Raw genomic sequence first — 56,084 nt, forward strand, 5'->3', positions numbered from 1 at the left:
TTGTTCTCCGCGAGCACCTGGGCAGCGGTCAGCATGGCGTTCCTCCGATGTGCGGTTGGTAACCAGGGTAGCCCTGCCGGGAATCAGCGCGCGTGCGCCGTCTCCCGCACGCCCGCGAAGAGATCAGACTCGGGCAGCGGGCTGTCGACCATCGAGCGGGCCAGCTCGAAATCCTCGGTCGGCCAGGCGCGCTGCTGCAGCTCCATCGGCACGTGGAACCAGAAGCCGTCCGGGTCGACCTGGGTCGCGTGGGCGCGCAGCGCGTCATCGCGGACCGAGAAGTATTCGGCGCACTCCACCCGGGTGGTGATGCGGGGGCCCTTGTCGGGCCGATCCTCCCACCGCTTGAGCCACTCCTCGTAGGGCGACTCCAGACCGGCGGCCAGCATGCCCTCGTGCAGCGCCATGATCTTGCCCTTGGAGAAGCCGATGTCGTAGTAGAGCTTCAGCGGCTGCCAGGGCGCGCCCAGCTCCGGGTAGCGCTCCGGGTCACCGGCGGCCTCGAAGGCGGCCATGCTCACCTTGTGACACATGATGTGGTCCGGGTGCGGGTAGCCACCCTCCTCGTCGTACGTGGTCACGACGTGCGGACGGAACTCCCGCATCAGCCGCACCAGCGGGCCCGCGGCGACCTCGACGTCCTGCAGGGCGAAACAACCCTCGGGCAGCGGCGGCAGCGGATCGCCCTCGGGCAGGCCCGAGTCGACGAAGCCCAGCCAGGCCTGGTCGACGCCGAGGATCGCCCGCGCGGCGTCCATCTCGGCCCGCCGGATCTCGCCGATGTTGGCCCACACGTCGGGCCGATCGAGCTTGGGGTTGAGCACGCTCCCGCGCTCGCCGCCCGTGCACGTCACGACCAGGACGTCCACCCCCTGGGCGACATACTTCGCCGTCGTCGCCGCGCCCTTGCTCGACTCGTCGTCCGGGTGCGCGTGCACGGCCATGAGACGCAGTTGCTCTGCCAACTTCGGCGCTCCTCGTCTGTGCCGGACGGTGGACCCGACCGGGCTCAACCGGCTGACCTGCCGGGATCTTTCCTCGCCGCACCCGTCGTCGGCCCGCAGCGCCAGGCATGACCTGCTATTCCTGCCGCTGGACCGGGTGGGAGGATGGGGCTCTGCCATTCTTGCCGATGCCCCCGACAACCACGCCAGGAGATACCCGCCGGTGACCGAGACGCACGCCACAATTTCACCAGGCGCGCCGGTATTTCCGGCCGGGCGCTACGGCCGCCGTCGGGCAACGGGCGGCAAGCGCCGCCGTACGCTGCTGGCCGCGCTGGCGCTGTTGGCGCTCGTGGCGACGCTGACCGTGATCTCGGTCCGGCTCTACCGCCAGTACGGCGACCCGGTCTACGACGCCCAGGTGATTACGTATACCGACATCACGGACAAGCAGGTGTTTGTCGACTTTCGGGTGACCGTCCCGCCGGGTGGATCGGCTGTCTGCGTGCTGCGGGCCCGGGACCGCGCCGGTGCCGAGGTGGCCCGGGAACAGGTCACCGTGACCGCCGACGCCGGGGATCGGCACGTCACGACCCGACACCGCCTGACCACCACCGCGCGGCCGTTCATCGGTGAGGTCCTGCGCTGCCAAGCACCGTCCTGAGCTGCCCGAACAGCACCGACAACGGGGCTGACTGAGCGCCTACCGCCGGTGTCGGATCCGGACACCGGCGGTGATGGCCGACACGCTGTGTCGTACCGCACTGGTAACTTGGTAGTTCACCTGTCAGCCAGCCACGCACAACTGAGGAGAACGCCTGTGTCCACTGGCAACGAGGCGCCCGCCACCTGGCTGTCCCAGGACGCGTACGACCGCCTCCAGGCCGAGCTCGACGAGCACATCGCCAACCGTCCGGCGATCGCAGCCGAAATCAACGCTCGGCGCGAGGAGGGCGACCTGAAGGAGAACGGCGGCTACCACGCCGCCCGCGAGGAGCAGGGCAAGGCCGAGGGCCGCATCCGCTACCTCCAGGAGCTGCTGCGCACCGCGAAGGTCGGCGCGGCGCCGACGGCGGACGCGGTGTCGCCGGGCATGGTGGTGACGATCTACTTCGACGACGACACGAACGACACCGAGACCTTCCTGCTCGGTTCCCGGGAGATCGCCGCCACCACCGACCTGACCGTCTACAGCCCCGAGTCCGCGCTGGGCAAGGCGATCCTGGGCGGCCGCGCCGGGCAGACCTGCACCTACACGGCGCCCAGCGGCGCCGACATCAAGGTGACAGTGGTCAGCTTCGAGCCGTTCTCCGGCTGACCCGTCGCCAACCGCAGCGGGCCGGGCCGACAGACTCCCGCACCCACTGCCGAAACACAGCGCATCCGAGGCGTGGCACCTACCGGTGTCACGCCTCGGCCGCGAAGACCACCTGGTAGCCGCTGGCCCGCAAGGCGCTGATCAGCGTGTCCGAGTGCTCGACGCCCCGGGTCTCCACCGACAGCGCCACCTCCACCTCGCCGAGACCAAGGTGCGGGTTGGCCCGCTGATGCTCCACGTCCACCACGTTGGCCCGGTGCTCGGCGATCTGGCTGAGCAACGACGCCAGCTGCCCCGGCCGGTCCGAACAGCGGACGGTCACCCGCAGGTAGCGACCCGCGGCGGCCAACCCGTGCTCGATCACCCGCAGCATCAGCAACGGGTCGATGTTGCCGCCGGAGAGCACCGCGACCACCGGCGTCTCCACCTCGACCACACCGGCCAGCAGCGCGGCGACCCCGACCGCGCCGGCCGGCTCGACCACCTGCTTGCCGCGCTCCAGCAACATCAGCAGGGCCCGGGAGATGTCCTCTTCGGAGACCGTGACGATCTCGTCGACCAGCTTGCGCACATGGTTGAAGGTGATCTCGCCCGGCCGGCCGACCGCGATGCCGTCGGCGATGGTGGCGAAGGCCGGCAGCCGGACCGGCTCCCCCGCCACCAGTGAGGGCGGGAACGCCGCCGCGCCGGCTGCCTGCACGCCGATGATCCGGACGTCCGGTCGCAACGCCTTCGCAGCCACCGCCATGCCCGAGATCAGGCCGCCGCCACCGACCCCGGTAATGATCGTCTTCACGTCCGGGCACTGTTCGAGGATCTCCAGCGCCACCGTGCCCTGCCCGGCGATCACATCGGCGTGGTCGAACGGGTGGATCAGCACCGCGCCGGTGCGCTCGGCGTACGTGTGCGCGGCGACCAGCGACTCGTCGACGGTGTTCCCGGCCAACTCCACCTGCGCGCCGTACCCCTTGGTGGCGGCCACCTTCGGCAGCGGCGCGTTGACCGGCATGAAGACGGTGGCGTGCGTGCCGACCAGGCCGGCGGCGAGGGCGACGCCCTGCGCGTGGTTGCCCGCGCTCGCCGCGACCACACCGCGCTCCCGCTCCGCCGCCGACAACCGGGAGATCCGCACGTACGCGCCCCGCACCTTGTACGAGCCGGCGCGCTGCACGTTCTCGCACTTGAGCCAGGTCGGCCCGCCCAGCGCCGCGCTGAGCGGGCGGGACGGCTCCAGCGGGGTGGTGCGGGTGACCCCGGCGAGCAACTCCCGTGCGGCCCGCACGTCGTCGAGACCGACCAAATCCGTCATGCCCCGATCGTGCCACCCGCCTCCGGGGCCCTCAGCGGCGACACCGGCATGTCCGACGCCGCGCCCATCGTCGCGATCAGGTGGTGGCTGGTGACCCCGTGCCGACCCGGGGGTAGCCGGGAGCGTGGCGCGTCCACGGGGCGGCCATCTCGAACTGACCGGCCACCCCGAGCAGCAGCAGCTCCGAGCCGGGCGGCCCGACCAGTTGCACGGCGACCGGCAGGCCGTCCGGGCGGCGGCCGACCGGCACGACGACCGCCGGCAGGCCGGCGATGTTCCAGGGCGCGGCGTACGGCGCGTAGCGGATGTTCGCTGACATGTTCGCCCGCCAGGACCGCTCCGACCAGCGGGCCGCCTCCGGCGGCGCGCTCGCCAGCGCCGGGGTGAGCAGCAGGTCGACCGAGTGGTCGGTGAAGAAGTCGACCGACCGTTGCCGCCAGGCGGCCCGGTCCGCCTCCCGCACGTAGCCGCGACGCTGCGCCCACTCGCCCAGCGCGACGTGCCGCCGGGTACGCCGTTGCAGACCACGCCGCTCCACGCCGGAGGCCCGGACGTCGGTGGCGGCTGCGGCGAGCCAGGTGGCGATGCCCTGGAGGCCGAGCGCGGTGGGGTAGACCGGATCGGCCGGCACCGTGTCGTGCCCGGCGGCGGCGAGGAGCCGACCGGCGGCGGCGACCGCGTCCCGGTTGGGCGCGTCCGGCGTCACACCGCGCACCGGGGAGCGCAACGAGACGCCCACCCGCAGCCGCTGCGGCGGTACGAGCTTCTCGGGACGCCGACCGGCGAGCACCGAGAAGCCGACCGCCGCGTCGGCGACCGTGCTGGTCAGCATGCCGTGCTCGGTGAGGCCGAACCAGTCGTCCGCCCCGAGCTGGCAGGGGACCACGCCCCGGCCGGGCTTGAGCCCGACAAGTCCGCAGCAGGCCGCGGGAATCCGGATCGAGCCGAGACCGTCGTTGGCGTGCGCGATCGGCACCAGCCCGGCGGCGACCGCAGCGGCCGCGCCACCCGAGGACCCACCAGGGGTACGCGTGCTGTCCCACGGGTTACGGGTCACCGCGCTGTCGTCGTCGGTGAGCGCCCACAGACCCAGCTCCGGCATCCGGGTCACGCCGAGGATCACCGCACCGGCGCCGCGCAGCCGACGCACCACCTCGTGGTCGGCTTCCGCGACGTCGGTGCGGGCGGCGGCCGACCCGTTCCAGGTGGGCAGGCCGGCGACCGGGGTGTTCTCCTTGACCGCCACCGGGACCCCGGCCAGCGGCAGGTTGGCCAGGTCCTCCTGCTCGTCGACCTTCTCCGCCTCGGTGATCGCCTCACCGCCGCGAACGGCGCGGAACGCGGCCAGCTCACGGTCGGCTCGGGAGATGTACTCGAGGTGGTCGGCGACGACCTGGGTCGCCGAGACGTCCCCTCGGCGTACGCCCCGGGCGATCTGCTTTGCGGTCGCTCCGACCCAGGTCGCCATGATGTCCTGCACGGCCATCCTTCCCCAGCGGTCAGCCCAGCGCCTGCTCCAGATCGGCGAGTAGGTCGTCGACCGTCTCGATGCCGACAGACAGTCGCACGAGATCGCCGGGAACTTCAAGCGGCGAGCCGGCAGCACTTGCGTGTGTCATCCGCCCCGGGTGCTCGATCAGGGATTCCACGCCGCCCAGCGACTCGGCGAGCACGAAGAGCTTGGCCCGGTTGCAGATGTCCACGGCGTGCTCCTCCCCACCCGCGGCGCGGAAGGAGATCATGCCGCCGAACCGGCGCATCTGCTTGGCTGCCACCTCGTGACCGGGGTGCGAGGGCAGCCCCGGATAGATCACCTGGGCGACCTTGGCGTGCCCGTCGAGGTACCCGGCGAGCCGCTCGGCGTTGTCGCAGTGCCGGTCCATGCGTACCCCGAGGGTCTTGATGCCCCGCAGGGTGAGCCAGGCGTCGAACGGGCCGTTGATCGCGCCCATCGCGTTCTGGTGGTAGCGCAACTCCTCGCCGAGCCCGGCGTCGGCGACGACGAGCGCGCCACCGACCACGTCGGAGTGCCCACCGATGTACTTGGTGGTGGAGTGCACCACCACGTCCGCGCCGAAGGCGATCGGCTGCTGGAGGTACGGCGAGGCGAAGGTGTTGTCCACCACCAGCAGGGCGCCCGCGTCGTGCGCCACGGCGGCCAGGGCGGCGATGTCGGCGATGCCGAGCAACGGGTTGGTCGGCGTCTCCACCCAGACGATCTTCGTACGACCGGGCTGCACCGCCGCCCGGATCGCGGCCGGGTCAGAGACCTTGGCCGGGCTGAACTCCAGGCCCCAGCGCTGGGCGACCCGGGCGAAGAGCCGGTAGGTGCCGCCGTACGCGTCGTCCGGGATCACCACGTGGTCACCGGGCTGGCACACGGCCCGCAGCAGGGTGTCCTCCGCCGCCAGGCCGCTGGCGAAGGCCAGCGCCACCGGCCCGCCCTCCAGCGCCGCCAGGCACTCCTGGAGCGCGTCACGGGTCGGGTTGCCGGACCGGCTGTACTCATAGCCGAGGCGAGGTGCGCCGACGGCGTCCTGGGCGTACGTGCTGGTCTGGTAGATCGGTGGGATCACCGCGCCGGTGCGGGCCTCAGGGTCCTGACCGGCGTGGATGGCGAGCGTCTCGAAGCCGTGACTCATTCTGGTGAGGCTAGTGCCCCGCCGGCGCGGGCTGGCACGGAACCCGCGCTCCCGGGCGGAGGCCGGACCATCCGGCCCGGCCTCCGCCCGCGGATCGACGAAACGGCCGGTCAGGCGGCCGGGATCGGCAGGACGTGCAGGGTGGCCTGGTCGACGCCGGTCCAGTCGTAGGCGACCGCGTAGAGGCGGGCGCCGTTCGGCGACCAGGCCAGCGCGCCACTGCTGAGTTCGTCGCCGAGCTCGAAGCGGGCCAGCTCGGTGCCGTCCGGGGTGAAGACGAAGACGTCCGGGTCGTAGCTGGCGTCCGCGCCGCCGGCGATCCGGGTGCCGTCGCGGGAGACCTCGACAGCATTCGGGTACGCGCCCGTCGGGTAGGTCGCGGAGGGGGCGCTGATGTCGGCGAACGGGAACGCCTGCACCTCGTAGGGCGCCCCGGCGGCGGTGTAGAGGGTGGTGCCGGTCGGGTCGAGGGCGATGTCCCGCAGGTTGCTGCCCAGCACCGACCAGGCGTTCGTCCGCAGGGTGCTCAGGGTGCCCGCAGCGCCGATGCCGTACGCGTACACCGACGCCGGGCTCAACGACGGCTGTCCGGCGAGCAGCACCGCCCGGTTCTGGCTCGCTGCGGTGAGCAGCGGCGCGTCGTAGAAGTCCTGGTCGGCGACCTGGGTGGCCAGCCGGGCCGGCTGGCGGCCGAGGTCGATCTGGCCGATGTTGCCGCCCCACTGGTCGCAGCCGTAGCCGAACCACAGGTAACGGCCGGTCAACGCGAGCGACGACGGGCATTCGCCAGCACCGGTGTCGTACCGGGCCGACTCGATCAACGAGCCGGTGTCGAAGGCCGCGATGGCGTTGGCGGCGGGCAGCGCCACGTAGAGCGTCCGCCGGTCGGCACTGACCAGCAGGTCGGTGGGGCCGGGCAGGCCTGACAGGGTGCCGACCAGCGCGCCTGTCGCACTGGTCACCACGACGTCGGTCGACGAGCGACCACCGCTGACGAAGACCCGGTCACCGGCCGACACCACGTCGGCGACCGTCTTCAAGGGCAGTGGGGTCGCGGTCGGCGTGACAGCCGCCTGGGCGTGGCCCGGGACCGCGCCGACGAGCAGCCCGGCGGTCAGCGCCGCGAGCGCCGCTGTGAAGCCTCTTCTGATCTGCAAGGTTGGTCCTTTCGGAGCATCGGCGCGGACGCCGATGGCCGGGGTCGTCAGATCGCACCGAGGAGTCGGATCGTCGGTGCGACGGCATCCGCCGGGCGGCGGGCCACCGCGCCCGGCCGGCCGGGCGACGTCGTCGCCATGGCACGTCACCCCCGCGCTGATCCATTCACATGAATGGATAGCACAGTCAGGGCGCGTGCGGGGGCGCCGGATCCAGCCCGACCGTCGGCATAGCCTGGCCCGATGAGCGGTTGCGTGTTCTGCGGGATCGTGGCGGGCGAGGTGCCGGCGTTCCGGGTGGCCGACACCCCGGACGGGGTGGCGTTCCTGGACACCCGGCCGGTGTTCAAGGGGCATGTGCTGGTGGTGCCCCGGGTGCACCTGGTGACCCTGGCCGAGCTGCCGGCCGACCTGCTGCCCGGCTACTTCGCCATGGTCCAGCGGCTGGCGGTGGCGGTCGAGACCGCCCTGGGCGCCGGTGGGACGTTCGTGGCGCTGAACAACAAGGTGTCCCAATCGGTGCCTCACCTGCACACCCATGTGGTTCCGCGCACCAGGGGCGACGGGCTGCGTGGCTTCTTCTGGCCGCGCACCCGGTACGACGACGACACCGAGGCCCAGACGTACGCGGACCGGGTCGCGACGGGGCTCCCGGGTGGGCCTGAGCCACTGTCACACGGGTAAGGAAGCAGGACCCTCCGGTGTTGCACGCTGCGAGCGGTACGAGAGGAGATCCCCACCGTGTTTCTGCGCCGTATGAAGGCCGAGATGGTCACGCCCGACCAGGCCCTGCCGGGCCGCCCGATCGCCATGCCGGTCGCCGACCGCCACGAGGTGCTGGGTACGCCGTTGAAGGGCCCGTTCCCGGACGGCTTTCAGGTCGCGGTCTTCGGCATGGGCTGTTTCTGGGGCGCCGAGCGGCTGTTCTGGACGCTGCCCGGCGTCTACACCACCTCCGCCGGCTACGCGGGTGGCATCACCAAGAACCCGACGTACGAGGAGACGTGCTCCGGCCGGACCGGGCACGCCGAGGTCGTCCAGGTGGTGTACGACCCCAGCAAGATCAACTATGAGGATCTGCTGAAGGTCTTCTGGGAGAACCACGACCCGACCCAGGGCATGCGCCAGGGCAACGACGTGGGCACCCAGTACCGCTCGGCGATCTACACGACCACCGACGAGCAGCGGGCCATCGCCGAGTCGTCCCGGGACGCGTTCCAGCCGATCGTGACGCGGGCCGGCAAGGGTGAGATCACCACCGAGATCGCCCCGCTCGGCAGCTACTACTTCGCCGAGGACTACCACCAGCAGTACCTCGCGCCGACCAAGAACCCGAACGGGTACTGCAACCACGGCCCGAACGGGCTGAGCTGCCCGGTCGGCGTGGCCCGGGCCGGCGGCTGACCACGACACAGCGCCCCGAAGTGCTGTTCGGCATGGGACACGTCGACCCGACCTTCACCGGTCGAGGCACCGCTGGCTGGCCGCTGCTCACGCGTGATGCCCGGCGGTCGCGGGCATTCCCGTTCGGCCCTGTGATCGAAATCCGTTGCCGAGCCCGACGAGAACTCGATAACGTGGCCGTACACGTGAAAGGAGGTGGTCCAGACTTGTATAGCAATCGGACTCGTGAGGTGGCTGTCAGCTAGCCGCTGTCCTCGACAGTGATCGGCCTGCCGCGAGGCAGGCAAAAGCACCATCGTCGAGACCGTGTGGCAGCGGTGCGGCGAATCCACGACAGCCACCCGACCCCCGGGGTGCCGGCCAAGTCCAGCCGGCCCGCGCACATGCGCGGAGCGCCCCGGGGGTCGCTCCATATCCGCAGGAGTGGCGATGTCCATGCGCGAGCTGGTGGTGCTGGGGACGGCCAGCCAGGCGCCGACCCGTCAGCGCAACCACAACGGGTACGTGTTGCGCTGGGACGACGAGGTGATCCTCTTCGACCCGGGTGAGGGCAGCCAGCGTCAGCTCCTGCACACCACGGTCACCGCCACCGACCTGACCCGGATCTGCGTCACACACTTCCACGGCGATCACTGCCTCGGCCTGCCCGGCACCATCCAGCGACTCTCCCTGGACCGGGTGGCGCACCCGGTCGCCGTGCACTTCCCCGCCGGCGGGGCCGAATACTTCGCCCGGTTGCGGTACGCCACATCCTTCTACGAGACCGCCGAGCTGCAGGTCGAGCCCATCGAGGCCGACGGGCAGCGGATCGCCCTGCGCTGCGGCACGCTGGAGGCACGCCGGCTCCGGCACCCCATCGAGACGTACGGCTACCGGCTGATCGAGCCGGACGGGCACCGGATGCTGCCGGAGAAGCTGGCCGCGTACGGCATCGCCGGCCCGGCCGTCGGCGAGCTGATCCGCGTCGGGCACCTCGACCTCGACGGACGCCGCGTCACCCGCGACGAGGTGAGCGTGCCCCGGCACGGGCAGCGGTTCGCGTTCGTGATGGACACCGGCCTCTGCGACGGGGTCTACGCCCTCGCCGAGCACGCCGACCTGCTGGTCATCGAGTCGACCTTCCTGGAGTCGGAGGCCGCGCTCGCCGCCGAGGTCGGCCACCTGACCGCGGCGCAGGCCGCCCGGGTGGCGACCGAGTCCGGGGTACGCCGACTCGTGCTCACCCACTTCTCCCAGCGCTACCCCGACCCGCGCCGGTTCCACGACGAGGCCCGCGCGCACTTCGACGGTGAGCTGATCATCGCCGAGGATCTGACCACGGTGCAGCTTCCCCCACGCCGGGTAGCCTCGGCCGAATGACCATCACGCTCCGCCCCGCGACCGACGACGACCTGATGGCGGTGGGCGCCCTGCACCAGCGCTCCCGGGTCGCCGCGTACTCCGCATTCCTGCCGGCCGAGGCGCTGGCTGACCCGACACCGGAGGCGATGGGCCGGTACTGGGTCGAACGGTGGCTCTGGGAGCGGGACACCCACCGGATGACGGTGGCCGAGCGGGCCGGGGCGTTGGTCGGGTTCAGCCACCTGGGCCCGGACGACGAGGACGACCCGGCCACCGGGCTGCTCAACGCGATCCACCTCGACCCGGCCGAGCAGGGCCGAGGTGTCGGTCGCACCCTGATGGTGGACGCCCTGGACGCCATGCGTGCGCGGGGCTGGCGGCGTGCCGTGCTGTGGGTGCTTCAGGCCAACGCCCACGCCCGGTCCTTCTACGAGCGCGGCGGCTGGACCCCGACCGGCACGAAGCGCGAGGAGCACATCGGCACAACCCTCGCACCCCAACTCCGCTACACCCGCCCCCTCTAGCCCCACCCCACCCCGCCCCACCCCGCCCCCACCCCACCCCCACCCCCGCCCCCGCCCCCGCCCCCGCCGATCTTGCACTTTCTGTGGCGGCAAATGGGGTACAAGCCGCGTATGGCCGACAGAAAACGCAAGATCGGCGATGTGGGGCGTGGGGGGGGTCGGGGGGGACTTAGTGGGCGCCTAGGTGGGACAGGAGGTCCTGGCGGGTCAGGACGCCCTTGGGCTTGCCGTCGACCAGGACCAGCGCTGCGTCGGACTTCTCCAGCAGACCCACCGCCTCGCTGACCGGCTGACCCCCACCAATCATCGGCAGCGGGTCGCCCATGTGCCGCTCGATCGTGTCGTGCAGGTGGGCCTGACCGGTGAACAGCGCGTCGAGCAGATCCCGCTCGGCGATCGAGCCGGCGACCTCACCGGTCACCACGGGCGGCTCGGCCTTGAGCACCGGCAGCTGCGAGACGCCGTACTCGCGCATGTAGTCGATCGCGTCGCGGACGGTCTCGGTCGGGTGCACGTGCACCAGCTCGGGCAGCCCGCCCGGCTTGCTGGCCAGCGCGTCGGCCACCGTCGGCTCAGCGCCGGAGTTGTCGAGGAAGCCGTACCGGGCCATCCACGAGTCGTTGAAAATCTTGGAGAGGTAGCCCCGGCCGCCGTCGGGCAGCAGCACCACCACCACGTCGTCCGGGTCGGCCCGGCGGGCGACCTCCAGGGCGGCGACCACCGCCATCCCGCAGGAACCGCCGACCAGCAGCCCCTCCTCGCGGGCCAGTCGCCGGGTCATCTCGAAGGACGCCTTGTCGGAGACCTCCACGATCTCGTCGGCGACACCCCGGTCGTACGTCTCCGGCCAGAAGTCCTCGCCGACGCCCTCCACCAGGTACGGCCGGCCGGTGCCGCCGGAGTAGACCGAGCCCTCCGGGTCGGCTCCGACGACGCGCACCCGCCCGTCGGAGGCCTCCTTGAGGTAGCGGCCGATGCCGGAGATGGTGCCCCCGGTGCCGACTCCGGCCACGAAGTGGGTGAGCTCGCCGTCGGTCTGCTTCCACAGCTCCGGGCCGGTCGTCTCGTAGTGCGAACGCGGGTTGGCCGGGTTGCTGTACTGGTTGGGCTTCCAGGCGCCGGGGATCTCCCGGGTCAGCCGGTCGGAGACGTTGTAGTACGAGCGCGGGTCCTCCGGCGCGACGGCGGTCGGGCAGACCACCACCTCGGCGCCGTACGCCCGGAGCACGTCCTGCTTGTCCTGGCTGACCTTGTCGGGGCAGACGAACACACACCGGTAGCCCTTGAGCTGGGCCACCAGGGCCAGCCCGACACCCGTGTTGCCGCTGGTCGGCTCGACGATGGTGCCGCCGGGCTTGAGCAGGCCGGCGGCCTCGGCGTCCTCGACCATCCGCAGCGCGATCCGGTCCTTCACCGAGCCGCCTGGGTTGACGTACTCCACCTTGGCCAGCACGGTGGCCTGAATGCCCTCGGTGACGTTACGCAGACGCACCAGCGGGGTGTTTCCGATCATGTCGACGACGTTGTCGTAGTACTGCACGGTGTGCCCTTCGTTGCGGCGCCGACGGTGGCGACCGGGAAGACGATTCCTCGTCGCCCAGCGTACGTGTCGTCAGGGCACCAACCCCCCGGGGATGACCGAGCTGCGGCGGGCCTCCCACTCCAGGAAACGATCGGTCTCGGCGAGCACGCTGCCGGCCAACCACGTGACCATGACCGCGTCGTCGGCCAGCCCGAAGATCGCCAACGGGATCTCCGGGAGCAGGTCGATCGGCGAGACGATGTACGCCGTCGCCGCGGTCATCAGGGCCAGCCGAAGGCCACCGTCGTACTCCCCCTTGGCGGTGGCTCGGATCATCCGGGGCAACGCGGCCAACCGGGTGCCGATCGACGGCCCGCCGCGGGCTCCGGCCGCCAGCGCACGCGCCAGGGCCGTGAATGCCGCGCTGCGTTTCAGTGTCTTACCCATCGTCGCGCTCCTCTCCGCCGGATCAGCGTGGCGGGTCGGCGCAAGTCGGCCGGCCGCACCCCCTCAGGTACCCCGTCGCGTCGGTTTCCAGGCACTCGCGTGCCGTCACGACGACAGCGGGGTGTCGGGCCAGCGCGATAATGTCGCGGTATGGGGGTGGCAGATTCCGTCGTACCCGGTGGTGAACGCTGGCGGCAGGCCCGGCGGTTCGTCCGGCTGGCAGCCATCGGGACGGGCGCCACCGCGGCGGCCGTGGTGGCGACCGGCGGGGTGCTGCTCGGCCAGGCCCGCCAGGCTCGACGGACCATCCCGATGGCCGAGGCGCCGCCACCCCGCTGCGATGGGATGTACGGCGCGAAGTTCCCCGGTCCGGCGCTCACCATGGTGGTGCTCGGTGACTCGTCGGCCGCCGGCTACGGGGTGCATCGTCGGCGGGAGACGCCCGGAGCGCTGCTCGCCACCGGCCTGTCCCGTCGACTGCACCGGCCGGTGCGGTTGCACCGCTTCGCGGTGGTCGGCGCCATCTCGGCTGCGCTGCGCCACCAGGTGGAGGCCGCGCTGGAGTGCCGACCCGACATCGCGGTGATCCTCATCGGCGGCAACGACATCACCAACCGCACCCCGCGCGGCCTGGCGGTGCGCTACCTGGTCGAGGCGGTGCACACCCTGCGCGACGCCGGCTGCGAGGTGGTCGTCGGCACCTGCCCCGACCTGGGCGCGATCCGGCCGATCCAGCCACCTCTGCGCTGGCTGGCGCACCGCTGGAGCCGCCAACTCGCCGCCGCCCAGACGGTGGCCGTGGTCGAGGCGGGCGGCTGGACGGTCTCCCTCGGTGACCTGCTCGGCCCCCGCTTCGCGGCCGAGCCGACCCGGATGTTCGCCTGGGACCGGTTCCATCCCTCCGCCGAGGGGTACGCGATGGCCGCCGCCGCGCTCCTGCCGACGATGCTCTCCGCCCTCGGCGCGACCCCGGAACGACGGGCCACACCGACGCGCCGCGACGGCGTACGGTCGCTGCCGGAGGCCGCACAGGAGGCGGCTCGACACCCCGGCACGGAGGTCAGCGGCGTCCAGGTGCGGGGCCGCGACCGAGGGCCGGCCGGCCGGTGGGCGCAGCTGCGCCGACGGGCCTTCTTCGGTGTCGGCGCGGTGCCGCAGCATGGGTCCGCCTCGGACACCTCGACAGTGGAGGGACTGGCATGAACGAGCGCAGCGCGCGGAGCGTTACCTCCGGCCTCGCCGGCCGACTGGGTCGGGCGGCGGCGTTCTCGCTGCTCGCCGGCACCGTCGGGGGCGCCGCCGTGCTCGCCGGTGAGGCGTTCGTCGCCCGGCACCGACGCTACGCCCAACCGGAGCTCGGCCTGGCCCTGCGCGCCACGATCGGGCGGGCGGGCGCTCCTCCGCTGCGACTGGTGCTGCTCGGCGACTCGTCGGCGCTGGGTGTGGGGGTCGACCGTCTGGAGGACACCATCGGCGGGCAGTTGGCCAACCTGCTCGCCGAGGGCCCGACCGGCCGCCGGGTGCAGCTGTCCAGCGTCGGCGTCTCCGGGTCCCGCTCGACGGACCTCGCCACCCAGGTCGCCCGGGCCCTGCTCGGTGAGCGGCCCGACGTGGCATTGATCCTGATCGGCGCGAACGACGCCACCGGGCTGCGCCGGCCCTCCGACGCGTCCGCCTATCTCGGCGCGGCGGTGCACCGGCTGCGGGAGGCGCGCGTCGAGGTGGTGGTGGGGACCTGCCCCGACCTCGGCGCGGTACGGGCGATCGCGCCTCCGCTGCGCCAGGTGGTCGGCTGGTCCGGGCGACGGGTGGCCCGCGCGCAGACCACGGCCGTGTTGCAGGCGGGCGGGTCGGTGGTCGACCTGGGCACCGAAACCGGGCCGGTGTTCCGGGCCGACGCGGGGACGCTCTGCCCGGACGGCTTCCACCCCTCCGCCGATGGCTACCGGGTGTGGGCGCACGCGCTGCTGCCCGCCATCGTCGCCGCGGCGGCGGCGACGACCCGGCGCTAGATCGTCGCCGGCCACTGGTGACATTTCCCGCCGTGCCGGCTTCTTCCGTGCCAAGTTACCGGCGGGTTAACGTTGGTCCATGCCGATTGAGTCGTCCCGCGACGCCGTCATCGTCGCCACCGCCCGCTCCCCCATCGGCCGGGCGCACAAGGGGTCCCTGCGCGATGTCCGCTCCGACGACCTCGCCGCGACCATCGTCCAGGCCGCACTGGACAAGATCCCCGCACTCGATCCGACCACGATCGACGACCTCTACCTCGGGTGCGGCCTGCCCGGCGGCGAGCAGGGCTTCAACATGGCCCGGGTGGTGTCCACCCTCCTCGGTCTGGACACTGTCCCCGGTGCCACGCTGACCCGTTACTGCGCGTCCTCGTTGCAGACCACCCGGATGGCGATGCACGCGATCCGGGCCGGCGAGGGCGACGTGTTCGTCTCCGCGGGTGTGGAGATGGTCTCCCGCTACGCCCGGGGCAGCTCCGACGGGCTGCCACCCGAGGCACAGGCCCTGGTCGGCGGTGGCTGGGAGAACCCGCGTTTCGAGTCGGCCCGCGAGCGCTCGAAGCGCCGCGCGCAGGGCGGCGCCGACGTGTGGACCGACCCGCGCGAGGCCGGTGAGCTGCCCGACATCTACCTGACCATGGGGCAGACCGCGGAGAACCTGGCCCAGGTGTACGACGTCACCCGCGCCGACATGGACGAGTTCGGCGTACGCAGCCAGAACCTCGCCGAGAAGGCCATCGCCGACGGTTTCTGGGCCCGGGAGATCACCCCGGTCACCACGCCGGACGGCACCGTGGTGAGCACCGACGACGGGCCCCGGGCCGGCGTCACCCTCGACGCGGTCGCCGGCCTGAAGCCGGTGTTCCGCCCGGACGGTCGGATCACCGCCGGCAACTGCTGCCCGCTCAACGACGGCGCGGCCGCCGTGGTGGTGATGAGCGCCCAGCGGGCCGAGGAGCTCGGGCTCACCCCGCTGGCCCGGATCGTCTCGACCGGTGTGACCGGCCTGTCGCCGGAGATCATGGGTCTCGGACCGGTCGAGGCGTCCCGGCAGGCGCTGCGCCGCGCCGGTATGACAATCGACGACGTCGACCTCGTCGAGATCAACGAAGCCTTCGCCGCGCAGGTCATCCCCTCCTACCGCCAGTTGGGCATCCCGGAGGAGAAGCTGAACGTGATGGGTGGGGCCATCGCCGTCGGGCACCCGTTCGGCATGACCGGCGCGCGGATCACCGGCACCCTGCTCAACGCACTGGAGTGGCACGACAAGACCATCGGTCTGGAAACCATGTGCGTGGGCGGTGGCCAGGGCATGGCCATGGTGCTCGAACGGCTCAGCTGAGCCGAGCCGCCCTCAGAGCGCGCTGCGGGTCGCCGTCACCTCGGCGGCGGCCCGGGTCAGCGCCTCGGCCCCCGGGTCGGCGGCCAGCAGGTCCGCCGTGACCACCCGCAGCTGGTCGGGCAGGGCCAGGTCGTTGTCGAGCCGGGGCACCACCCGCCGGGGCTCCCCCTCGGCGTCGGCGGCGAGGTTGGCGATCTCCTGCACCAGGCGGTGCACGAGATCGGCGCGGGACACGTTGCCGGCCGTCGCGACCGCCGCCCACCGCGGCTGCTGCCAGTGCGCGATCTGACGGACCAACAACTGCACGGCTTTGGCCAACTCCGCTGCGCTCATCGCCGCGAGTCTACGGCCGACAGCGGACCGCGCCGGGCCGGGCCGGTCAGCGGCGTAGGTAACTGAGCAGCCGCAGCAGCTGCCAGTAGAGAAAGACCAACCCGGTGAGCAGGCCGAACGCGCTCAGCCACGCGTACCGACGGGCTCGGCCGTCGCGCACCGATCGCTCGACGAGATCGAAGTCGAGGATGAAGCTGAACGCCCCGGCGATGATGGCCACCACCGAGAAGGCGTACGGCAGCCAGCCGACCTCCCCGCTGACGCTGTAGACCGCCAGGCCCGGCCGCCCGGTGATCAGGTACGACACCAGGTTGACCACGCTGAGCACGGCGATGCCGAGCACGGTGCCGATCACCAGGCGGGCCAGCCGGGGCGTCGCCCGGATCACCCGCGCCCGGTACAGCGCCGCCATGCCGAGAAAGACGCCGAAGGTGCCGGCCACCGCCTGCACCACGATGCCCGGATAGACCTGCTCGAAGGTGCGGCTCGCCACCCCGAGCAGCAGGCCCTGAAGGATGGCGTAGCCGACGATCGGCACCGGGTTGGTGATCCCCCGCAACGAGATGACCAGGACCAGCGCGATCGAGGCGAGCGCGCTGCCGGCCAGCGCGGCGCCCAGCCACACGGCGTCGGGGATCACCGCCCAGGACACCGCCGCGGTAGCGCCGGTCACGAGCAGCAACCCGACGGTACGGACCACCACGTCGTCGACGGTCATCGGCTCGACGTCCCGCGACCCGAGCACCCGGGCCTCCACCCGGCCGGTCTCGTCCAGCCGGTTGAGCACCGGGTTGTTGCTGCGCACCGCCGCCTCCTTCGCCCCCGTACCCCAGGGCAGGTGTCCTCGCAGTCACTCTGCCCCGGGCGGACCGGCGGCGGCGGGCAAACGGCGCGGACGACGGCGCCCGCCCCCACCGGAGTGGGGACGGGCGCCGGTCGGCAGTGCGGACGAGGTCAGTCGTCGCCCTGGAAGTAGCTCAGCAGGCGCAGGATCTCGATGTAGAGCCAGACCAGGCTGACCAGGATGCCGAACGCGGCCACCCAGGAGTAGCGCTGCGGCAGGCCCATCCGGACGCCGTCCTCGATCTCCTTGAAGCTGAGCACGAAGCTCAGCGAGGCCACCACGATGCAGACCAGGCTGAAGCCGATGGCCAGCTTGCTCCCGTCGCGCAGGCCGGTGTTGACGCCGAACAGGGCCAGCACCAGGTTGATCATCATGACCGCGAAGAGGCCGGTCATCACCGCGATCATGCCCTTGACGAAGGCCGGGGTGGCCCGGATGACCTTCGCCTTGTAGAGCATCGCCATCAGGAAGAAGATGCCGAAGCTGGCTGCGGCGGCCTGGAGCACGATGCCGTCGTAGCGCGTCTCGAACGCCTTGCTGACCATGCCGACGAAGACACCCTCGACGACCGCGTACGCGATCACGAGCGCCGGGTTGGCCATCCGGGAGAACGAGATGATCAAGCCGAGGACCAGGCCGACCACCGCCGCGCCGATCCAGGCTGTACCGACCAGCGCGTCAGGCACGAGCACCCAGGCGGCCGCGGCGGTGATGCCGAGGATGCCGAGCAGAGCGACCGTCTTGACGACGACGTCGTCGACGGTCATCGGCGCCACGGTCGGCGGCGCGGCCGGGTAACCGGCCTGGGACGGGTACTGCTGGGGAATGCCGGGCTGTCCGTACGGCCCGGCCGGGGCGTACCCGGCGGAGCGCTCCCGCTCGGCCGCCTGGCCGAGCCGGGCGAGCACCGGGTTCGAGGTCTTCACTGTCTGGCCTCCCTCAGGGGGTCGTTTGCACGTGAACGTGCCCTCCAAGAGTAAACGGCACAGCCAAGTCCTGGAGATCACGAATGAGGAATGGGTGATTCGACCGGTGCCCGGGGCGGGGGTCGAACCCGCACGCCTTTCGGCAGCCGCTTTTAAGGCGGCCGTGTCTGCCTTTCCACCACCCGGGCGGGTGGCACCGGCGCGCCGACACGCCTGGTGCAGTGTCACCGTAGCCGGTCTGCGGCAACCCGGCGTACCCCGTCGGCCTGGCCACATTAGGGTCGATGCCGTGAGCAGCGCAGCCCCCACGGCCCCCGACGCCGCCCCTGAGCAGGCATTCCGCCTCGCCGATCAGGTCAACCGCCGACCTCGGGCCACCCGGCTGCTGGCCGCCGTCCGCCGCCACCGGGCGGACCTCCTGGCCGCTCTGGTCTTCGCGGTGCTGGCCGGCTGGCTCACCCACGGGCTGTGGCCCGACCCGGGCGGGCGCACCCTGGCGCTCAACCCGGAGGACCAGGCCCTCTACGAGTGGTTCCTGGCGGTGGACGCCCGCGCGCTGCTCGGCGACTTCGACCTGCTCACCGACCGGCTCAACGCCCCCGACGGGGTCAACCTGATGGCCAACACGACGGTGATCGCACTCGGCGTCCTCTTCGCGCCGGTCACCCTGTTGCTGGGCGCACCGGTCACCTTCGCGCTGCTCGCCGCCGCCAACCTCGCCGGCACCGCACTCGCCTGGTACCTGCTGTTCCACCGGACGCTGCGCGCCCGCCGGGTGGCCGCCGCACTCGGCGGCGGGCTGTGCGGATTCGGGCCCGGCATGGTCTCGCAGACCAACAGCCACCTGCACATGACCGCCCAGTGGCTGGTGCCGGTGATCGTCTGGCTGGTGGTCCGGCTGCTGCGGGCCTCCGACCCGGGGCCGCCTGTGACAGCCGACGAGGCCGGCCGTACCCGAACCACCGGGTCGGACCGTCGGCGGCTGTTCACCTCCGCGGCGGGGCTGGCCGGCGCGGTCACCGCGCAGGTCTTCATCGGCGAGGAGGTGCTCTTCCTCGCCGCGATCACGTTGCTGGTGATGACGATCAGCTACGCCGTCGCGGACCGGGACCTGGCCCGCCGGGCGCTCCCCGGGTTCGCCGGCGGGTTGGCCATCGCCGCCGGGCTCGCCCTGCTGGTTCTGGCCTATCCGCTGTGGTTCCAGTTCGCCGGGCCGCAGGGAGTCGCCGACGGGATGTTCACCCCGGCCTACTTCTCCGCCGACCTGAGCAGTTGGTGGAACCTCTCCCCGCTGTCGGTCGCCGGCAGCGACGAATCAGCCCGACTGACCACCGGCCCGGCCGAGTACAACACGTTCCTCGGCTGGCCACTGCTGCTGGTCGCCGCGGTCTGCGCGACCTGGGCGGGGCGACGCCGGCTGGTCTTCGCCTGCGTTGTGGCGGGCCTGGTCATGGGGGCGCTCTCGCTCGGCCCGGAGGTGGTGCTCGGCGGCACCAAGACGGCGATCCCCGGTCCGTACGCCCTGATCGGAGCGCTGCCGGTGGTGGACGGGGCGTTGCCGATGCGGTTCGCGCTGGCGCTGTTGCCGATCGTCGCGACGCTGCTGGTGCTCGCGGTCGACCGGGCGCTGCGCAGCTCCGGTCGGGCCCGACGGCTGGTGCCACTGGCCGTCGGCATGGCGCTGCTGCCGATCTTCCCGACTCCCCTGCCGACCACCGGACGACCGGCAGTGCCGGAATTCATCACCGGCGGCCACTGGCGGCAGTGCGTACCGCCGGGCGGGGTGCTGGTCCCGGTGCCGCTGCCCACCCCGAAGGAGCCCTGGCCGATGCGCTGGGCGACAGCCGCCGACGCCGGTTTCGGGTTGCCGGAAGGCTTCTTCATCGGCCCGTACGGGAGGGGCGACACCGCGGCGATGGGCACCTTCAAGCAGCCCACCTCCGCGCTACTGGCGGATGTCGCCCGGCGCGGCGACCAGCCGGCCATCGCCGATGAGCAGCGCCGCCAGGCCGCCCGCGACGCGGACTTCTGGAATGCCTCCTGCGTGGCGTTGGCCGACGATGCCCCCCACGTCGAAAGCCTGCGCGCCACCCTGGAGCAGCTCTACGGCCCCGCCACCCGAGTAGCCGACGCCTGGACCTGGCGCGTCCATCCGGGCCCCTAGCCCACCCAAAACCCCGCCGATCTTGCACTTTCTGTCCGGACAAGACGCGCCAGAAGGCGCATTACGGCATCCGGAAGTGCAAGATCGGCGGGGTCAGTGGGGGCTGGGTCAGACTCGGGGCGCGCCTACGGGCTGGGACGCCTCGACGAACTCCTCGCGCGGGTCGTGCAACTGGCCCAGGGCGACCACCTCACGCTTGAGGAAGAACGCCAACGACCAGTCCACCACCACACGGATCTTGCGGTTGAACGACGGGATCCGGCTCATGTGGTACGTGCGGTGCATCACCCAGGCCGGCCAACCGGTCATCTTGATTCCGTACACCTGGGCCACGCCCTTGTGCAGACCGAGGCTCGCGACGCTGCCGGCGTGCTTGTGCTTGTAGTCCACCGGCTCGCGACCCCGGATCACGGCCACGATGTTGTCGGCCATCCGGGCGGCCTGGCGCACCGCGTGCTGAGCGCTCGGCGAGCAGAAGTTGCCCGGCTCCTTGGTCAGGTCCGGCACAGCGGAGCAGTCACCGGCGCTCCAGGCACCCTCGACCACCTGGTCACCGTCGACCACCTGGAGCGTGGGCAGGCAGGTGATCCGCCGACGGTCGTCGCGCGGGAAGTCGGTCGCGTCCAGCATCGGCGACGGCTTCACACCTGCCGTCCAGACGATCGTGTCGGAGCGGAAGCTGTCACCGTCGGAGAGCTTGACCACCCCGTCGACGCAGGACTCGAGCCGGGTGTCCAGCCGGATGTCCATGTTCCGCTTCAGCAGCTGCTGCACGGTGTAGGCACCCATGTCCCGGTCGACCTCGGGCAGCACCCGCTGGGTGGCCTCGACCAGCACCCAGCGAACCTCGTCCTGCTTGAGCTCCGGGTAGTAGCGCAGGGCGTCGCGAGCCATGTCCTCCATCTCGGCGAGCGCCTCGATGCCGGCGTACCCACCGCCGACGAAGGTGAAGGTCAGCGCCGAACGGCGGACGTCCGGATCCGGCGTGGCGGCCGCCACATCGAGCCGATCCAGCACGTGGTTGCGCAGGTAGATCGCCTCGCCGATGGTCTTGAACCCGATGCCCTGCTCGTGCAGGCCGGGGATCGGCAGGGTGCGGGAGACCGACCCCGGGGCCACGATCACGTGGTCGTAGGTGATCTCCCGGGCCGGGCCGCTGATCGGCTGCACGGTGGCCACCTTGCGGTCGTGCTCGATCCGCGTGACCGTGCCGGCCACCATCTTGCACCGACGCAACTCTCGCCGCAGCGGCACCACGGAGTGCCGCGGGGAGATGTTGCCCGCCGCCGCCTCGGGCAGGAACGGCTGATAGGTCATGTGTGGTTGGGGGTCCACCACCATGACCTCAGCCTCACGGGAGCTGAGCTTCTTCGACAGGCGCAGGGCGGCGTACAGACCGACGTGCCCGGCACCAACCACAAGGATCCGCTTCGGATTCACGTTGTCTATCTTTCCCCGGCCGGCTCAGGTAATCCCGCTCGCGCCCCCCATCTGTGACGGAGCACAACCCATGTGACCTGCGTAACCCTCAAATCGCAGCCGTCACCGACGCCGCAACAGCCAGCCGAGCAACGCTGCCGTCCCCACCGCCACCAGCAGCCCCAGCACGGTGACCCACTGGTATCCGGCTCCCCCACCCGTCCCCGCCGCCTGCAACAACAGCACGCCGAGCACGGCGGCACCCAGCAGCACGGCGGCCGACCGCAACAACCAGCGGGTGATCAACTCGGGGTCGACCACCGCGTCGTAGGGCAACAGCGCAGCCAGCGCGCAGAGGGTGTGACCCAGATAGAGCAGAGCCGCGACGGCGAGCAGCCGCCAGAGGGCGACCGGGCGGCCGTACCCGTCAGTGGCGACCAGCCAACCGCCGACCGTGACCAACGCCGTGAAGGTCGCCCAGAGCCGACGCGGCCCGAACGCGGGCAACAACGCGGCGAACGCCAGGAAGAAGGCCGGCCGGCCGGAAAGCACCTCCGCCGGAAACGCCAGGACGAACCCGGCAAGCACGATGACGAAGATCGAGGCCCGGACCAGCAGCGGGGCCACGCTGATCCGGGCGACGGCGTTCTGCGCCGCCCGAACCCGCCCGGTGACGGCGCTCACCTGCGCCGCCCTTCGTTCGCGACTGCGGGGCTCGCAAGCTCACTCCTCGCGCTCACCGGCCACCCACCCTTGGGGCCGTTGCCAAGCGCGCCACATCCCGCAGCACCTGGTCCAGGCTGCCGGCGCCGGCCCAGCGCACCACAGGTACGCCGTGCTCCCGGAGCTGCCCGATCATGATCTCCCGATCCAGGCGCCACAACCGGTACGCCACTTCGGCCCAACCCCGGTCCTTCGGTGACACCAGGTCGGTCGGCAAGGTGTCGACGGCCACCACGAACCGCCCGCCGCGGGCCAACCGGGCGAGCATCTGCGCCGACCGTTCGTCCAGCAGCGGGGTGAGCACCACCACCAACGCGTCCGAGGAGAGCAACTGCGGGCCAAAGACCTGGTCGTACGGCTCGTGCGCGGACGCGTGGACCCGGACGTCGAGCAGCCACTCCAGGACGGTCAGGTACTGCCGCCGCCCGGCGGCCGGCCGGAGCCGGCGAGCGGCCGGCCCGTACTCCAGCAGGGAGACCCGGTCGCCACGGTGCAGGTAGTGCTCGGCGATCGCGGCGGTGGCCCGGACGGTGGTGTCCAGCACCGAGGCGGCGCCGTCCACCCCGCCGGAGCGGCCCGCCTCGGCGAGCACGTCGAGCAGCACCACCACCTCCGCGTCCCGGTCGGAGAGGGTGGAGGCCACGTGCAGCTGCCGGGCCCGCAACGAGACCCGCCAGTCGATCCGGCGCAGCCGGTCCCCGGGGGCGAAGACGCGTACGCCGGCCAACTCGCCGCCCTCTCCCGGTCGGCGGGAGTGGTGCGCCCCGACCAGGCCGGCGGCGCGGGGCATCGCCTCCACCGCGTCGAACGGCTCGGTACGCGGGTACACCCGCACCCGGACCGGCTCGGTGATCACCGCCCGGGAGACCAGCAGGCCGCCCGCCGTGGCGACCCGGGCACCGGCGGGGCCAATCGGGTGCCGGCCCCAGCGCAGGGCCTTCCCGGCCAACTGAAGGTCCACCGCGGCACCCACCGGCACCGAGGCCACGAACGGTCGATCCGCGACGGACCGGCCTCCACTCCTGCCCGGAGCTGTCAACCCGGTCGCCGGGACGGCGCTCCGCTCCCCGTCGTCAGCAGCCTCGTCGCTGGCGAAGCCGGCCCGGTCGATTCGCAACCACGGCGACACCCGGGACCGCATCACCACCAGGTCGTAGTCGACCGTGTCCGGGTTCCCGACGCTCACCGCCGCCGCCACGTCACGGCCCTCGACCAGCGGCCCGCCGTCGCCCTGGGTGATCCACACCTGGGGCAGCGCCGTGGGCCGTCGACGCAGCGCGTACGCGGTGCCCAGCGCGAACGGGGCGGCCAGCACGATCAGGTCCACCCGGCCCAGCAGCACGCCGGCCACCAGTAGCAGGCCGGCGAGCAGCACCGCGCGGCCCAGCGCCGGGGTGGGCGCCCAGCCGGCGGCCGGTTCCGCTTCGGTGGCGCTCGGCACGGTCGGTTCGGTCATCAGTGCCGGGGCCCGCCGGCGGCGTAGCTGGGCAGGGCGCCACTGGCCGGGGCGGGGGTGGCCTCCAGCACCTCGCCCACCACGAACGCCGGATCGACCCGGCGCAACCACATCTCCGGGCGCAGGGTGATCCGGTGCGCCAGGGCGGGTGCCGCCACCGACTTGACGTCCTCCGGCACCACGTAGTCCCGGCCGCCGAACACCGCGCGGACCCGGGCCAGCAGCAGCAACGCCAGCGAACCGCGAGGTGAGGCGCCGACCAGGACCGACGGGTGCTCCCGGGTGGCTGCGGTGAGCGACACGATGTAGCGGCCGATGGAGTCCTCCACCACCACGTCCTCCAGGGAGGCCTGCATGGCCCGCAAGGTGGCGGCGTCGACCACCGGCTTGATGTCCGCCTCCTCCCGGCGACGGCTCATCCGGCGACGCAGCACCTCCCATTCCTCTTCGTGCTGCGGGTAACCGAACGAGACCCGCAGCAGGAACCGGTCCAGCTGCGCCTCGGGTAGCGGGTAGGTGCCCTCGTACTCGATGGGGTTGGCGGTGGCCAGCACGTGGAACGGCTCGTCCAGTTTGTAGGTCACGCCCTCCACCGACACCTGCTTCTCCTGCATCGCCTCCAGCAGCGCGGACTGGGTCTTTGGCGGCGTCCGGTTGATCTCGTCGGCGAGGAGCAGGTTGGTGAAGACCGGGCCGGCGCGGAAGGTGAAGTCGCCGTTGCGCTGGTCGTACAGGAAGGAACCGGTGACGTCGGCGGGAAGCAGGTCGGGGGTGAACTGCAACCGCCGGAAGTCCAACCCGAGCGCCTGGGCGAACGAGCGGGCGGTGAGCGTCTTACCGAGCCCCGGCAGATCCTCCAGGAGCACGTGCCCGCCCGCGAGGATGCCGGCGAGGACCAGTTCCAACGCGTCCCGTTTGCCGACCACCACGGTGCCGACCGCGTCCAGGACCGCCCGAGCCAGGTGCCCGACCTCGGCGGGGGCAATGCTCCGGTCCACGTCGTTCATCAAATACTCTCCAGTTCGGCGACGATCACCGCGAGGTCGCGCGGCGACGGGGTGCGGCGAGGCGGGGTCTCCAGAAACGTCCACAGGCGATCACCCAGCAGGGCGCGAGCGCGGGCGGGATCCGACTCACGGGTCACGCCGTGTTTCAGCCGCATCCGCTCGTCGGCCAGCTCACCGATCCGGGGCAGAACCGTCCCGGTGAACCGTTCGGGTCGGTTGGAGGACCAGTCGAGCGGCCATTCCCACCGGTTGATGGCGCTTCGCAGCGCGTCCCGGGCAGCCCAGTTGTAGCTGCCGTCCTCTTCGCCCGTGCCGGCCCGACCACCAGCGGGCGGTGGGGGCGGTGGCGCGAGCAGGGCGGTGACCCGGCGCACCGCCAGCACGGCGAGCACGCCGGCGATCAGTACGGGCAGCGAGACCTGGAGGCCCACCGCGCGGAGGCCGACGAGCAGGACCGCGACCAGCGCGGCGGCCCACGCCAGCGAGCGCAACACCGGGCGCCACCGGGAGTCACGTGCCCGTGGACCGGCCGGCGCCCCCTCCTCCTCGAACGCGAGCAGATCGTCGATGCTGGTGCTGCTCATGAGGTCACCGCCGCCGTCAGTTCTCCACGCAACCGGACAAGCGCGGCGCGGGCCTGGTCCCGGGTGCGTTCGTTGACCGGGTGGGTGGCGTACCGGGCCTCCCGGTAGACGTACGCGAACTCGGCCAGCACGTCGGTGCTGACGATGGCCGGCACGCCCGCCGCCGGGTCGCCCTGCAACAGCCTGCTGACCAGGTCGGTGGGGGTGTCACCGGTGAGCCTCGGGACGCCTGCCGCGGCGGCGGTCTCCTCCAGGCGCACCCAGCAGGCGATCACCGCCACCCGAGGGTCGGTGTCCCGGTCGTCGAGCTCCACCAGGCCCGCGTCGAGGGCGGCGACGACCTCGCGGGCGGTGCCCTCGGCGGTACAACGGGCCCGTTGCGCCGGTAGTGCCCGGGTGGTGCGGCGCAGCGCGCCGCGGACCAGGATCCAGCAGAGGTAGCCGAGCGCGGCGAGGATGGCCAGCCCGAGCAGGACTACCGCCACCGTGCCGACCCACTGCGGAATGTGCGCCTGGGTGGCCTCGCCCGCGTCGCGTGGCTCGATCGGGATGGACGGTGACGGCTCGACGGTCGGGTACTCGGGAACCCAGGGCACGTTCTCCGCGGCCGGCGGGATCCGGCTGGCTCCGATCGACGAGTGAGCGGACGCCAGTGCGGCACCGGCGAGCAGGACGGCGACCGCGCCGACCGGCCACCACCGGCGGAGTAGGCCGAGCACCGGACGCAGCACCGGCTCGGCGAACGGTGCCGGCGTGGGCGGGCGGGTTCCGTCTGTCATCGCCACCACCCCACGCGTCGTCTCAGCCCACCCCGGCCAGCTGTTTAGCCTGGCCGAAGACGTCGTCCAACATCCCTGGTGTCAACCGCCCGGTGAAGGTGTTCTGCTGACTGACGTGGTAGCAGCCCAGCAAGTCCGGAGCGTCCGTGCCGGACCAGTGTGCCCCATGACCGAACGCCGGTCGCGGGCTGGGCGGGCGCTGCCCGTACACCGCACGGAGCACCGGCCACCACGCGGCCCAGGCGAACGCGCCCAGCGCGACCACGACCCGCAGCGTGGGCCGGATCAGCGCGACCTCACGGTGCAGCCATGGTGCGCAGTTGTCCCGTTCCGCCGGGGTGGGCTTGTTGTCCGGAGGTGCACACCGGACGGCCGAGAAGATCCGCAGATCCCGCAGGGTGAGCCCGTCGTCGGCGGCGACGCTGGTCGGCTGGTTGGCCAGCCCGGCCCGGTGCAGCGCGGCGAACAGCACGTCACCCGACCGGTCACCGGTGAAGATCCGGCCGGTGCGGTTGCCACCGTGCGCGGCGGGCGCCAGCCCGAGGATGGCGATCCGCGCGTCACCGGTGCCGAAGCCCGGCACCGGCCGACCCCAGTACTCCTGGTCGCGGAAGGCGGCCCGGCGGGTGCGGGCGACCTCCTCCCGCCACTGGACCAGCCGTGGGCAGGCGAAACAGTCGCTCACCGCCGCGTCGAGGTCGGCCAGGTCGGTCGCCCGCGCTGCGCGGGCGACCACCTGTTCGGGGGTACGCGTCTCAGCCAAGCTTGGCCCGGAAGAGTTCCAGGGTGCGAGCCCAGGCGCTGGCGGCGGCGCGCTGGTCGAACGCCTCCGGCCGGTCGTCGTTGAAGAAGGCGTGCGAGGTGCCCGGGTAGTCGTAGAGGTGGCAGTCGCCGCCGGCCTCCTCGATGGCCCGACGGGCGGTCTGTACGCCCTCGTCGGCCGAGGTGCCGTCCTCTTCGGAGCAGTGGATGACCGCCGCCTTGCCGGCGTAGTCGGCCCACTGGGGGCTCATCGACGCCCAGGGCAGCACGGGATAGAAACCGGCGGTGGCGACGATCCGCTCGGAGATGGTGGCCGACCAGAGGGCCAGGCTGCCACCGGCGCAGAAGCCCACGGCACCGACCTTACCGGTGACCTCGGGCCGCCCGGCGAGATAGTCGGCCGCTCCGGCGATGTCCTTCGCCGCCTCGTCCATCCGCATTGCCAGCAGGAGCCGCTGTGCCTCGTCCGGCTCGCTGGTCGTCTCACCGTGGTAGAAGTCCGGGGCGAGGGCCACGAACCCGGCCTCGGCGAACCGGTCCGCCACCGACCGGATGTGCGGGACCAGACCCCACCATTCCTGAATGACGATGACGGCGGGGCTGGCCGTGCCGCTGGCGGGTATCGCGAGATACCCCTCGCTCGTGCCCCCGTTGCTGCGGTAGCTCACCATTTCGCCCATGGGCCGTCCTCCTAGCGGTCAGTCATCGTTGGCTGGTCGCCCAGTGGTCCTACGTGCCGGTAGCCTGCCACGCCGCGCGGCCGTCGGGAAGACGCCGGAACAGTGGCATTCACCTCCTGTTCGCCAGCCGGTGACTCCGGGTACGCCGACGGCGGCGGGGTCTCTCCCGCCGCCGTCGATACCGGTCTACCGCTCCGGTCAGACCTTCTTGGTCAGGCAGAGCACGTAGCCCGTCTTGCCCGGCTCGATGCTGGAGAAGATGTACCCCTCCTCGCCCTCCTTGAAGAACTCGTTGCAGGTGGTGTCGGCCTTGGCCTGAGCCTCGCTCTGCCCGTTCACCCGACCCACCACGTTGTACGCCGCGTCGGTGGAGGTGCACTCGACGACCTTGGCGCCGTCGACCTCCTCCTGCTCGGTGCCGGTGACCTCGGGCAGCTCGGCGATGCAGTCGCCGGCCTTGGCGTCGGCGGTCTCGTCCTTGTTGAAGTAGTTGCCGATCGCCGAGGCGACGCCGAACTTCAGGCCGGCGATCACGACGATCGCGAGGACCGCACCGACGATGCCGAGGGCCTTCTTGGCACCGGACTTCTCCGCCTTCGGCTCGGCCGGCTGCGGCTCGGCCGCTTGTGGCGACTCGACGGCTGGCTGCTGCGGCGCGGCCGCTTGTGGCGTCTCGACGGCCGGCTCAGGGGTTGCGGCGTCGGGCGCGGGGGGCGGTGCGACCTGCTCTGACACGGGGGTTCCTTCCGAGGGGTTGATGAGCAGACGACACCGTAACGATCATTGATTTCCGGTGCCGTCCCGCTCACCTCGTCCGTTCAGCTATTTCCCAGCTTCCACCACATGATCCAGTTCACATCCTGGTTCAACGGGTCGGGGTGGGGGTTGGCGTCCCGCTCGGTGGCAGGCCGGTGGGCGTGCCGGTCGGCAGCGGTGTGCCGGTCGGGTCCGCCGTGCCGGTCGGGTCCGCCGTACCGCTCGGGTCGGCCGTGCCGGTCGGGTCCGGTGACGCGGGCGGGAGGGGCGCGCCCGGCGCGCGGGGCACGAAGGGCGCCTGCTCCGGGCAGTACGGGTACGCCCGCAGGATCGGCTTGTCGTAGACCTCTTCCGCGCAGTCCGGGTAGCCGAGCCGGATCGGGTTGCCGTTCTGGTCGAAGAGGCGGGCGTTCTCCACCAGGCGACCCTCGCTGTCGTAGACGAAGACGTCCCGGATCCGGTCGTACGGGCTGTCGACAGAGGTCTGGTCGTAGCCGTAGTCGCCGTAGCTCATCCGGTCCTCGGCCTGGATCAACGCGGTGAACGCGAAGACCACCAGCACCGCGCTGCCGACCTGCACCGCCGAGCGCGGCCAGCGGGTCAGCTGGGCCGAACTACGACCGATCCAGATGGAGCCGAGCACGAAGCCGATCAGCATGATCAGGCCGGCGAGCAGCTCACCACCGAACCTCGGCAGCAGCCCGAACTCGCCACCGGTGGTGATCACCGTGACCAGCATCGCCGCCAGGTAGCCGCGCAGCACCCACCAGGCCGGGCGCAGCAGTCGGAGGAAGTCACTGGCCGTCGCGTACCCCAGGGGTGGGCCGAGCCGGGTGTCGAGCGTGCGCAGCCTGCCGCGGGCCCGGACCATCGCGCTCGCCACCCGCTGGTCGAGGTTGCGCCCGCTGCCCGGCGCGGCACCGGCTGCGGCGCGCAGCTCGGCGGCGTACGTCTCGGGCTCACCCAACCGCTCGACGAGGGTGCCCTCGGACTCGGCGGCGACCTCGGCGAGGTGGTCGGCCAGGTCCTCGGTCAGCTCGTCGCGCTGCCCGGCGGGCAGGTCGGCCAGAGCGGCGCGGACCCGCGCCACATAGTCGGTGATCTCCTGCTCCGCGACGGTCATGCCGCCATCCCCCGATCGTCGAGCAGACTGTCCATGGTGGTGGCGAACGAGCGCCAGAGCTTGCCGGAGCGGGTCAGCTGGTCACGCCCCGCGGCGTTGAGTGAGTAGTACTTGCGGTGCGGCCCGGATTCGCTCGGCACGACATACGTGGTGAGCAGGCCGGCGGCGAAGAGGCGGCGCAGCGTCCCGTAGACCGAGGCGTCGCCGACCTCCTCCAGGCCGGCCTCGCGCAACCGGCGCAGGATGTCGTAACCGTAGCCGTCCTCCTCTCGGAGCACGGCCAGGACGGCCATGTCGAGCACGCCCTTCAGCAACTGTGTGGTGTCCACGCATTGCACACTACTGCGCAATGCGTAATAGCGTCAACGAACTCGGCCCGACACGCCGATGATCCCTACCCCGCCGATCTCGTGTCGATTCCCGCAAAGGGCTCGCCACCAGCCATCAGCACTCACTCTCGCCCCGACGCGCGAACTCCTCGAGAGAGACGTTCTGCTGCACTTCCTCGCCGTCGACGATGTCGCTGAACAGCACCGATCCGGGCGCCAGGTCGATCAGTTCAGCGAGGCGGAAGGAGACCCGGTGCGTGGTGAAGCTGTTGTCATCGGCGACCGCGTACATCGCAAAGACAACGTCAGACGCGACGGCCGGCTCCGGCGGGAAACCATCGAGGGGCACGGTGGCGGGCGACGTCGCGGTACGCGGCACCGCGAACCTCAGCCCCGGATAGGTCAGCGTCGACATCGCCGGGACCGACGGGGTTGGTGACGCCGTCTCCCGGTTGCGGAAGAGCAGCAGGACCTCCGGTGGCTGGTCCGCGCACCAGGCCACTGCCGCGAACGGACGGCCGGCGCTGTCGACAGTCAGCCCGGTGATGCCCTTCCTCTCGGGCGAGCATCCGGTCAGTCCACCGACCAGGAACGCCGCCACGGCCAGCAGGCCGACCGCCCGGCGCGTCGTCGAATTTGCGTACGGGGCCATTCACCCACGGTCACAGCTCGTCGTCTGCTTACGGCCTCGGACCGGTCACGGTTCGACCACTATCAGTACGCCACCTACTGGAGGCTCCAGGCGATGCCGTCGAGAATGTCGTGCTCCGAGGCGACCACCGACGGCATTCCGGCCCGCTCCATGATCACGCGAAGCACCAGCGCTCCCGCACCGATCACGTCGGCCCGGCCCGGGTGCATAACCGGGTTCGCCAACCGCTGCTCGCGGGTCTGACCCAGCAGCTCAGCGGTAACCCGGGCGACCTCCTCGTACGACACCCGGGCGTGGTGGATGCGCTCCGGGTCGTACTCGCGCAGGCCCTGCGCGAGCGCGACCACTGTGGTGACCGACCCGGCGAGGCCGACCAGGGTGGCCGCCTCACGACCGGGCACCACGGCGAGCGCCCGGTCCACCACCGCCGCGATGTCGGCCTGCGCGGCCGCGACCTGCTCGGGTGTCGGCGGGTCACCGGGCAGGTGCCGCTCGGTCATCCGGACGCAGCCGATGTCCACCGAGATCGCCGACCGCACCCCGGCGGCCCGGTCACCGACCACGAACTCGGTGGAACCGCCACCGATGTCGACGACGAGGACCGGCTCCTTCGCGTCGGCGGGCAGCCCGCGCACCGCGCCGGTGAACGACAGCCGTGCCTCCTCGTCCCCGCTGACCACCTCGGGCGCCACGCCGAGGGTGGCCTGCACCATCTCGGTGAAGTCGGCGGCGTTGGCGGCATCGCGGGAGGCCGAGGTGGCGCACATGCGCACCCGCTGGGCACCCAGCTTCTCGATGTCGGCGGCGTACGACGCCAACGCCACCCTGGTCCGCTCGATCGCCTCCGGCGCCAGTCGGCCGGTGCGGTCAACACCCTGCCCCAGCCGGACGATCTCCATCCGCCGGGTCAGATCGACGAGCGGCGCCTGCGGCCCGGCCGAGGCGTCCGGCAGGTCGGCCACCAGCAGTCGGATCGAGTTGGTCCCGCAGTCGATGGCCGCCACACGCGTCGTCACGGCAGCAACCTTACGGCAGGACGGGCGGCCACCCGGTGGCTTGGCCGGCCGTTGGCCACGCCGCACCCGAATCGCCCGCCGAGCCCCGCAACAACCCCGCCCCGAGCGCCGTCAGGTGATGTCGAACGGACCCGCCCTCCCGCACGCTGACCACCAGACCGGCGGCCCGCAGCGCACGGGCGTGCTCCGAGGCCGAGGAGAGACTGATCCCGACCGCCCGGGACAACACGGTGGTGGACAACCCGCCGTCGGCCGCCAGCCGGCGCAGCACCAGCGCCCGGGTGACGCCGAGCAGCCGGCCGAGGGAATCGTCGTCAGCAGAGGCCCCGCGCGTGGGCATGACCACCGGATAGACGAGCAGGACCGGGTAACCCTGCTCGACCAGCACCCGGGGGCGCGGCCCGGCCAACGGGGAGGGCAGCAGGATCAGCCCGTGGCCGGTGCCGGGGAGATCAGCGTCCCACCACGTGCTCACCTCCAGCACCGGCTCCCGCCACCGGATCCCCGGGTGCAGACCCGCGAAGAGGCTGGCCAGGCCATGCTGCGCCAGCCGCTGACTGGCAGACGCCACCTGCTGGCGGTGCGCGGACGTCAGCTCGGCCCAGTGCGGTTCGAGCACCGCGCCGAACCAGGCCCGCACGGCCCCGCCGAACAGCTCCAGCACCTCCGGGTCGGCCGCCGCGAACCGCCGCCGCAGCGGGCTGACCGGCGTGTCCGCGTACGCCATGGTGACCTCGGCGCGGACCCGCCGTGCCGGGGTGGCCCGAATCGCCTCCAGACCGGCCTCCACCGACTCCAGACCGTCGAAGGGTGTGACGAAGTCCGGCAGACGCCCCCGGTCGGGCAGCAGGTGCCGCAGGATCGCGGTGGCAGCCTGGGCGGTAGCCGTGCCCTCGGCCGCCGCCGCCCGCTCGGCCAGCGTCGGTGCCAGTGCCGCGACCGTGGGATCGCGCAGCCACTGACCGGCCAGCAGCGCGGTCCCGACCGGATGGAGCCGGTCGGCGAACCGCACCCGGCACAGGTCGGCCGACCCGAGCTGGAGGCGAAGCATGGCAACAGCGTGCCCGCCTTCGGCCAGGACCGAAAGGGTTGCCACCCAGCCGGACCAACTCCAGTGTGGACGGCGGGGTCGACGGGGGGTGACCGGCGTGCGGCGATCGGTGGCAGTGTTGACGGGGCTCTGCCTCATCGTCGTGGCCGCAGCTTGTGGTGAGCGGGGGCAACCCTCGTCGGCCCCGCCAGCCGCGCCGTCCGCATCGAGCGAACGGCCCGCGGCCGGCGACCACCAGCTCACCCTGAAACACAACGGGCTCGACCGCGCCTATCTGCTGCACGCGCCGGCGGGGTACGACCCGAACAGGTCCTCCGCGCTGGTCATCGCGCTGCACTTCTACCCCGGCACCGGATCCTCCCTGCGGGAGCTGGCGGGCCTGGACGCCAGGGCCGACAAGGACAACGTGCTGGTCGCCTACCCCGACGGGCAGGGCGGCGGTTTCAACGCACTGATCTGCTGCGGCAGCGCGGACGACGTCGGCTTCCTCAACGCCCTCACCGATCATCTGGTGCAGACCTGGCACGCGGACCCGAACCGGGTGTTCCTCACCGGCATCTCGAACGGCGGCGACATGAGCTTCCGGGCGGCGGTGGAGAGCAGTGGCACGTTCGCCGCGATCGGGGTGGTCAGCGGTGGTTACAGCGGCGAGTTGACCACGGCCGACAGCTACGTGCCGAAGAGCCCGGTCTCCGTGATCACCTTCATCGGCGGTCAGGACCGGTACGCCTCGATCTTCCAGACCGGCATGCGGACCTGGCAGCAGCGGCTCAACTGTCGGCCGAGCCCGAAGCCATCCGGGGTGCCGGGTGTGACGCACACGGTGGCGGGCTGCGCAGACGGCAGCGAGGTCAGCGTCTACACGCTCGCCGACATGGGTCACAGTTGGCCGGGCGCGAAAGAGGGCCAACTCGCCGCATCGTCCGCGGGGTTGTCCGCCACCGACCTGATGTGGGATTTCTTCGCCGCCCACCCCCGCAAGGGCTGATCACAGGCGCAACAGCATCCGGGTGTTGCCCAACGTGTTCGGCTTGACCCGCTCCAGGTCCAGGAACTCCGCGACGCCCTCGTCGTACGAGCGCAGCAACTGCTCGTAGACCGGCTGCGGCACCGGAGCGCCGTCGATCTCGCGGAAGCCGAACGAACCGAAGAACCGGGTCTCGAAGGTGAGCACGAAGATCCGGGCCACGCCCAACTCCCGGGCCGCGTCGATCAGCTCGCCGACCAGCCGGTGACCGATCCGCTGGCCCCGGCAGGACGGGTCCACCGCCACCGTGCGGATCTCGGCCAGGTCCTCCCACATGACGTGCAGCGCACCGCAGCCCACCACGACGTCGTCCTCGGCCCGGACCGCGACCCGGAACTCCTGCACGTCCTCGAAGAGGGTGACGGTGGCCTTGCTCAGCAGCCGCCGGTCGTCGGTGTAGGTGTCGACGAGTCGCCGGATGCCCCGCACGTCCCCGGTGCGGGCCCGGCGTACGAGGATCTGACTCTCGGGTGCCTCGGACCCGGCCGGCGTGCTCATTCGGCCGCCGGCACGTCCACGCACGGCCCTGCCGACCACCAGGGCTCGACCAGCTCCAACGTCTCGTCGCCGAACGGGTTCACCCCGGGGCCCGCGCCCAGCGCATGACCCAGGTGAACGTGCAGGCACTTCACCCGGCCCGGCATTCCGCCGGCCGAGATGCCGGCGATCTCCGGCACCTCGCCGATCGCCTCCCGGCGGGTGAGGTAGTCCTCGTGCGCCGCACGGTAGTGGGCGGCCAACTCCGGGTCCGTGGTCAGCCGGTCCGCCATCTCCTTCATCAGCCCCGCCGACTCCAGTCGGCTGCACGCCGCGGTGGCCCGGGGGCAGGTCAGGTAATAGAGGGTCGGGAACGGGGTGCCGTCGGCGAGGCGGGGAGTCGTCTCCACCACGTCCGGCAGGCCGCACGGGCAACGGTGGGCGACCGCCCGGGTGCCCCGGGGCGTCCGGCCGAGCTGTGCGGACACCGCGGCCAGGTCGGCCTCGGTGGCCGGCTGATGCTGCGGCAGGGGTACGGAATCCGCCGCCGGCTCCGACGGTGGTACGACAGTCACGGTGCCCATCTCTCCTGGTGTGCTGGTCGGTGGATCACTTGCCCGGCTGCTGGCTGTCCGCCGCCCGCACGCTCGACCAGAGCGTGTCATACCAGGTCACCGGGGCGGCCGGGGCTGCCGAACCGGGTGCCTTCCCAGCGTCCCGGGCAGCGCCCTCCGGGTCGTGCAGCACCACCATCATCTTCTCGCCCGGCCGGCCCATGAAGAACCGTTCCCGAGCCTGCGTCTCGATGAACGCCTTGTCCTGCCACTTCGCGGCCTTCTCGGCGAGCTTCGCGATCTCCCGCTCCTGCACCGCCTGGGCGGCCTCCATCCGTTCGATGTCGGCCTGCTGGTCCAGGTAGACCCGGACCGGGTAGGTGTAGGCCAGAGCGAGCGCGATCAGGACCGCGAACAGCACTGTGGCCCGGCCGGTGAAGCGACGGGGGTGGGGTGCGGCGAGCCGCTTCACAGCACCACCGGCGGCGGTACGCCGAGCGGCGGCCGGACGGTTCGCGGAGCGCACGCCCTCGGCGCCCCGGGCAGCACCCGGCGCGCGACCGGCGGCGCGCGGCTCGGCGCGTACGCCGGCCTCCCGGACCGATCCCCGGGTGGAGCGCCCGCCGCCCGGCCGACCGGACTGACCCGGCCGACGGGCGGGACGCTGACCACCCGGTGTGCGGCGCTGCTGCATCGTCACACCCCTCCCCCGAGGCTTCGTGCGTCTCAGGCCGAACGGTAGCGCGGGAACGCGCCAGCGCCGGCGTAGCGCGCCGCGTCGGCCAGCTCCTCCTCGATCCGGAGCAGCTGGTTGTACTTGGCGACGCGGTCCGAACGGGCCGGCGCGCCGGTCTTGATCTGGCCGCAGCCGGTGGCAACCGCCAGGTCGGCGATGGTGGTGTCCTCGGTCTCGCCGGAGCGGTGGCTCATCATGCACTTGAAGCCGGCCCGGTGGGCCAGGTCCACCGCGTCCAGGGTCTCGGTCAGCGAGCCGATCTGGTTGACCTTGACGAGAACCGCGTTCGCCGCCTTCTGCGCGATGCCGCGGGCGATGCGCTGCGGGTTGGTCACGAACAGGTCGTCACCGACGATCTGCACCCGGTCGCCGATCGAGGCGGTCAGCGTCTGCCAACCGCTCCAGTCGTCCTCCGCCAGCGGGTCCTCGATCGACACGATCGGGTACTCGTCGGCCAGCTTCGTGTAGTAGGTGCTCATCTCCTCGGCGGACTTCGCGGCACCCTCGAACGTGTAGGTGCCGTTGTCGAAGAACTCCGTGGCCGCCACGTCGAGCGCGAACACGATGTCGGTGCCGAGCCGGTAACCGGCCTTCTCGACCGCTTCGGCGATCAGGTCCAGGGCCGCCGCGTTCGTGGGCAGGTTCGGCGCGAAGCCACCCTCGTCGCCGAGCCCGGTGGACAGGCCCTTCTTCTTCAGCACCGACTTCAGCGCGTGGTAGACCTCCGCGCCCGAGCGCAGCGCCTCACGGAACGTGGGCGCGCCGATCGGCGCGATCATGAACTCCTGGATGTCGACGTTCGAGTCGGCGTGTGCGCCACCGTTGAGGATGTTCATCATCGGCACGGGCAGGAGGTGCGCGTTCGGGCCGCCCAGGTAGCGGAAGAGGCTCAGCTCGGCGCTGCCGGCAGCGGCCTTCGCCACCGCCAGGGAGACCCCGAGGATGGCGTTCGCGCCCAGCTCCGACTTGCTGTCGGTGCCGTCGATGTCGAGCATCTTCTGGTCGATCAGCCGCTGCTCGCTGGCCTCGTACCCGATGATCTGGTCGACGATCTTGTCTTCGACGTTGGAGACCGCCTTCTCCACGCCCTTGCCCTGGTAGCGGTCGGCGTCACCGTCGCGCAGCTCGATCGCCTCGAAGGCGCCGGTGGAGGCGCCGGACGGGACGGCGGCGCGGGCCACCGTGCCGTCGTCCAGACCGACCTCGACCTCGACAGTCGGGTTGCCCCGCGAGTCGAGAATCTCCCGGGCGACGATTCCCTCGATGGTTGCCACTAAGTCGCTCCTCGTTGTTGTGATCCGGTCCGTGGGTGGGCCGCGACGGTGCGGCTGAGGCAGGTGTTGAACGCAGCGTATCGGGCGGCGCGAACGGGCACGGCGTCGCCCGCGCACCCCGGTCGCCCCGCGCCGACGGACATTCCCGGATTTCCGGGCCTCAACCGGCAACGGGTTTGCGCTGCACGGACCAAATCCACCAGGCTTGTCGCCATGCCCGCCGCCTCGACCACCCTCCGCATGCTCGCCGTGTCGGTCATCGCGTCGCTCACGGTCACCGGCTGTCAGACATTCGAGGACGCCGGAGTCGCCATGGGCCGCTCGGAACTCGTCAACGACCTCGCCGCCCGGCTCGACCGGGCACTGGAGTTGACCTACTCGGCCGAGTACCAGCTGCCCGGCGGCCAGCGCGCCGCGATCGTGCAGGCCCAGGACCCGACGCGATCCACGTACACCTACCCCGGCGGGCAACTCACCGTCACCCCGGAAGCCATCACCCGGTGCACGACAGCCGGCGCCCGCCCGGAGTGCACGCTGAACGTCCCGCCCACCCCGGGCAGCAAGCCCACCGTGACGCTGTTCAGCGAGGCCAACCGGCAGGGCCTCGTCACGCCGCCGGTGGTGGTCGGGCTGCTCACCTCCGCCGCGCTCGACCCGCAGGCGGTCATCAAGCAGAGCGACACCACCGTCGCCGGGCACCACGCCGCCTGCGTGGCGGTGGAGAGCTCGTCGGGGGACTTCACCGCCTGCGTGACCACCGAGGGCGTGCTCGGCAGCTTCACCGGCCCGGTCGACGGCAAACCGATGGAGCTGGCACTGAGCGGCTACTCCGCGACGGTGGACGAGGGCGCCTTCGACCCGCCCGCCGGCGCCGGCGTCGTCGACCGTCGCCCCAGCGGCTCCTGACCGACCCCGCCGCCCCCGCGGCGCGTTCTCAGAGACCGAGCAGGGTGCGCAGGTGGCGCGGGGGCGGGCAGTCGTGGGCGAGCATCGCGTCGTGCCAGTCGCGGACCGACACCCCGTCCGGGCGGGCGGCGGCGATGTCGGCCACCTCGCTGTAGCCGACGAAGTAGGTGGAGAGCTGGGTGGAGGTGAGTTGCGCGCGCCGCCACTTGCCGGCCGCCTCGCCCTCCTCCTGGAAGCCGCGCCCGGTCATCAACGCCATCGCCTCGGCCTCGGGCAGCTCCTCGGCGTGCACCAACTGGTCGAGCAGCGCGTTGATGGTCATCCGTAGTTGCATCTTGAGTTGCTGCAACCGCACCGGCAGACCGCCGAAGCCCAGCCCTGTCATCATCTCCTCCGCGTAGACCGCCCAGCCCTCGATGAACGGGCCGGACTCGGCCAGCGCGCGGACCCGCGTGCCGCCGACGTAGCGCCGGGCGTGGGCGAGCTGGAGGAAGTGCCCCGGCATCGCCTCGTGCACCGTCAGGTTGCGGATCATGTGGTCGTTGTATTCGCGGTAGAACGACTCGACCCGCTGTGCCGGCCAGTCCGACGGGGTGGGCGCGATGCAGTAGAAGGTCGGCAGGACGGCGGTCTCCAGCGGGCCGGGCGCGTCGCAGTACGCCACCGCGACCCCCCGGGCGAACTCCGGCATCTCCTGGATCACGCACCGGTCGTCGACCAGGGTGACCAGGTCGTGTGCGCGGACGAAGTCGGTCGCCTCGTCCAGGGTCACCCCGGCCAGCTCGACGATCGTCGCGTCGTTCGGGTGCTCGGCGGCGAGCAGGTCCAGCGCCCGACGTACGGACGCGTCGTCGGCCGGGCCACCGACCAGCTCGACGGCCGCCTCACGGATCTCGGCGGTGACCCGGTCCAGGTTGGCCCAGGCGCGCCGCTGGATCTCGGCGGCGCCCAGCTCGGTGTCGAGGGTGTGCCAGAGCCGGGCCTCCCAGCGACGCCGACCCAGTCGTGGGTCGCGGCCGGGGCCGGCGTCGGCGGCCAGGCCGACGCGCAGCCAGGCGACGAACTCGTCCAGCGCGGCGATCGCGGCGGTGGCCGCCGGCTCGACCCGGTCGAGATGACTCGGCGCCTGGGCGAGCAACGCCGGCAGCTCGTCGCGGATCAGCGCGGCCGTGCCGGTGAACTGCCCGACCGCCGTCTCCGCGTGGATCCGCGGCATGTCGCGCAGCGTCGCGCGGGCGGTGGCGAGGGCGTCCGGTACGGCGGCGAGCCGGCCGGCCAGTTGGGTAAGCCGCACCTCCGCGGGGGCGTACGGGCGGGCCAGCAACGGGTGCAGCAGCGGGCCGGGGTTGTGCGACAGCGGATCCCACTCGTGCGACCGGATCTCGGTCAGCTCGAACAGCTCCCGATCCACGTATGAGGTGAGCAGCGCGTGGTCGACCTGCTCGTCGACGTCGAGTGAGTCCGGGTCCAGTTCGGACAGCGCGTTGGCCGCGTCGGAGAGCATCGCCCGATCGGCGGCCAGCGCGTCGGCGGACAGGTCCGGCAGCCGATCATCGAACCGGTGGTCCCCGGCAGCGGTGGCAACCCCCGGCCGCGACTCCAACAGCGCTTCGACAACCCGCTCAGCCAGCACCCCAAACGCTTCCACCCGCCCACCCTACCGACCACCCCGCCGTGGTCGGCCGGTTCCGCCCGTCCCGGTCGATCATGAAGTTGCCCCGGTCGATCATGAAGTTATTGCCATCCGCCTCGGCGTGTCAGGGCAATAACTTCATGATCAACGCGGGTCTGGGGGTGGGGGTGGAGGTTCGGCTTGGCGGATTCTTTGGGCTTGGGTCAGGGTGGTGCGGCGGAGGGCTGCTTCGGGGTCCAGGCCGGCCTCGCGGGCTGCGGCTACCGCTGCCAGCAGGCTGGCACCCAACCTCGCTTCGGCGTCCGGCTGGGCGTCGGGCAGCGGCAGCGGCACCTCGACGCCCCGGCGGGCGGCGCGGTCCAGGATCTGCGCCGCCAGGGCCAGCGCGGGCTGACTCAGGGCCACGCCGTCCAGCACCGAGTGCCGCGCCTTCTCCGCGCGCTTGATCCGCTCCCAATTCTCGGTGATCTCGTCCAGGGTGCCCACCTCGGCACCGGCGAACACGTGCGGATTACGCCGGATCATCTTGTCGACCAGGCCACCGGCCACGTCGTCGATGGTCCACCGCTCGTCCTCGGGCAACTCCTCGGCGAGCCGCGCGTGCAGGACCACCTGCAACAACACGTCGCCCAACTCCTCGCGCAACGCGTCGGTGTCGTCGGCGCTGATCGCGTCGTACGCCTCGTAGCTCTCCTCCAGCAGGTAACCGGCGAGGCTGCGGTGCGTCTGCGCCCGCTTCCACGGGTCGCCACCCGGCGAGGCCAGTCGATCCAGCACGGCCACCGCGTCGAGCAGCCGGGCACCCGGCGGGTCCCACGAGCCGTACATCAGCTCCATCTCGGCCAACCCCGGCTGCCGGGCCAGCCGCAGACCCAACTCCCGGGCCAGCGCCTCGTCACCCGCCGGGCCGGCCAGCCACACCACAGTGCCATGCGCCGCCACCGCGTCCAGCAACGGCTGCGTCGCCGGGCCGTCCACCACCGTGACCTCGGCGCCCGCCTGGCGCACGGCAGTCACCAACTCACTGTCCGCGCCGGTCAGCACCGGGTGCTGGCGTACGACGTCCCAGGCTGCGGAGGTCAACAGGCCGGCGGGCAACCGGGGTGAGGTGACCAGGAGGACGATCCGTGCGGTCATGCTCAGCTTGCCGTGCCCTCGTCCGGCGCCGGGCCCCCGGCACTCGGGGCGTCGCTCGACGGCAGCGGCTCCAGGGTGGAGATGTCAGTGACCGGACCGGCCTCGTTGATGTACGGCAGCGAGTAGAAGATCGGCATCTGACCCTTGTTCACCGTCGACGGCACCCCGACATTCCGGAAACGCGGGTTGATCGAGACGTGGACCCGGCCCGCTTCCTCCTCCAGCGCGGCGCTCAACGCGGTGGCGCTGCGGACGAAACCGCCGTCACCGAACGCCTGGCGGACGTCGGCCACGGACATCCCGCCGTCGATCGCCCCGGTCTTGGTCAGCGCGTCGTAGACGGCCAGCAGCGACTCGTCGCTCAACTCGGCCGGCGGGAGCTGCTGGTTGAGCACCTGGAGCAGGTCGATCCACTCGCCCCAGAGCTTGACGTACTCGGTGCTTGCCGGCACCTCCAGGCTCTGCTCGAGCTGCTGCGGGCTGATCTCGTCAGGCACCTGAAGGTTCTTCGCCGCCGCCACCCGCTTACCCAGATCCAGGCTGACCAGCAGATCGACCACGTCCTGACGGGTGACCTTGGAGCGCAACTCCTCCGGCGCCGGCGTCGCACCCCCCTGAGCGGCTCGCTGCCGGATCGCCTCGCCGTACTTCGCCTGCACCTCCTCGTAGATCCCGTCGACCCGGGTCACCGAGTAGGTGGTGTCACCGACATACGCGGCGATGTTCGGTGCGGACTTGCCGCAGGCAGCGAGGGAGAGGACACCCAGGGCCGCGACGCTGGCGGCGGCGATCACACGGCGAGCACGCATACCCGTCACTCTCTCATGCCCTCCCCCAGGCTGTGACGGCCCCCACCGCACCGCGAACCCGCCTCAACCCGCCGCGACGGCGAGTGGGGCGGGAGCACCGAGCACATCGGAGAGCAGCTGCGCACACCACTGCAGCAGCGCCTGGTCACGCAGCGGCTCGCCGCCGATCCGACGGGTGGTCGGTCGGGGCACGCTGACCTGGTCGGTGGCCTGCTTGTAGACGGCATCCGGGTGGTAGCGCTTGAGCCGCAACTGCTTCGAGTCCGGTAGGGGCAGCGGGCCGAACCGGACGTGCTTGCCCTGCATGGACACGTCGGTCAGGCCGTAGCGGCGGGCCAACAGGCGGAACCGGGCCACCTCAACCAGGTTCTGCACCGGAGCCGGCGGCTCGCCGTACCGGTCGGTCATCTCGGCGATCACCTCGCCCAGCCGCTCCTCGTCGCGCGCCTCGGCGAGCTTCCGGTACATCTCCAGGCGCAGCCGCTCCACGCTCACGTAGTCGTGTGGCAGGTGCGCGTCGACCGGCAGGTCGATCTTGACGTCGGTCTCCTCCTCCGTGCGCTCACCCTTGAACGCGGAGACCGCCTCGCCGACCATCCGCACGTACAGGTCGAAGCCGACGCCCTCGATGTGCCCGGACTGCTCGCCACCGAGCAGGTTGCCGGCGCCCCGGATCTCCAGGTCCTTCATGGCCACGTACATGCCGGCGCCCAACTCGGTGTGCTGGGCGATGGTCGCCAACCGCTCGTGGGCGTGCTCGGTGAGCGGCTTCTCCGGCGGGTAGAGGAAGTAGGCGTACGCCCGCTCCCGGCCCCGGCCGACCCGCCCCCGGATCTGGTGCAGCTGGGCCAGGCCGAGCAGGTCGGCCCGCTCCACGATCAGGGTGTTGGCGTTCGGAATGTCAATGCCCGACTCGACGATCGTGGTGCAGACCAGGACGTCGAACTCCTTCTCCCAGAAGCCGACCATGACCTTTTCCAGGGCGTCCTCGGTCATCTGGCCGTGCGCCACCGCAACCCGTGCCTCGGGCACCAACTCCCGCAGCCGCCGTGCTGCCCGGTCGATCGACTCGACGCGGTTGTGCAGGTAGAAGACCTGCCCGTCGCGGAGCAGCTCACGATGGATGGACGCGGCCACCTGCCGGTCGTCCTGCGCGCCGACGAAGGTGAGCACCGGGTGCCGCTCCTCCGGTGGGGTGGCGATGGTGGACATCTCCCGGATGCCGGTGATCGCCATCTCCAGGGTGCGCGGGATCGGCGTGGCCGACATGCTGAGCACGTCGACCGACGCGCGCAGCGTCTTCAGGTGCTCCTTGTGCTCGACACCGAAGCGCTGCTCCTCGTCGACGATCACCAGACCGAGCTGCTTGAACCGGGTCGCCGTCTGCAACAGCCGGTGGGTGCCGATGACGATGTCGACGGTGCCGTCGGCGACCATCTCCAACGTCCGCTCGGTCTCCTTCGCCGTCTGGAACCGCGACAGCTGCCGGATCTGGACCGGGAACTGGCTCATCCGCTCGGCGAACGTGTTGTAGTGCTGCTGCACCAGCAGCGTGGTCGGCACCAGCACCGCCACCTGCTTACCGTCCTGCACCGCCTTGAACGCCGCCCGGACCGCGATCTCGGTCTTGCCGTAGCCGACGTCACCGCAGATCAGCCGGTCCATCGGGACGGTCTGCTCCATGTCCCGCTTGACCTCGTCGATCGCGGCGAGCTGGTCGGGCGTCTCCTGCCAGGGGAAGGCGTCCTCCAACTCCCGCTGCCACGGCGTGTCCGGGCCGAACGAGTGACCCTTGGACGCCTTTCGGGCGGCGTAGAGCTGGATGAGCTGCGCGGCGATCTCCTTGACCGCCTTGCGAGCCCGGGCCTTGGACTTCTGCCAGTCCGATCCGCCCATCTTGTGCAGGGTCGGCTGCTCGCCGCCGACGTAGCGGGAGAGCTGGTCGAGCTGGTCGGTCGGAACGAACAACCGGTCGCCGGGCTGGCCCCGCTTGCTGGCCGCGTACTCGATGACCAGGTACTCGCGGCTGGCGCCGTTGACGGTGCGCTGCACCAGCTCGACGTAGCGGCCGATGCCGTGCTGCTCGTGCACCACGAAGTCGCCGGCCTTGAGCTCGAGCGGGTCGATCGTGTTGCGTCGCCGGCTCGGCATCTTGCGCATGTCCCGCGTCGAGGTGCCCCGACCACCTGTCACGTCATTGCCGGTGAGCAGCACGAAGCGGGACGCCTCGTCGACGAACCCGCTGCTCAGCGCACCACAGGTGACCACCAGTTCGCCGGGGACGGGCGCGGTCGGCACCTCCTCGACCAACCGGGCACCCAGGCCGGCGTCGCGCAGCACCTCCACCGCCCGCTGGGCGGGGCCGTGCCCCTCGAAGACCAGCGCGATCGACCAGCCCTCGCCGGCCCAGCGCTTGAGGTCCTCGACGACCCGCGAGGTCTCGCCGTGATAGAGCGGCGCGGGCTGGGCGGACAGGGTCACCGCGATGGCGTCGTCCGGAGTGACGGCGGCCTGCTCCGGGGCATCTTCCCAGGGCTGCCGCGTCTCGGCCGTCTCCGCTTCTACCAGGCCGAACGGGGACAGCGTCCACCACGGCTGGCCGAGCTTGCCCGCGGCGGCGCGTACCTCGCCGAGGGTGCGGAACGCGGCGGCGCCGACGTCCACCGGGGCCTGGCCGCCGACCGCGGCGGCGGCCCAGCTGGCCTGCAGGAACTCCTCCGAGGTACGCACCAGGTCGTGCGCCCTCGTGCGGATCCGCTCCGGGTCGCAGAGCAGCACGTGGGTGCCGGCCGGCATGGCGTCCAGCAGCAGCTCCAGCGAGTCGGGGCCGACCAGCACCGGAGCCAGCGACTCCATCCCCTCCACCGGGATGCCCTCGGCCAGCCTGTCGAGGATCTCGGCCAGCTCGGGGTGCTGCTCGGCGAGCGCGGCGGCCCGCTCGCGGACCGACGGGGTGAGCAGCAACTCCCGACAGGGCGGCGCCCAGAGCAGCGGAACCTGCTCGATGGTCCGCTGGTCGGCGACGGCGAAGGTGCGGATCTCCTCCACCTCATCGCCCCAGAACTCGACCCGGGACGGGTGCTCGTCGGTAGGTGGGAAGACGTCCAGGATGCCACCGCGCACGGCGAACTCGCCCCGCTTGGTGACCAGGTCGACCCGGGCGTACGCCATGTCGATCAGCCGGCGGGCGACCTCCTCCAGGTCCGCCTCCTCGCCGGCGGCGAGCTGCACCGGCTCCAGATCACCGAGCCCCTTCAGCTGAGGCTGGAGCAGCGAACGGACCGGGGCCACGACCACGCGCAGCGGACCGGTGCCGCCGTGCGCGTCGGTCGCCTCCGGGTGCGCCAGCCGGCGCAGCACGGCCAGCCGCCGGCCCACCGTGTCCGAGCGTGGGGACAACCGCTCGTGCGGCAGCGTCTCCCAGGAGGGGAAGACCACGACCTGCTCGGCCGGCAGCAACCCGCCCAGCGCGGCGGCCAGGTCGTCGGCCTCCCGGGTGGTGGCGGTCACTGCCAGTACCGGTCGCCCGGCCCCGTCGTTGTCCGCCGCGACCGCCGCGACGGCGAACGGGCGCAGCGCCGCCGGGGCGGTGATGTCGAGGCCGTCGACCTGGGCGGCGCCGGAGCGCGCGAGGTCACGCGCCCGGGCCAGCGCGGGGTCGGCCAGTGCGGCGGTGAACAGACCGGTGAGCATGTGATCACTTCCAGGGGAGTCGACGCACACGACGGCGGCCCCTCGTCCAGCCGGACGGGGGGTGCACGACAGCCAGCCTATCCCCGTCGACCGACAGACACCCCCTTCCGCACAGGTCCGCGCCGCGCGCGCCGCACCCCCCGCTGCCCCGCGCCAAGATCGTGCTCGAACCAGGATGTAGTGGCCTCAACGGCGCACCGATGCCACTACATCCTGGATGTTGCGCGATCTTGCCGGTCGGGCCCCGTACGAGGTGTCCGGCCGGGCGGTGTTGCTGCACAGCCACCCGGCCAACTGGTTCGCCCTGTGGTCCGCAAAACGGGTCATAGTCTGACAAGGTGGACAACGAATCGCGCGGCACAGTCCGTGACTGGGCGCCGCGCAGCATCGGCCTGCTCATCGGCACCTTCGTGCTGGCCACGGCGTTCATCGCGGCCTACGTCGGCGCGTTGCACCAGCCCACACCCCACGATCTGCCGATCGGCGTCGTCTCCGCCGACCAGCGCGCCCAGGCGACGCTCACCGCCATCCGAGGCCAGACCACCATCCTCAAACCCGTCGAGTACGACGACGAAAGCGCCGCCGAGCACGGGCTGCTCAGCCGCGCGGTGTACGCCGTGCTCAGCACCGGACCCGACAACGGGCTGCTCCTCACCGTGGCGAGCGCCTCCGGCCCGTCCGCGACCAGCGCGATCAAGGAGGTGCTCACCACCGCCGCCACCCGCACCGACACCCCACTGCAGGTCGTCGACAAGGTGCCGGCCACCTCGGCCGACCCGCGTGGGGTGGTGCCCTTCTACCTGAACGTCGGGTACGTGCTCGGCGGTTACCTCGCCTCGACCGTGCTGGGGATATCCGCCGGTACCACCCCCCGTACGGGCCGAAGGGCCGGACTGCGCATCGCCGCCCTGGCCGTCTACAGCGTGCTGCTCGGCATCGCCGGCGCGGTCGTGGTCGGACCCGTGCTGGACATCTGGCACCACGACGTCCCGACGATCGCCGCCATCGGCGCACTGGCCGTCTTCGCCGCCGCGATGTTCGCCAGCGCCATCCAGGGCTGGCTGGGCGTCGCGGGCACCGCGCTGGTCATCCTGCTGCTGGTGGTGCTCGGCAACCCCGGCTCCGGCGGCATCTACGCGCCTGAGTTCCTGCCCGGGGTGCTGCGCGGCATGCACCGGTGGAACATCCCCGGGCTCGCCAACGATCTGACCAAGGCCGCTGTGTACTTCGACTGGCGATCGGCCGGCTGGCCGGCGATCGCCCTCGGGATCTGGGCGGTGCTCGGCGGGCTCGGCCTGGTCAGCGCGAGCCTGGTCCGTGGTCGCCGGGCCGCCACCTCCGCCCCCGGGACGACCCGCTCCGACCCCTGACCGGGCCGCCACGGTGGTTGAGATCACGCCGGAAAACCCCCTCCCGGAGGCAGTGGATCACCAGGGGGCCCTCCAGACATCCCCTGCGCGCGGATACCATCCAGTAAGTCGGACAGCGCTGTCCTTCGTATCCACGCAAGGGAGCGCATCGTGACCGACCAGCACGACCACGACGGCCCGGACGCCGCACTGCGCGCTGACATCCGCCGACTCGGCACCCTGCTCGGCCAGACCCTGGCCCGCCAGGAGGGTCGCCCGCTGCTCGACCTCGTCGAAGAGATCCGCGCCCAGGTCCGCTCCGACGCCCCGGCGGCCGCCCAGCGCCTCGGCGGGCTCGACGTGACCACCGGCACCAAGCTGGCCCGCGCCTTCTCCACCTACTTCCACCTGGCCAACATCACCGAGCAGGTGCACCGTGCCCGGGATCTGCGCCGCCGTCGCGCGGTGCAGGGCGGCTGGCTGGACCAGGCCGCCAAGATGATCGCCGAGCGCGGGGTGCCGGCCGAGGAGATCGCCAACGCCGCTCGCCGGCTGGCGGTACGACCGGTCTTCACCGCGCACCCGACCGAGGCGGCCCGCCGCTCGATCCTGTCCAAGCTGCGGGCTATCGCCGACGAGTTGGACACCGAGACCGCCAACGCCATCCTCTACGGCGCCAGCGACGAGGGCCCGGCCAACCGCCGGCTGGCCGAGTTGCTGGACCTGATGTGGCAGACCGACGAGCTGCGGCTCGACCGGCCGGACCCGACCGACGAGGCCCGCAACGCGATCTACTACCTGCGCGACCTGTACGCCGAGGCCGCCCCGCAGGTGCTCGACGACCTGGCCGACACGTTGCGCACGCTCGGCGTGGAGACCTCACCGACGGCCCGGCCGTTGAGCTTCGGCACCTGGATCGGCGGTGACCGCGACGGCAACCCGTTCGTCACCCCGGCGGTCACCCGCGAGGTGCTGACCATCCAGCACGAGCACGGCATCGCGGCCACCGAGAAGGCGATGGACCACCTGATCAACGAGGTCTCGGTGTCCCGCCGACTGCGCGGGGTGTCGCTCGACCTCTCCGCCAGCCTCGCCGCCGACCTGGACGCACTGCCCGAGGTGGCGCAGCGCTTCCGCCGGGTCAACGCGGAGGAGCCGTACCGACTCAAGGCACGCTGCGTGAAGGCGAAGCTCGCCAACACCAGGCTGAGGTTGCGCCAGGGCACCGCGCACGTGCCCGGCCGGGACTACCGGGGCTCCGCCGAGCTGATCGCCGACCTGGACCTGTTGCGCGCCTCGCTGGCCCGCAACTCCGGGCAGCTCACCGCGGTCGGCCGGCTGGCCTCCACCATCCGTACGGTCTCCGCGTTCGGCCTGCACCTGGCCACCATGGACGTCCGGGAACACGCCGAGGCGCACCACGCGGTGCTCGCGCAGCTCTACGAGGCGGTCGGCGAGGTCTCCGACTACCCGGCCCTGACTCGGCTGGAACGCACCAAACTCCTCGCGGACGAGCTGACCGGCCGCCGGCCGCTGTCCACCCTCGACACGGCGCTGTCCGAACCCGCCCGCAAGACGTTCGACGTGTTCGGCACCATCCGGGAGGCGCAGGACCGGTTCGGCGGCGAGGTGATCGAGTCGTACATCATCTCGATGACCCTTGGTGTCGACGACGTGCTGGCCGCCGTGGTGCTGGCCCGCGAGGCCGGCCTGGTGGACGTGCACAGCGGGCGGGCCAGGATCGGGTTCGTGCCGCTCCTGGAGACCCCGGCCGAGCTGAACGCCGGCGGCGAACTCCTCGACGAGTTGCTGTCGCTGCCCGCGTACCGGGCGCTGGTGACCGCGCGCGGCGACGTGCAGGAGGTCATGCTCGGCTACTCCGACTCGAACAAGGAGGCCGGGATCACCACCAGCCAGTGGTCGATCCACCGGGCGCAGCGCGCGCTGCGCGACGTGGCCGCCCGGCACGGTGTGCACCTGCGGCTGTTCCACGGTCGGGGTGGCACGGTCGGGCGCGGCGGCGGGCCGACGCACGAGGCGATCCTGGCGCAGCCGTACGGCACGATGGACGGTGCGATCAAGGTGACCGAGCAGGGCGAGGTGATCTCCGACAAGTACACCCTGCCCTCACTGGCCCGGGAGAACCTGGAGCTCACCCTCGCCGCGGTGCTCCAGGCGACCCTGCTGCACACCGCACCCCGACAGCCGGCAGAGATGTTGGAGCGCTGGGACGCGACGATGGACGTGGTCTCCGAGTCGGCGTTCCGGTCCTACCGGTCGCTCGTCGAGGACCCGGACCTGCCGGCGTACTTCTGGGCGTCCACCCCCACCGAACTGCTCGGCGCGTTGAACATCGGCTCCCGACCGGCGAAGCGCCCGAACACCGGCGCGGGGCTGTCCGGGCTGCGGGCCATTCCGTGGGTGTTCGGCTGGACGCAGACCCGGCAGATCGTGCCGGGATGGTTCGGCGTCGGCTCCGGGCTGGCCGCCGCCCGCGAGGCGGGTCTGGCGGACGTGCTGGCCGAGATGCACCGCAACTGGCACTTCTTCCGCACGTTCCTGTCGAACGTCGAGATGATGCTGACCAAGACCGACCTCAGCATCGCCCGCCGGTACGTCGAGACGCTGGTGCCGAAGAAGCTGCACCCGATCTTCGAGCAGATCGAGCGGGAGTACGAGCTGACCAAGCGGGAGGTGCTGGCGGTCACCGCCTCACCGGCCCTGCTGGAAAACTCGCCGGTGCTCCAGCGCACCCTGGCCGTCCGCGACACCTACCTGGAGCCGCTGCACCACCTCCAGGTGGCGCTGCTGCGGCAGTACCGGGAGTCGGGCGCCGCCGGGCGGGCGATCGCCACCGCCCCGGGCGGCCGACGCGCACCGAGCGACGGCACAGCCCTGGAACGCGCGCTGCTCACCACGGTGAACGGCATCGCCGCCGGGATGCGCAACACCGGCTGATCAGCGAAATGCGAAACAGGCCCCGGTCGTGGTGACTGGGGCCTGTTTCGTTCGCACTGTCACTCAACGGCGCTCAGAAGTCGCCGCCACCGAAATCCCCGCCGCCGAAGCCACCGAAGTCGCCGCCACCGAAGTCGCCACCGGCGTAGTCGCCGCCGCCGAAGTCCCCACCCTGGTCGCCACCGCCGAAGTCGCCGCCGTCGCCGCCGCCGTCGCCCTGGTCGAAGCCGTCACCGAAGCCCTCCTGGTAGCCGGCGTCGTAGCCGTACCCGGGGTCGGCGAAGGCGGGCGAGAAGAGCGCGTCGGCGATCAGGATGCCGCCGAGCACGCCGGCGCCGGCACCCAGCGCCGTCTTCCACCACGGCGTCGAATACCAGCCGGCGGGCACCGGTCGACCCTGATAACGCCCACCGGGGTAGTAGTAGGGCGTCTCCCGACCGGGCTGCGGCCCGGCCCGGAAGGTCTGCCCCTGCACATCGACCTCGCGTTCCTTGGTGAGCTGCCCCACGCCGCGGGCGGCGGCCAGGGTCGGCAGCTCGGGGCCCGGATCGATGCCCAGCGCCGTGCGCGCCGCCCGGATGTACGCCAACCCCTCCAGCGCGGTCTCCCGGGCCAGCGCGAACTGGTGCGGCGTGGACGCCTGCTCCAGTTGGGAGCCCGCCGCGTTGTACCGCTCACCGGCGTCGGCCAACGCCTGGCGTACCGCCGGTTCGTCGCCGTGGAGGTTCATCAACTGGCCGCCGAGGCGCTCGTACCACCGCTGCGCCTCCGCGCGGGCGTCGCCGAGCTCGGTGCGCCGACGGGCACCGGCCTGGGCGCGGATGAGCGCGGCGGCACCCAACGCGCCGACCAGCACGACGGCGAGGCAGAGCACAAGTTCCATGTCATCGAACGTACCCCCGGGTGTCACGTCGTATCCGTCTGGCAAGCTCCGGTGATGGACGTCTCGACGCTGCTCCTGGTGGTCGTGTGCCTCGGCGCCGGCGGGGCGGTGGGCTGGCTCGCGGCGCGGTCCCGCTCGGCGGCCGACATCGCCCGCCTGGACGCCACCCTGGCCGCCACCCGGGAGGGCGAGGGCCGGCTGGAGCAGTCCATGCGGGCGTTGAGCTACGAGGCCACCGCGCAGTCCCAGGAGGCGGTGGCCCGAGCGGTCGCGCCGCTGCACGACACCCTGCGCCGCTACGAGCAGCGGGTGGCCGAGCTGGAGCACGACCGCGTCGACGCGTACGCCGAGCTGCGGGAGCAGGTCCGCTCGATGACCGCGGTCTCCGGTGAGCTGCGCACCGAGACGAAGCAACTGGTGGCGGCGCTGCGCGCACCACAGGTGCGGGGCCGCTGGGGCGAACACCAGCTGCGCCGGATCGTCGAGGCGGCCGGCATGCTGGAGCACTGCGACTTCGCCGAGCAGGTCACCGCCGCCACCGATCAACAGGTCGTCCGGCCGGATCTGGTGGTCCGACTGCACGGCGGTCGCTCGGTGGTGGTGGACGCGAAGGCCCCGTTCGACGCGTACCTGACCGCCATGGAGGCCCGCGACGAGCGGGGCCGGGACACCCACCTCGACGCGCACGCGCGGCACCTGCGGGGGCACGTGGACGCGTTGGCCGCCAAGTCGTACTGGTCGGCGTTCGACAGCTCACCCGAGTTCGTGGTGCTGTTCGTCCCCGCCGACCCGTTCCTCGACGTCGCGCTCCAACGAGACCCGACGCTGCTGGAGCACGCCTTCACCCGCAACGTGGTGCTCGCCACGCCGGCCACGTTGGTCGCCCTGCTCCGCACGGTCGCCTACTCCTGGCGGCAGGAGGCACTGGCCCGCAACGCGCTCGCGGTGCACACCCTCGCCCGGGAGCTGTACGGGCGGCTCTCCACCCTGGGCGACCACGTGGGCAAGCTCGGGTCCTCGCTGGCCGGTGCGGTGACCGCCTACAACCGGGCGGTCGGCTCGTTGGAGGCCCGGGTGTTGGTCAGCGCCCGCAAGCTCGCCGAGTTGGGCGTCTCGGACGACGAGTTGGCCACGCCGGCCCAGGTCGAGTTGACGCCCCGGCAGCCGCAGGCACCCGAGCTGGCCGATCCCGCCGATGGCGAGGTCCCGACCCGATCACCAGCCATGTGACACTGCATTTTGCAGCGGTCACAAGGGACTGACCAGTAGTGACGGTGCTGGCGAGTGGTCAGGACCGTTGGGCGGCCGTGACGACGAACGGGGTGCCCTGCTGGCAGGTGGTCATCATGCCGGGCTCCACCCGACCGGTGACCTCGACCCGCGTGCCCGGCGTCAGCACCTCACGCGGGCCGCCGAGCAGCAGGTAACCGTCGAGCAGTACGCAGCCGGGCTCCACGCCGCCCTGCACCGTGCCGCTCAGGGTGGTGGCCCCGACGCCCGGTGGCGTGCTCGGGCCGCCCGGTTTCGGGGTCTTCACCCCGGGTCGAGTGGTGGGGGTGACCGTCGCCGGCGAAGTGGTCGGGTCGGGCGTGGGCTGGCTGGTCACCGGCTGTGCTCCCGTCGGGGTGGGGGTGGGTGTGCCGCCCGCGCCGCCCTGGCTGCCGCAGGCGCTCAGCGCCACGCAGACGGCCAGCGCGGGGACGGCGAGCCGAAGAGTCCTCATGCCGAATCTGACGTACGCCGACCCGTGTTCGTTCCCGTGCTCAGCCGCGCGCCGCAGCGGCCTTCATGTCCCGCTTCAGCTCCTGCGGAAGCGAGAACGTGAGCCGCTCGTTGGCGGTGGTGATCTCCTCGACGTCGGCGAAGCCACGCGCGGCGAGGTGGACCAGCACCTCCTGGACCAGGTCGTCCGGGACGCTGGCGCCCGAGGTCAGACCGACCGTGGTGGCACCCTCCAGCCAGGCGTCGTCGATCTCGTGCGCGAAGTCGACCAGGTGACCGGCGCGGGCGCCGGCGTCCAGGGCGACCTCGACCAGGCGGACCGAGTTGGAGGAGTTGGTCGAGCCGACGACGATCACCACGTCACAGTCGGCGGCGATCTCCTTGACCACGTGCTGGCGGTTGGAGGTGGCGTAGCAGATGTCGTCGCTGGGCGGGGACTGCAACAGCGGCAGCCGCTGCTTGAGCCGGGCCACCGTCTCCAGCGTCTCGTCGACCGAGAGCGTGGTCTGGGAGAGCCAGACCACCTTCTCCGGATCGCGTACGGTGATCTTGTCGGCGTCGTCCGGGCCGTCCACCAGCTGGATGTGCGCGGGGGCCTCACCGGCGGTGCCGATGACCTCTTCGTGGCCCTCGTGGCCGATGAGCAGGATGTCGTAGTCCTCGGCCGCGAAGCGCCGCGCCTCGTGGTGCACCTTGGTGACCAGCGGACAGGTCGCGTCGATCGCCTTCAGCGAACGCGCCTTGGCCTGCTCGTAGACCTCCGGCGCCACACCGTGCGCGGAGAAGATGACGGTGGCGCCCTCCGGCACCTCCTCGTTCTCCTCCACGAAGATCGCGCCCTGGGCCTCCAGGGTCTGCACCACGTGCTTGTTGTGCACGATCTGCTTGCGCACGTAGATCGGGGCGCCGTAGAGCTTCAGCGCCTCCTCCACGGTCTGCACCGCGCGGTCGACACCCGCGCAGTAGCCGCGGGGCTTGGCCAGGAGCACGCGCTTGCCGGTCCGGTGAGTCGCCTGAGCCTCAGTCACCGCCCCATCGTACGTCCCACCCCGGCCCCCCGCCCCAACCCACAACCCCACCCATCCCCTGCGTTGATCATGAAGTTATTGCTCCGACACGCCGGCACGGAGGGCAATAACTTCATGATCGCCGGGCCAGGTGGGGGGTGGGGGAGGGGGTGGGGGGTGGGAGGGGTGGGAGGGGGTGGGAGGGTCCGTAGGGTGGGCGGGATGGGAGACGGGACGCGAGCGGGGGGCGGCGGGGCCAGCAGCGCTGAGGAGCCCTGGCCGGTACGGGTGGTCAGCCAGAAGGTCGGGGCCTGGATCGCCAAGCTGGGCTGGGTCTGGGTGGACGGGCAGGTGGCACAGATCAGCCGCCGCCCCGGGGCCAGCACGGTCTTCCTCACCCTGCGTGACCCGTCGGCCGACCTGAGCCTGACCGTCACCACCAACCGGGACGTCCTGGACGCCGGCGCACCCGAGCTGCGCGAAGGTGCCCGGGTGGTGCTGCACGCCAAGCCGGAGTTCTACGCCGCCCGGGGCACGCTGAGCCTGCGGGCCGACGAGATTCGCCAGGTGGGGCTCGGGGAGCTGCTGGCCCGGCTGGAGAAGCTCAAGAAGCTGCTCGCCGCCGAAGGGCTCTTCGACCGCGCCCGCAAGCGTCGACTGCCGTTCCTGCCCGGCCGGATCGGGCTCATCACGGGTCGCGCCTCGGCGGCGGAACGGGACGTGCTGACGAATGCCCGACGGCGCTGGCCGGCGGTCGAGTTCCGGACTGTCAACGTGGCCGTGCAGGGCCCGTCCGCGGTGCCGCAGATCGTCGACGCGCTCAAGGTGCTGGACGCCGACCCGAGCATCGACGTGATCATCATCGCCCGGGGCGGCGGCGGCATCGAGGACCTGCTGCCCTTCTCCGACGAGGCGCTCTGCCGCGCGGTGTTCGGCTGTCGTACGCCGGTGGTCAGCGCGATCGGCCACGAGACGGACGCGCCACTGATCGACTACGTCGCCGACGTCCGCGCCTCCACCCCGACCGACGCGGCCAAGCGGGTCGCCCCCGACCTCACCGAGGAGGTACGCCTCATCGGTCAGGCCCGACACCGCCTCGAACGGGCGGTGCGCAACCTGGTCGACCGGGAGACGCACCGGCTCGACGGGCTGCGGTCCCGACCGGTGCTGGCCCGGCCCCAGGTGATGGTGGAGCACCGGGCGACCGAGCTGACCGCGTTGCGGCAGCGGGCCGGCCGTTGCCTGGAGCACCGGCTCGCCTCCGCCGAGGACGACCTGCGGCACACGGTGGCGCGGCTGCGCGCCCTCTCCCCCGCCGCCACCCTCGACCGGGGGTACGCGATCGTGCAGCGCGCGGACGGCCACGTGGTCCGCGCGGCGGTGGAGGTCGGCAAGGGCGACCCGCTGCGGGTACGACTGGCCGACGGCGAATTGGCTGCCACGGTCGATGGCTGAGTGGCGACGCGGCGCGGCGGGAAGTGGTGTGCTGAGATGAACGCGATGACTGACGACACGAAGGCCGGGCCGGACGAGCGGCTCAGTTACGAGCAGGCCCGCGCCGAGCTGGCCTCGGTGGTGGAGCGGCTGGAGGCCGGCGGCACGTCCCTGGAGGAGTCGCTGGCGCTCTGGGAGCGCGGCGAGGCGCTCGCGGTGATCTGTCAACGCTGGCTGGATGGCGCGCGGGCACGGATCGACGCCGCCCGGCAGGAGCCGGCTTCCTGACCGACCGCCGGTGGGGCGGCTGGAGCCGCCCCACCCCGGTACGTCAGTTGAACAGGCTGTACAGCTCGGCCGGCGCTTCGACGACCTGGTCCGCCAGCGGCTTCTGGGCAGCGGTGGCGGCGCCGTAGTCGGAGTACGTCATCCGGATCTCCTGGGCGGCGGTCTGCCCGGAGGCCGGCAGTTGCAGCACCAGCTCACTGAGCCGGCCCTGCGGGTCCACCTTCGCGGTGAACGGGACGGTCTTCGCCTGGGTGCCCAAGGCGGCGATCGTGGCGGCGTTCAACGAGCCCGCCTCGGCGGCCTTGCTGACGTCGATGGTGCCGGCGTACGTGCCGGTGCCCGTACTGCGGACCTCGGTGATGCCCTGGGTGAGCACCGCGCTGCCGGCCGGGTCGACCTTCTCGAAGTCGAAGCCGAGGTTACGGTTGCCCTTGATCCGGTTCTGGTCCAGGTGCTGGTACTTGCCGAGGTTGAGCTGCTTGATGGCGGGCAGGCTGTTGGCGGTGGGGCCGGTCAGCTCCAGCTTGACCCAGCTGTCCGGCTTGTAGTGGATCACGTCGAGCTTCATCGCCAGGTCGGACGAGGGACCACCGATGGCGATCTTCAGCGCCGCGCTCTGGCTCGGCTGGTGCACCAGCCCTTCCGCCGTCGAACCGGCGCCGGCGAGCGTGAACCGGAAGTTCCCGTTGCTGATTTCCTTGGTGGAGTCGAGCAGGGCCTGCTTGGCGTCGCCCGCCACCGGAGCGCCGGACGGGCTCGCCGTGCCGGATGCGCTCGCCGTGCCGGGCGCCGTCGCCGACGGCGTCGATCCGGCGGTGCCGGTTCCGTTGGCGCAGGCGGCCAGTGCGGGCGTGATCAGAGCGGCGGCTACCAGGCCGACGCCGAGTCGTCGAACAGTCATATGTGTCTCCCAAGGGGGTCACCCGACGGCCTGGAAGGCGCCGGAAACCGGGCGACGCAGCAGCACCGTCGGCTGCGTCGCGCGATCCGGACCGAGCAGCGCGCCCGGATCACCCCTTCCTTGTTCCCTGTCGACGCGTCGGACAATCACCCTTCGGGCTGGTTGCCCAGATTCGACGGCAGCGGGGCCATCGACCGCCGGGTCCGGTCAGCGCAGCGAGCCGGCCAGTTCCCGGAGTTCGTTGTCCCGGGCGTCGCCGACCACGATCACCGTGCGGCTTGGCTCCAGCAGGACCAGGGCCTGCTGGTTTCCCCGGGCCGTGTAGAGCTGCCAGGTGCGCCCGGCCAGCTCGGTGGGGCCCTGCGGCTGGCCCTGACCGGTCAGCTCGGCGGGAAGCAGACGGTCCGCCGGGACGCTGCTCTGCAGCAGTTGGACGCCCCGCCCCTCCGGGGTGACGTAGCCGAGTCGCAGGTTCGCGCCGTCCTCGACGGTCTGGTAGCGGGCACTGACCGTCGTCCAGTCGGAGCCGAGCCCCTGCGGCTGGCTCACCGGGAAGACGTTCGCCGACCGGGCCTGCTCGATCGCGGGCGCCGGATCGACGGCCGTGGCCTGGTCGCCGCCGAGGAAGCCTCGGTAGAACGCCAGCAGGAGCGCGATCGGGACGAGCAGCACCAGCAGCGAGATCGCCATGTCCTTCGGCGACCGCTCGGACTTGCGGGCCACCGCCGGC

Annotated in this window: 54 protein-coding genes, 1 tRNA gene and 1 pseudogene (2 of these 56 cut by a window edge); 17 read left to right on the forward strand and 39 right to left on the reverse strand. The window is 71.8% G+C overall.

What is annotated here, in order from left to right; genetic code table 11:
• Both V6U86_RS24795 and mca read right to left on the reverse strand, forming a co-directional pair.
• Window positions 1-35, reverse strand: the 5' portion of a protein-coding gene (locus V6U86_RS24795) for a hypothetical protein (protein WP_334507024.1). The gene continues 259 nt to the left of window position 1, outside the view; only the first 35 of its 294 coding nucleotides appear in the window; its start codon is at window positions 33-35; its stop codon lies beyond the left edge, outside the window.
• A 48-nt stretch (window positions 36-83) separates the two neighbouring features.
• A complete protein-coding gene (mca, locus tag V6U86_RS24800; protein ID WP_334507026.1) occupies window positions 84-965 on the reverse strand; it encodes a mycothiol conjugate amidase Mca in 882 nt (293 codons plus the stop codon).
• Between the two features lie 202 nt (window positions 966-1,167).
• On the opposite strand from mca, the gene V6U86_RS24805 reads away from it, so the two are divergent.
• Window positions 1,168-1,608: a DUF4307 domain-containing protein gene (locus tag V6U86_RS24805; RefSeq protein ID WP_334507028.1), complete on the forward strand. Its 441-nt coding sequence runs from the start codon at window positions 1,168-1,170 to the stop codon at window positions 1,606-1,608.
• Window positions 1,609-1,764: 156 nt separating this feature from the next.
• The gene (gene greA / locus V6U86_RS24810; protein WP_124854723.1) at window positions 1,765-2,262 is read left to right on the forward strand and encodes a transcription elongation factor GreA; all 498 of its coding nucleotides are present in this window, start codon (window positions 1,765-1,767) and stop codon (window positions 2,260-2,262) included.
• Between the two features lie 88 nt (window positions 2,263-2,350).
• Here greA and ilvA read toward each other — a convergent pair whose 3' ends face one another.
• From ilvA to V6U86_RS24830, 4 genes are all read right to left on the reverse strand, one after another.
• Window positions 2,351-3,571 carry a threonine ammonia-lyase gene (gene ilvA / locus V6U86_RS24815; RefSeq protein ID WP_334507032.1) on the reverse strand — a complete coding sequence of 407 codons (1,221 nt, stop codon included), beginning with the start codon at window positions 3,569-3,571 and terminating at the stop codon, window positions 2,351-2,353.
• Between the two features lie 76 nt (window positions 3,572-3,647).
• On the reverse strand, window positions 3,648-5,057 hold the full coding sequence (locus V6U86_RS24820) for an amidase (RefSeq protein ID WP_334507034.1): 1,410 nt from the start codon (window positions 5,055-5,057) through the stop codon (window positions 3,648-3,650).
• A 13-nt stretch (window positions 5,058-5,070) separates the two neighbouring features.
• Complete coding sequence (locus tag V6U86_RS24825; RefSeq protein ID WP_334507036.1) at window positions 5,071-6,213, reverse strand: cystathionine gamma-synthase; 1,143 nt, start codon at window positions 6,211-6,213, stop codon at window positions 5,071-5,073.
• A 110-nt stretch (window positions 6,214-6,323) separates the two neighbouring features.
• On the reverse strand, window positions 6,324-7,370 hold the full coding sequence (locus V6U86_RS24830) for a YncE family protein (protein ID WP_334507038.1): 1,047 nt from the start codon (window positions 7,368-7,370) through the stop codon (window positions 6,324-6,326).
• Window positions 7,371-7,613: 243 nt separating this feature from the next.
• On the opposite strand from V6U86_RS24830, the gene V6U86_RS24835 reads away from it, so the two are divergent.
• The 4 genes from V6U86_RS24835 to V6U86_RS24850 all read left to right on the forward strand — a co-directional run bounded on the left by V6U86_RS24835 (window position 7,614) and on the right by V6U86_RS24850 (window position 10,639).
• Window positions 7,614-8,054, forward strand: coding sequence for an HIT family protein (locus V6U86_RS24835; RefSeq protein ID WP_334507040.1), 441 nt, complete (start codon window positions 7,614-7,616; stop codon window positions 8,052-8,054).
• Window positions 8,055-8,111: 57 nt separating this feature from the next.
• On the forward strand, window positions 8,112-8,774 hold the full coding sequence (gene msrA / locus V6U86_RS24840) for a peptide-methionine (S)-S-oxide reductase MsrA (protein ID WP_334507042.1): 663 nt from the start codon (window positions 8,112-8,114) through the stop codon (window positions 8,772-8,774).
• A gap of 429 nt (window positions 8,775-9,203) precedes the next feature.
• A complete protein-coding gene (locus V6U86_RS24845; protein WP_334507044.1) occupies window positions 9,204-10,133 on the forward strand; it encodes a ribonuclease Z in 930 nt (309 codons plus the stop codon).
• Entirely contained in the window at window positions 10,130-10,639 is a 510-nt protein-coding gene (locus V6U86_RS24850; RefSeq protein ID WP_334507046.1) for a GNAT family N-acetyltransferase, read from the forward strand. The genes V6U86_RS24845 and V6U86_RS24850 overlap by 4 nt, the downstream gene beginning before the upstream one ends.
• Window positions 10,640-10,808: 169 nt before the next feature.
• Here the strand turns inward: V6U86_RS24850 and V6U86_RS24855 are convergent, their stop codons facing one another.
• Together V6U86_RS24855 and V6U86_RS24860 are read right to left on the reverse strand one after the other, a co-directional pair.
• On the reverse strand, window positions 10,809-12,179 hold the full coding sequence (locus V6U86_RS24855) for a cystathionine beta-synthase (protein ID WP_334507048.1): 1,371 nt from the start codon (window positions 12,177-12,179) through the stop codon (window positions 10,809-10,811).
• Between the two features lie 72 nt (window positions 12,180-12,251).
• Window positions 12,252-12,608 (reverse strand): YkvA family protein, encoded by a 357-nt coding sequence (locus V6U86_RS24860; protein ID WP_334507050.1) that lies wholly within the window; start codon window positions 12,606-12,608, stop codon window positions 12,252-12,254.
• 150 nt (window positions 12,609-12,758) lie between these two features.
• On the opposite strand from V6U86_RS24860, the pseudogene V6U86_RS24865 reads away from it, so the two are divergent.
• The 3 genes and pseudogenes from V6U86_RS24865 to V6U86_RS24875 all read left to right on the forward strand — a co-directional run.
• A pseudogene (locus V6U86_RS24865) lies at window positions 12,759-13,822 on the forward strand (SGNH/GDSL hydrolase family protein); the annotation flags it as partial.
• The gene (locus tag V6U86_RS24870; RefSeq protein ID WP_334507054.1) at window positions 13,808-14,620 is read left to right on the forward strand and encodes an SGNH/GDSL hydrolase family protein; all 813 of its coding nucleotides are present in this window, start codon (window positions 13,808-13,810) and stop codon (window positions 14,618-14,620) included. The pseudogene V6U86_RS24865 and the gene V6U86_RS24870, both read left to right, overlap by 15 nt.
• Before the next feature lie 79 nt (window positions 14,621-14,699).
• Entirely contained in the window at window positions 14,700-15,962 is a 1,263-nt protein-coding gene (locus tag V6U86_RS24875) for an acetyl-CoA C-acetyltransferase (RefSeq protein ID WP_334507056.1), read from the forward strand.
• Between the two features lie 12 nt (window positions 15,963-15,974).
• On the opposite strand, the gene V6U86_RS24880 is transcribed toward V6U86_RS24875, so the two are convergent.
• The 4 genes from V6U86_RS24880 to V6U86_RS24895 form a co-directional block, all read right to left on the reverse strand.
• Window positions 15,975-16,295, reverse strand: a complete 321-nt coding sequence (locus tag V6U86_RS24880; protein ID WP_334507058.1) for a hypothetical protein — start codon at window positions 16,293-16,295, stop codon at window positions 15,975-15,977.
• Between the two features lie 46 nt (window positions 16,296-16,341).
• A complete protein-coding gene (locus V6U86_RS24885; protein ID WP_334507060.1) occupies window positions 16,342-17,100 on the reverse strand; it encodes a Bax inhibitor-1/YccA family protein in 759 nt (252 codons plus the stop codon).
• Between the two features lie 149 nt (window positions 17,101-17,249).
• A complete protein-coding gene (locus tag V6U86_RS24890) occupies window positions 17,250-18,065 on the reverse strand; it encodes a Bax inhibitor-1/YccA family protein (RefSeq protein WP_334507062.1) in 816 nt (271 codons plus the stop codon).
• Window positions 18,066-18,172: 107 nt separating this feature from the next.
• A tRNA-Leu gene (locus V6U86_RS24895) sits at window positions 18,173-18,253 on the reverse strand.
• 101 nt (window positions 18,254-18,354) lie between these two features.
• Between V6U86_RS24895 and V6U86_RS24900 the strand changes: the two genes are divergently transcribed.
• Window positions 18,355-20,229 carry a hypothetical protein gene (locus tag V6U86_RS24900; RefSeq protein ID WP_334507064.1) on the forward strand — a complete coding sequence of 625 codons (1,875 nt, stop codon included), beginning with the start codon at window positions 18,355-18,357 and terminating at the stop codon, window positions 20,227-20,229.
• 108 nt (window positions 20,230-20,337) lie between these two features.
• Here the strand turns inward: V6U86_RS24900 and V6U86_RS24905 are convergent, their stop codons facing one another.
• The 14 genes from V6U86_RS24905 to V6U86_RS24970 all read right to left on the reverse strand — a co-directional run bounded on the left by V6U86_RS24905 (window position 20,338) and on the right by V6U86_RS24970 (window position 32,566).
• Complete coding sequence (locus V6U86_RS24905; protein WP_334507066.1) at window positions 20,338-21,669, reverse strand: NAD(P)/FAD-dependent oxidoreductase; 1,332 nt, start codon at window positions 21,667-21,669, stop codon at window positions 20,338-20,340.
• Between the two features lie 102 nt (window positions 21,670-21,771).
• On the reverse strand, window positions 21,772-22,332 hold the full coding sequence (locus tag V6U86_RS24910) for a hypothetical protein (protein WP_334507068.1): 561 nt from the start codon (window positions 22,330-22,332) through the stop codon (window positions 21,772-21,774).
• A 52-nt stretch (window positions 22,333-22,384) separates the two neighbouring features.
• Window positions 22,385-23,827, reverse strand: a complete 1,443-nt coding sequence (locus V6U86_RS24915) for a DUF58 domain-containing protein (RefSeq protein WP_334507070.1) — start codon at window positions 23,825-23,827, stop codon at window positions 22,385-22,387.
• Window positions 23,827-24,834: an AAA family ATPase gene (locus V6U86_RS24920; RefSeq protein ID WP_334507072.1), complete on the reverse strand. Its 1,008-nt coding sequence runs from the start codon at window positions 24,832-24,834 to the stop codon at window positions 23,827-23,829. Before V6U86_RS24920 ends, V6U86_RS24915 begins: the two co-directional genes overlap by 1 nt.
• A complete protein-coding gene (locus V6U86_RS24925; RefSeq protein ID WP_334507074.1) occupies window positions 24,834-25,418 on the reverse strand; it encodes a hypothetical protein in 585 nt (194 codons plus the stop codon). Before V6U86_RS24925 ends, V6U86_RS24920 begins: the two co-directional genes overlap by 1 nt.
• Window positions 25,415-26,197, reverse strand: a complete 783-nt coding sequence (locus V6U86_RS24930; RefSeq protein ID WP_334507076.1) for a DUF4129 domain-containing protein — start codon at window positions 26,195-26,197, stop codon at window positions 25,415-25,417. The genes V6U86_RS24925 and V6U86_RS24930 overlap by 4 nt, the downstream gene beginning before the upstream one ends.
• Before the next feature lie 22 nt (window positions 26,198-26,219).
• Window positions 26,220-26,960 carry a uracil-DNA glycosylase gene (locus V6U86_RS24935; protein ID WP_442935007.1) on the reverse strand — a complete coding sequence of 247 codons (741 nt, stop codon included), beginning with the start codon at window positions 26,958-26,960 and terminating at the stop codon, window positions 26,220-26,222.
• A complete protein-coding gene (locus V6U86_RS24940; RefSeq protein WP_334507078.1) occupies window positions 26,953-27,639 on the reverse strand; it encodes a dienelactone hydrolase family protein in 687 nt (228 codons plus the stop codon). The genes V6U86_RS24935 and V6U86_RS24940 overlap by 8 nt, the downstream gene beginning before the upstream one ends.
• Before the next feature lie 198 nt (window positions 27,640-27,837).
• Window positions 27,838-28,374 carry an LppU/SCO3897 family protein gene (locus V6U86_RS24945; protein WP_334507080.1) on the reverse strand — a complete coding sequence of 179 codons (537 nt, stop codon included), beginning with the start codon at window positions 28,372-28,374 and terminating at the stop codon, window positions 27,838-27,840.
• 130 nt (window positions 28,375-28,504) lie between these two features.
• Window positions 28,505-29,518: an HAAS signaling domain-containing protein gene (locus V6U86_RS24950; RefSeq protein WP_334507082.1), complete on the reverse strand. Its 1,014-nt coding sequence runs from the start codon at window positions 29,516-29,518 to the stop codon at window positions 28,505-28,507.
• Entirely contained in the window at window positions 29,515-29,847 is a 333-nt protein-coding gene (locus V6U86_RS24955; RefSeq protein WP_030328782.1) for a PadR family transcriptional regulator, read from the reverse strand. The genes V6U86_RS24950 and V6U86_RS24955 overlap by 4 nt, the downstream gene beginning before the upstream one ends.
• A gap of 115 nt (window positions 29,848-29,962) precedes the next feature.
• Window positions 29,963-30,499 carry a hypothetical protein gene (locus V6U86_RS24960; RefSeq protein ID WP_334507085.1) on the reverse strand — a complete coding sequence of 179 codons (537 nt, stop codon included), beginning with the start codon at window positions 30,497-30,499 and terminating at the stop codon, window positions 29,963-29,965.
• A gap of 74 nt (window positions 30,500-30,573) precedes the next feature.
• Complete coding sequence (locus tag V6U86_RS24965; RefSeq protein WP_334507164.1) at window positions 30,574-31,503, reverse strand: Ppx/GppA phosphatase family protein; 930 nt, start codon at window positions 31,501-31,503, stop codon at window positions 30,574-30,576.
• A gap of 22 nt (window positions 31,504-31,525) precedes the next feature.
• On the reverse strand, window positions 31,526-32,566 hold the full coding sequence (locus tag V6U86_RS24970; protein WP_334507086.1) for an ArsR/SmtB family transcription factor: 1,041 nt from the start codon (window positions 32,564-32,566) through the stop codon (window positions 31,526-31,528).
• 97 nt (window positions 32,567-32,663) lie between these two features.
• Between V6U86_RS24970 and V6U86_RS24975 the strand changes: the two genes are divergently transcribed.
• Window positions 32,664-33,554, forward strand: a complete 891-nt coding sequence (locus V6U86_RS24975; RefSeq protein ID WP_334507087.1) for an alpha/beta hydrolase family esterase — start codon at window positions 32,664-32,666, stop codon at window positions 33,552-33,554.
• On the opposite strand, the gene V6U86_RS24980 is transcribed toward V6U86_RS24975, so the two are convergent.
• Genes V6U86_RS24980 through eno form a run of 4 tightly spaced genes read right to left on the reverse strand, consistent with a single transcriptional unit; the run spans window position 33,555 to window position 36,634 of the window.
• Complete coding sequence (locus tag V6U86_RS24980) at window positions 33,555-34,091, reverse strand: amino-acid N-acetyltransferase (protein ID WP_334507089.1); 537 nt, start codon at window positions 34,089-34,091, stop codon at window positions 33,555-33,557.
• Window positions 34,088-34,645, reverse strand: coding sequence for a DUF501 domain-containing protein (locus tag V6U86_RS24985; RefSeq protein ID WP_334507091.1), 558 nt, complete (start codon window positions 34,643-34,645; stop codon window positions 34,088-34,090). The genes V6U86_RS24980 and V6U86_RS24985 overlap by 4 nt, the downstream gene beginning before the upstream one ends.
• Window positions 34,646-34,679: 34 nt before the next feature.
• Window positions 34,680-35,318 (reverse strand): FtsB family cell division protein, encoded by a 639-nt coding sequence (locus V6U86_RS24990; RefSeq protein ID WP_334507166.1) that lies wholly within the window; start codon window positions 35,316-35,318, stop codon window positions 34,680-34,682.
• 32 nt (window positions 35,319-35,350) lie between these two features.
• Window positions 35,351-36,634, reverse strand: coding sequence for a phosphopyruvate hydratase (eno, locus tag V6U86_RS24995; protein WP_334507093.1), 1,284 nt, complete (start codon window positions 36,632-36,634; stop codon window positions 35,351-35,353).
• Between the two features lie 213 nt (window positions 36,635-36,847).
• Here eno and V6U86_RS25000 point away from each other — a divergent pair, with 213 nt between their 5' ends.
• On the forward strand, window positions 36,848-37,540 hold the full coding sequence (locus tag V6U86_RS25000) for a hypothetical protein (RefSeq protein ID WP_334507095.1): 693 nt from the start codon (window positions 36,848-36,850) through the stop codon (window positions 37,538-37,540).
• A gap of 28 nt (window positions 37,541-37,568) precedes the next feature.
• Here the strand turns inward: V6U86_RS25000 and V6U86_RS25005 are convergent, their stop codons facing one another.
• The 4 genes from V6U86_RS25005 to mfd all read right to left on the reverse strand — a co-directional run bounded on the left by V6U86_RS25005 (window position 37,569) and on the right by mfd (window position 44,812).
• Window positions 37,569-39,188: a DUF885 domain-containing protein gene (locus tag V6U86_RS25005; RefSeq protein ID WP_334507097.1), complete on the reverse strand. Its 1,620-nt coding sequence runs from the start codon at window positions 39,186-39,188 to the stop codon at window positions 37,569-37,571.
• 129 nt (window positions 39,189-39,317) lie between these two features.
• The gene (locus tag V6U86_RS25010) at window positions 39,318-40,310 is read right to left on the reverse strand and encodes a nucleoside triphosphate pyrophosphohydrolase (protein ID WP_334507099.1); all 993 of its coding nucleotides are present in this window, start codon (window positions 40,308-40,310) and stop codon (window positions 39,318-39,320) included.
• A 2-nt stretch (window positions 40,311-40,312) separates the two neighbouring features.
• Complete coding sequence (locus V6U86_RS25015) at window positions 40,313-41,119, reverse strand: hypothetical protein (protein WP_334507101.1); 807 nt, start codon at window positions 41,117-41,119, stop codon at window positions 40,313-40,315.
• Between the two features lie 63 nt (window positions 41,120-41,182).
• Window positions 41,183-44,812 (reverse strand): transcription-repair coupling factor, encoded by a 3,630-nt coding sequence (mfd, locus tag V6U86_RS25020; RefSeq protein ID WP_334507103.1) that lies wholly within the window; start codon window positions 44,810-44,812, stop codon window positions 41,183-41,185.
• A 338-nt stretch (window positions 44,813-45,150) separates the two neighbouring features.
• Between mfd and V6U86_RS25025 the strand changes: the two genes are divergently transcribed.
• Window positions 45,151-46,182 carry a hypothetical protein gene (locus V6U86_RS25025; RefSeq protein ID WP_334507105.1) on the forward strand — a complete coding sequence of 344 codons (1,032 nt, stop codon included), beginning with the start codon at window positions 45,151-45,153 and terminating at the stop codon, window positions 46,180-46,182.
• 150 nt (window positions 46,183-46,332) lie between these two features.
• Window positions 46,333-49,119 (forward strand): phosphoenolpyruvate carboxylase, encoded by a 2,787-nt coding sequence (gene ppc, locus V6U86_RS25030; protein WP_334507107.1) that lies wholly within the window; start codon window positions 46,333-46,335, stop codon window positions 49,117-49,119.
• Between the two features lie 73 nt (window positions 49,120-49,192).
• On the opposite strand, the gene V6U86_RS25035 is transcribed toward ppc, so the two are convergent.
• On the reverse strand, window positions 49,193-50,002 hold the full coding sequence (locus tag V6U86_RS25035) for a hypothetical protein (RefSeq protein WP_334507109.1): 810 nt from the start codon (window positions 50,000-50,002) through the stop codon (window positions 49,193-49,195).
• 54 nt (window positions 50,003-50,056) lie between these two features.
• Between V6U86_RS25035 and V6U86_RS25040 the strand changes: the two genes are divergently transcribed.
• Window positions 50,057-51,232 carry a DNA recombination protein RmuC gene (locus tag V6U86_RS25040; protein ID WP_334507111.1) on the forward strand — a complete coding sequence of 392 codons (1,176 nt, stop codon included), beginning with the start codon at window positions 50,057-50,059 and terminating at the stop codon, window positions 51,230-51,232.
• Window positions 51,233-51,290: 58 nt separating this feature from the next.
• On the opposite strand, the gene V6U86_RS25045 is transcribed toward V6U86_RS25040, so the two are convergent.
• Together V6U86_RS25045 and V6U86_RS25050 are read right to left on the reverse strand one after the other, a co-directional pair.
• Window positions 51,291-51,725 carry a hypothetical protein gene (locus tag V6U86_RS25045; RefSeq protein WP_334507113.1) on the reverse strand — a complete coding sequence of 145 codons (435 nt, stop codon included), beginning with the start codon at window positions 51,723-51,725 and terminating at the stop codon, window positions 51,291-51,293.
• Window positions 51,726-51,765: 40 nt separating this feature from the next.
• A complete protein-coding gene (locus V6U86_RS25050; RefSeq protein ID WP_334507115.1) occupies window positions 51,766-52,752 on the reverse strand; it encodes a 4-hydroxy-3-methylbut-2-enyl diphosphate reductase in 987 nt (328 codons plus the stop codon).
• 201 nt (window positions 52,753-52,953) lie between these two features.
• Between V6U86_RS25050 and xseA the strand changes: the two genes are divergently transcribed.
• Together xseA and V6U86_RS25060 are read left to right on the forward strand one after the other, a co-directional pair.
• Window positions 52,954-54,186: an exodeoxyribonuclease VII large subunit gene (gene xseA, locus V6U86_RS25055; protein WP_334507117.1), complete on the forward strand. Its 1,233-nt coding sequence runs from the start codon at window positions 52,954-52,956 to the stop codon at window positions 54,184-54,186.
• A 45-nt stretch (window positions 54,187-54,231) separates the two neighbouring features.
• A complete protein-coding gene (locus tag V6U86_RS25060) occupies window positions 54,232-54,453 on the forward strand; it encodes an exodeoxyribonuclease VII small subunit (RefSeq protein WP_030328827.1) in 222 nt (73 codons plus the stop codon).
• A gap of 43 nt (window positions 54,454-54,496) precedes the next feature.
• On the opposite strand, the gene V6U86_RS25065 is transcribed toward V6U86_RS25060, so the two are convergent.
• Together V6U86_RS25065 and V6U86_RS25070 are read right to left on the reverse strand one after the other, a co-directional pair.
• Window positions 54,497-55,354, reverse strand: coding sequence for a hypothetical protein (locus V6U86_RS25065; RefSeq protein WP_334507121.1), 858 nt, complete (start codon window positions 55,352-55,354; stop codon window positions 54,497-54,499).
• Window positions 55,355-55,561: 207 nt separating this feature from the next.
• Window positions 55,562-56,084 carry the 3' portion of a DUF4245 domain-containing protein gene (locus tag V6U86_RS25070; RefSeq protein ID WP_334507123.1) on the reverse strand. It continues 125 nt past the right edge of the window, so only the last 523 of its 648 coding nucleotides appear in the window; its start codon lies beyond the right edge, outside the window — the gene reads right to left on this strand; the stop codon is at window positions 55,562-55,564.

It is taken from the genome of Micromonospora sp. CPCC 205558 (assembly GCF_036902955.1).
In the GTDB taxonomy this organism is placed as follows: domain Bacteria; phylum Actinomycetota; class Actinomycetes; order Mycobacteriales; family Micromonosporaceae; genus Micromonospora.

Excerpts from the sequence above, each read along its gene's own strand:
- ilvA (WP_334507032.1), bottom strand. The coding sequence starts at position 3,571 with ATGACGGATTTGGTCGGTCTCGACGACGTGCGGGCCGCACGGGAGTTG.
- V6U86_RS24820 (WP_334507034.1), bottom strand. The coding sequence starts at position 5,057 with ATGGCCGTGCAGGACATCATGGCGACCTGGGTCGGAGCGACCGCAAAG.
- V6U86_RS24825 (WP_334507036.1), bottom strand. The coding sequence starts at position 6,213 with ATGAGTCACGGCTTCGAGACGCTCGCCATCCACGCCGGTCAGGACCCT.
- V6U86_RS24835 (WP_334507040.1), top strand. The coding sequence starts at position 7,614 with ATGAGCGGTTGCGTGTTCTGCGGGATCGTGGCGGGCGAGGTGCCGGCG.
- V6U86_RS24845 (WP_334507044.1), top strand. The coding sequence starts at position 9,204 with ATGTCCATGCGCGAGCTGGTGGTGCTGGGGACGGCCAGCCAGGCGCCG.
- V6U86_RS24850 (WP_334507046.1), top strand. The coding sequence starts at position 10,130 with ATGACCATCACGCTCCGCCCCGCGACCGACGACGACCTGATGGCGGTG.
- V6U86_RS24860 (WP_334507050.1), bottom strand. The coding sequence starts at position 12,608 with ATGGGTAAGACACTGAAACGCAGCGCGGCATTCACGGCCCTGGCGCGT.
- V6U86_RS24870 (WP_334507054.1), top strand. The coding sequence starts at position 13,808 with ATGAACGAGCGCAGCGCGCGGAGCGTTACCTCCGGCCTCGCCGGCCGA.
- V6U86_RS24875 (WP_334507056.1), top strand. The coding sequence starts at position 14,700 with ATGCCGATTGAGTCGTCCCGCGACGCCGTCATCGTCGCCACCGCCCGC.
- V6U86_RS24880 (WP_334507058.1), bottom strand. The coding sequence starts at position 16,295 with ATGAGCGCAGCGGAGTTGGCCAAAGCCGTGCAGTTGTTGGTCCGTCAG.
- V6U86_RS24915 (WP_334507070.1), bottom strand. The coding sequence starts at position 23,827 with ATGACCGAACCGACCGTGCCGAGCGCCACCGAAGCGGAACCGGCCGCC.
- V6U86_RS24920 (WP_334507072.1), bottom strand. The coding sequence starts at position 24,834 with ATGAACGACGTGGACCGGAGCATTGCCCCCGCCGAGGTCGGGCACCTG.
- V6U86_RS24925 (WP_334507074.1), bottom strand. The coding sequence starts at position 25,418 with ATGAGCAGCACCAGCATCGACGATCTGCTCGCGTTCGAGGAGGAGGGG.
- V6U86_RS24930 (WP_334507076.1), bottom strand. The coding sequence starts at position 26,197 with ATGACAGACGGAACCCGCCCGCCCACGCCGGCACCGTTCGCCGAGCCG.
- V6U86_RS24940 (WP_334507078.1), bottom strand. The coding sequence starts at position 27,639 with ATGGGCGAAATGGTGAGCTACCGCAGCAACGGGGGCACGAGCGAGGGG.
- V6U86_RS24950 (WP_334507082.1), bottom strand. The coding sequence starts at position 29,518 with ATGACCGTCGCGGAGCAGGAGATCACCGACTATGTGGCGCGGGTCCGC.
- V6U86_RS24960 (WP_334507085.1), bottom strand. The coding sequence starts at position 30,499 with ATGGCCCCGTACGCAAATTCGACGACGCGCCGGGCGGTCGGCCTGCTG.
- V6U86_RS24970 (WP_334507086.1), bottom strand. The coding sequence starts at position 32,566 with ATGCTTCGCCTCCAGCTCGGGTCGGCCGACCTGTGCCGGGTGCGGTTC.
- V6U86_RS24980 (WP_334507089.1), bottom strand. The coding sequence starts at position 34,091 with ATGAGCACGCCGGCCGGGTCCGAGGCACCCGAGAGTCAGATCCTCGTA.
- V6U86_RS24990 (WP_334507166.1), bottom strand. The coding sequence starts at position 35,318 with ATGCAGCAGCGCCGCACACCGGGTGGTCAGCGTCCCGCCCGTCGGCCG.
- V6U86_RS25000 (WP_334507095.1), top strand. The coding sequence starts at position 36,848 with ATGCCCGCCGCCTCGACCACCCTCCGCATGCTCGCCGTGTCGGTCATC.
- V6U86_RS25010 (WP_334507099.1), bottom strand. The coding sequence starts at position 40,310 with ATGACCGCACGGATCGTCCTCCTGGTCACCTCACCCCGGTTGCCCGCC.
- V6U86_RS25015 (WP_334507101.1), bottom strand. The coding sequence starts at position 41,119 with ATGCGTGCTCGCCGTGTGATCGCCGCCGCCAGCGTCGCGGCCCTGGGT.
- mfd (WP_334507103.1), bottom strand. The coding sequence starts at position 44,812 with ATGCTCACCGGTCTGTTCACCGCCGCACTGGCCGACCCCGCGCTGGCC.
- V6U86_RS25035 (WP_334507109.1), bottom strand. The coding sequence starts at position 50,002 with ATGGAACTTGTGCTCTGCCTCGCCGTCGTGCTGGTCGGCGCGTTGGGT.
- V6U86_RS25040 (WP_334507111.1), top strand. The coding sequence starts at position 50,057 with ATGGACGTCTCGACGCTGCTCCTGGTGGTCGTGTGCCTCGGCGCCGGC.
- V6U86_RS25045 (WP_334507113.1), bottom strand. The coding sequence starts at position 51,725 with ATGAGGACTCTTCGGCTCGCCGTCCCCGCGCTGGCCGTCTGCGTGGCG.
- xseA (WP_334507117.1), top strand. The coding sequence starts at position 52,954 with ATGGGAGACGGGACGCGAGCGGGGGGCGGCGGGGCCAGCAGCGCTGAG.
- V6U86_RS25060 (WP_030328827.1), top strand. The coding sequence starts at position 54,232 with ATGACTGACGACACGAAGGCCGGGCCGGACGAGCGGCTCAGTTACGAG.
- V6U86_RS25065 (WP_334507121.1), bottom strand. The coding sequence starts at position 55,354 with ATGACTGTTCGACGACTCGGCGTCGGCCTGGTAGCCGCCGCTCTGATC.